The organism is Mycobacterium colombiense (assembly GCF_001665835.1).
GTDB lineage: Bacteria > Actinomycetota > Actinomycetes > Mycobacteriales > Mycobacteriaceae > Mycobacterium > Mycobacterium colombiense_A.
Genome location: NZ_LZSX01000032.1, coordinates 115,343 through 172,704 on the forward strand (window position 1 = coordinate 115,343; position 57,362 = coordinate 172,704).

The window sequence follows — 57,362 nt, forward strand, 5'->3', positions numbered from 1 at the left end:
ACGGCGGGACGTCGGTGCCGCCTCCGGCGAACGAGATGCGCAGCGGCGCTCGGGCGCGAATTCGGGGGCGTGTCATGGGGATTCGCATCGTTCCGGCAGCGATTTTTCAGAGGCCACGCCCGCCACGTGCTAATCCCATCGTTCGGCGTCCTGAAGCGCCGCCAGCCTAACAGGCTGACCAGCGCGGTCGCCGGGTTTTCAGGTGATCTTTTGGCTCGGCTGCAGCACGAAATCGACGACGATCGCGGCAATGTCGTCGATCGCGCGGCGAGCGATGACCTCGTAGCCGTGGGTGCTCAGCGTGGGCAGGCACAGCAGGCCGGCGCGTGCGGTCAGCCCGCTGGCCTTAGAGTGCGAGGCGTCGGATTCGAAGGCGCCCAGCGCGGCCGGCTGTGGCGACAGCTCGCGGTCGGTGGCGATCTTCAGCAGCCGGTCGGCGACCTCTTTGTCGTAGACACACAGCGCGTCGCTGTAACCGATGATCGGGCCGCCGGTGACGCTGGTGTTGTATTCGCGTTCGGTGGGGCCGACCTCCAGGGCCAGGGTGAGATCGCCGGGCAGGGTCGCGCTGGCATAGGTGCCCCCCACCCCGCCGATCTCTTCGTTGGTGGTGAATACCAGGTACACGTCGTCGGCGGGCCGCTGTTGGCGCTCCCGCAGCAGGCCTGCGGCGTTCAGCAGGGCGGTCACCGCGGCGCGGTCATCGAGGAAGTAGGCGCCGACGTAGTCGCCGATCTCAACCATCGATCTCTTGCTGGCGTCGACACACACCCGGGTGCCGGCGTGCACTCCCGCGGCGGTCAGCTCGTCGGTGCTGCGGCCGGTGAAAACGTAGACGTGATCCCAGTCCAGCGCGCGGTCGCCCTGATCGGGCTTGGTCTCCCAGATTCGTGAGCTTTCCTGGGTGGTGTGCTCTGAGCCGAGAGTCAGTACGGCGGTGAGGGTTTCGTTGTCACCCAGCACGGCGACCGGACCCAGTCCGAAGTTTCCCGGATACATGGTGCCCAGCTGCGTCAGATGTAGTGTGCCATCGGGTTCCACGCGCTTGACGATCATGGACAGTTCGTCCATGTGCGCCATCACCCGTGTCGCGGTGCCGGGGATGGACTCGGTGCGGTGGCGGTGGTTGGGCGCCCCCGCATCGCCGGCCGAAGGATTGGCCGCGACGTAGCCGATCAGGTTGCCGGCGTCGTCAGTCCACATGTCGTCGACGAGGGGTTGCAGTTCGCGGGCGATGACCGCACGGACCGCGCCCTCCTGCCCGCACGGCCCGAAGGTCAACAGAAGTTCTTGCAGCAGCTCGTCGGTGGAGTCACGGTCGCGGTGCGCCATCGGATCCTCTTCGTCATCGGGTTCAGAGGGATCAGTACCCACGTTTGGCCTGCGGCTACCCAACAGGAAGATGTTCAGGCCAGTGCGACACCCAGTTCCTGCGCGAACACCTTGATCATGTGCTGGACGGCGATTTCGTTGCGTCCGATGATCATGTGGTCGTGCTGGCCGTGCCGGACGCCCTCGCCGCACTGGGGCAGCATGGCGAAGTCCTCGTCGCGCACGGCCGCGTGCACGCCTTCGAAGACTGTGTCGTAGGTCACTCTCATCTCATCGTTGGTGGCCGGGACGCGACCCATCCAGCTGTGCCGGACCGTGCAGCGGGTCGGTTCACCGGCGGGCAACATGTCGATGATCTCCACGCCCACCGGGCTGTTGGCCAGGATGAGATTCGGATACACCCAATAGATCACGCCCATGTTCGTCGAGGGGTCCAGCGACGCCGTGGGGTCGGTGTCCGCGTTGATGATCCAGGTGAACGGAAACCCGATGCGGTGATGCTTGCCGAATTCGTCGTAGACCATCGTGTTGGCCAGGGTGTTCTGCCCGATGAGGCTCTCGCCGTGCACGTACGGGAAGTGATATCCCTCGGCGAAGGCTTCCAACGCACCCTTCCAGGACACCTCGGACGTGAATTCGCGCTGCGTGTGGTAGCCGTACGACTCGTAGTTCCACAGCGCCAGTTCGGTGCCGAAGTCGCCCAGGTGCGCGTCGAGGTCGATGGTCGCGTCGGCGGTCAGCACCGCCCAGATGAAGCCGTGCCGCTCCTCGGAGGGCAGCTCCACCAGGCCGTAGTCCTTGGTGTCCATCGAATTGAAGCCGTTCTTGCCCGGGACGGTGAACAACTCACCGGTGTTGCGGTATGTCCAGGCGTGATACGGGCAGACGAACCGTGAGGCGTTGCCCGAGCCGCAGGCCGGCATCGCGCCGCGGTGCCGGCAGTAGTTGAGCAGGACGTGGCTGGTGCCGGCGCGGTCGCGGGTGACCAGCAGCGAGTCGCCCAGCACCGAGCGCACCACATAGTCGTTCTTTTTCGGCACCTGCGCCGACGGGACGATGGCCAGCGGCACCCGGCGCAGGATCTGCGATTCCTCGATCTCGGTGATCTTGGGGTCGCGGTAGTAGTGCAGCGGCACCCGCAGTTCTCGTTCGGCCAGGTCGGTGGTTTTGTTCCGCGCGTGACGCAGGCCCCGCCGTGTCAGCGTCTCGTCGGTGCCGCTCACCGGTTTGTCGATCGTCGTCACCCTGGTCTCCTTCGCCTCGATGCTCCGGACCATACAATCACTATCGTTTGTGTTGTCAAGACCGGCGGCCGGTGTGTGCGACGATCACGCCATGCGCCGGCACGGCTGGTCGGGTGACATCCCGGCCGACGACGATGAGGCGGTCGCACGCATCCTGGGCGCGACCCGCAGCGCCATCGACGCGCGCGGGACCGTGAGTGTGTCCGAGGTCGCGGCGACGCTCGGCGTGACACGGCAGACGATCTACCGGTACTTCCCCACCCACGAGGCGCTGCTGGGCGCGACGGCACTGTCCGCCGTCGACGGGTTCCTGGATCGCCTTGCGGCGCACCTGGGTTCGATCACCGATCCCACCGAGGCGGTGGTCGAGGGCATCGCCTACACGTTCGAGCAACTCGCGCACGACAAGTACCTCGGCCTGGTGTTCCAACCCGGCAAGGCCAGCGCTTTCACCGCGGGCGTCACGTCCGATATGGCCATTTCGTTCGGCCGGTCGATCCTGCAGCGATTCGACGTCGATTGGGCCGCAGCGGGATTCGTCGAAGGCAGGCTCGACGAACTGGTCGAGATCATGCTGCGCACCCTGCAGTCACTGATCGTGGACCCGGGCCGTCCACCGCGAACCGGACGGGAGCTGCGCCGGTTCCTGGAGGACTGGATCGCGCCGTCGGTGCGCGCGCACGCCGCCGTCCAGCGCTGAGTGGTTGCGGGTCAGTCGTCGGACGGGTCAAGAACCGCGGTCAAGGCGGGGGTGATCAGCCGTAGCAGGTGTTCGGTGTCGACGTCGACCAGGTCTGGCATGCGCAACAGGTAGCGCTGACTGGCGACCCCCATGAGCATCGCTCCGAGTAGCGCAGCCCGAAGTCGCGCGTCGGGTGCGTCGATTGTTTTCGCAATACTGCCGACTGCGTGGGAGGTGACGTGGGTCCGGAGGAGATCCGCGGCTTCTTCGCTCGTCATGCTGGCACGCAGCAACACAGCCATCGGGCTGTTCGGGTTGGCGCTCCATGCGGCGAGCATTCCGCGCGCCAAGTTCTCGGCAGCTTGAGCTGGGCCGTTGTCGGACACGACATCGTCGATCGGGATGGTCCAGGTGGCTGCTTCTTCGAAAAGGTTTCGCTTGGTGCCGAAATACTTTACGACCGAGGATTTGTCGACATTGGCAGCGGCAGCGATGCCGCGAATTGTGGCGCGCTCGTAGCCCACGTCCCCAAACACCTTGCGGGCCGCCTCGAGTATCTGACGCCGGGTGCGTTGTCCCTTACGCTCCGCGCCTGGCGCCACGTCGTCGCCCACTCACCCTCCTCGCTGTTTCGGACCGGTCTTGCATTGCGACGACGCGGACGCTCAGCGCGCTTGAAGACGAATCACCGGAATCTCGCGGTCCGTCTTCTCTTCGTACTTGGCAAAGCGTGGCAACTCGTTCGTGATCCGTCGCCACGCATCCTCGCGTGCCTGTCCGTGCAGCTGCTCGGCGACGACGCCGACTTTGCGCCCGGCCAACTCAACTCGCACCTGGTCAGGATGCGCGGCGATGTTGTAGTACCAGGCCGGATTGTTAGCCGCCCCGTTCGCTGACGCCGCTATCAGCCACGCGTTATCGCCATCGGGCAGAAAAGCGACGGGAGTGCTGCGCTCGGCTCCGCTCTTTCGGCCAACGGTGGTCAAGACCAGGGCGTCCATCCCCATTACCTTGCCGCCCTGTTGACGGATTCGTTTCATGTTCCAACCGTTGAACCAGCGCATCAAGCGACCGGCGCTCGGCTGCTTGGCACCACGGGTGCCGTTGGGCGTATTGAAGGTCATGGCATCTCCTAAATACAGATCGTCAGGGTCGTCGGTGAACGGTGCGTTTGGGCGGGACGAACGAGTCATCGTGTCGTAGCGGTTGGCCGCTGAGGTTCCAGCTCCACGAAATCTCAGGCGTCACACGCAAATACGGCCGATCGCCGTCTACCACTTCGCCGGTGCCGTAGACACGAAGAAACCGCGGACTCCACGGCTGGGTGGACACCAAATCGTCGATGACCAACGCAACCTTGTGATTGCCGGCCAGGACGTTATGGTGCCGCCGGGTCTTCGATGGCTCGTAACCGCCGATGTTGATGCAGGTCCCATCGAACTCGAAACCGACAGGGACCACGTCAGGTTGACCGTCATCGCTCACCGTGGCGACTCGTGCCAATGGCTGGCTGCTCATGAATGCGATCTCGTCTTCGGTGAAACTCATCGAAAAGCCCTTCTATAGAACGAGAATTCGTTCGGTGCCGCTCAGCGCACCGAGCCACACCAGCAAAAGTATACGCTTGTATACTTTTATGGTCGAGGTCGTTCGGGTGAGCGCGGCCTATGGCAGTGTCTGCGCGCGAAGCAGCCCACTACCTACCCGTGAATCGCGGCTCGCGTTTGGCGGCGAAGGCGGCCAGCCCTTCCTTGGCGTCCTCGGAGCGAACGGCGAAGGGGTGCCGAGGGCCCCTGCGATTCTCGCCAACAGATCGTTGATTTCACATATGAGAGGAGGTTCTCTCGGGCGAAACACTCCCGCAGCCTCTGGCTTCGTCCGAAGCAGCGTTCGCTGAGATCTGCATGGCCCCAGCTTATTTCGTCAGACTGCCTCGTCCTCGACGTCTGCCACGAAATGGGTGGTGCTCGGATGCAGATGTCGCAGTAGCTCCGTGCCGGAGAACTGCATGCGATGGGCCTCCTTCAGGAAATCAGACCGCGCCGCTGAGGATTCGTAGACCAATCGGGTGTCCTTCGCTGCCCTCGGCTCGCGCACCGTCTTGCGCTTCTTCAGACGCATCAGTTCGGGATGCATCTTCTTCCGCTGTGAGGGAGGGACCAGCGCGCCACGGCTGATGGCCCTCATACCGAGCTTGTCCGCGACCTCGCAAACCTGCCAAGTCTTCAACCGGTAGCGCCAAGCGATTTGCGAAATCGTGTACCACCCCCGTGGCATCCGCCAGACCCAACCCGCGACGGTAATGACCGTCAACACAATCGCCAGGGTCGCTTCGGGGCGGAACAGCTTTCCGGAGAACACGATTGCCGCGATCCCGACTACCAGCATGACGACGAGAGCTGACACGAAGAAAATTTGAGTCGGGCTCACGCCGCCTCCTTGCGTTCCATCGCGAGTATGCCCAACGGTCCCAGAACCGACTGGCGGTGAAACCGCGACACGCCGTAGCGTCACCGGCTTGAGACCGCCTTTGGCTCGTCCGGGACGGTCGGTTCAGCGACTGCTCGGCCACGCCAGCCGTCGGCGACGCTGGATGTGGAGGCAGACTCGTTCTACGAGGATCTGGACGAGGTCGACGGTGTCTCGATGCGCACGATGCTCGCTAAGGGGTCACCGGTCACCCCCATCGTCGCCCTATGTTGGGGTGTCGGTCGCGGAACCTGGCCCGGTCAGCTGAGACGGGATGTCTTCGTTCGATTCCCTCGAAGGCCGGTCGTTGACTGCACGTGGCAGCGACCGCCAGTACACAGCCGTCATTAAAACCATGGGGACCCCGATGATGAATAATGAGCCGGCCACGGGATCGGCAATCGCGGCAATAGCCGCGTCATCTGTCGTGCGGGCAACAAAAATCGCGGCACCTGCCATCACTCCCACCTGAAGCAGGTAGACCACTAACGCTGGGGAGTGCGGATGACTGCGCAGACCAGGCACGGCAGCGGCTCGCTCATTGCGCGCCATCCACGTGAGTAAGCCGATCAGAATGCCGGAGATGCACAAAAAGCCCATCTGCGCACAAAGCGGTAGGCCGAACCAAAAGCCAGGCCCGCCATAGTGAAACAGTTCCCCGAGCGCGAAATACCGGCCCAGCCGACTGACGGGGTCCATGATCCACGTCGCCCAGGTAGCTAGCACCACGGCCAACACGTACTCGAGGATGGGCTGTCGAGAGCGGGACCGGTAGGGCCCCGCGACAATGAGTCGAGCGGCGGCGAAAGCGAAATACGCCATGAAGGTGTAGCTAAGCGGCACCATAAGGGGCACATCACCAACCCACAACTCCTGGCCGCGCAGGTCCGAATTGTAGGTGTACCGGGTGAATGGAAAACCCAGATGCACCGACCCATTCTCAGCAAGCGCGCCTATGGCCACGGCAACCGCGCTATAGATCACAGTGCGCTTGAATCCAATGTGGCGCAGGGCGAGAACCACGAATACCAGGCCGTATGCAGTGACGTACCACCTTCCGACGATGGTGCCTGCAATCTCCCCTACCATCGCGAGCGTCTCCCTGATCGCTTTACGGCCAACCCTTCCCCCACCCCATTCGTTCAAGACGGGACATCAGGCTCAGGCCGAATGAACGTCGGTTATGGCTCAGTCGCAGCGACGCGAGCTTCGACCCGTCTGTTTGGCGTACCCATCTCTCGGTGTAGTGCCCGTAGCCCGTGACCGACATGCCGTTGCAGCTTTGGCCCGGGCCAGCTCGTAGAAGGCGATCGAATCGGCTTGTCCGGTCATGTGACGGCCAGTTCCAGATGGTCGAGCCGACGCACCAGAAGGCTGGGCAACCAGCGCCCCGTCTGGGTGGCCTGGACGAGTGTGGTGCGCTCAAGGAGTTGGCGGAGGACGACCGCTGCCTCTAACCGGGCGAGGGCGGCGCCGACGCAGAAGTGCGCCCCCCTCCCGAAGGTGAGATGACCTTTCCCAGCGGGCCGGTCGAGTCGAAACTGTCCGGGGTCATCGAAGTGGGACGGGTCGCGATTGGCCGCCCCCCACAGCAGGAGCAGACGTGACCCGCCGCGCAGCGGAATCCCATCCAGTTCGGTGTCGTGAAGGACGTGGCGATAGTGACCCCGAAACGGCGGCTCGTAGCGCAGCACCTCTTCCAAAAACGCGCCGAGCAACTCCGGCTGCTCCCGGACTCGCTGTTGAATGACGGGGTTGTTCGCCAAAATCCATGCGCCGGAACCGATTAGCGAAGAGGTGGACTCGCCCCCGGCGCTGAACAGGGTGATCATCATCAGTTGTGCGGTGAACTCGTCCAATTCGCCAGTGACGCACGCTGCGGCGAGGTCGCCGAGCAGGCTGCTTCGTGGACTGGCGGTGGCCCGGCGGAACTGATCGGTGATGTACTCGGTGAGTTCCATGACCGCGACACCGGCGGCGGTCAGCTGCTCATGAGTGACCAGTCCCTCCACGATCTGCGTGGCGGCGTATCCCCACCGGACGAGCTTGTCATTGTCCTCGTGCGGCACTCCGATGATGCGCCCGACGATCATCATCGGCAGCCGGTTGGCCATCGCGCCCATCCATTCGATGCGTCCGTCTTGGACGCTGGTATCCCAGATGTGTGTAGAGGTCTCGCTGATGAAGGGCTCGATGGCTCGTATGCGCTTGGCCGCCAGTTGCGGTATCAGCGCCTTCCTGTGCACGACGTGCGCAGGGTCATCGGCAGTGGCGAGCACCTGCGTCGGGCCGCCCAGCTCACCCGTCGGGAGCTCGCGGACCATGCCGTCAGCGTCACGCATCATGGTGGCCGTCAGGTTCGATGAGAAGTCGTCGCACCGAGCTACGGCCTCGTTGACGGCGGCCCAGCCGGTTACGGCGTAGAAGTCTGAATCGCCTATCCGGTGCAGTGGCCCTTCCTGGTGCATGCGCTCATACAGCGGGTAGGGGTCTTGGATGTACCGATCGTCGAATAGCGCGATGCCGAGTGCGCCATCCAGAGATGTCATTGCTCCACGCTGATGATTGCTGCTGACGAGGTCAACCAATTGCGGCGAAATTGAAATGGCCGGTAGCCCTCACGGACGGCAGTTATCTCAACCGCTGCCGCAGACCTGCACGAATGATGATATGGACTCTGAAGTTTGTCTCAGTACTGCGAAGATGGCTTCTAACGAAGCAAGGAGGGCGGCGGGTGGCACGAGACGATTGGGTCGTTGGTGGGGATCGCCGGGCCGCTGCGGCAGAACGTATCTACGCGGCTGCTGCTGATCTTGTGCTCCACGCGGGTTTGGAAGCGTTCGACATCGACGCCTTGGCCGAACGGGTGCACTGTTCGAGGGCGACCATCTACCGCTACGCAGGGGGCAAGGCGCAGATACGGGACGTTGCACTGATCCGCATCGCCGCAGACATCACCGCCACCGTACGGCGCGAAGTCGACCGCTTCAGTGGTCCTGAGCGGGTCATCAAGGCCATCGCCGTAACACTGCAGCAGATCAGGTCCGATCCCATACGGCGACTGATGATGAGTTCGAGCAAGGCACCCGAATTGAGCGACCTGCACTCGTCGCCGGTCCTTAACGCCTTAGCCGCCGAACTCACCGGAATCACCGACGACGATCCCTTAGCGGCGCTGTGGATCGTCCACGTGGTGCTGTCGCTCGCGCACCTGCCCGTCGGCGACGAACAAGTTGAAGCAGAGATTCTGCAACGATTCGTCTTGCCGGCGTTCGACCGCTCAAAGCCCGTTTAGACAGAATTAGTCGGCTCGTGACGCCAGCGCGGGCAGTACTTACGCCCGCCCGGACTGCAAGCCGCTTCCTCACTTTCAATTGCTATGGAGTTTGATATAGGCGGTCAGCACTTCGACCAATGCCTGCCGATCCCTGGAAGTATCCAGTGGTGCCGACGAAACAAGCTGTGCCACAACGATTCCCCGCAAGGTCGCCCAGATCAGGTTGCCGATCTCTGTCGCATGCTGTGGGTCCAAGCCTTCACCGAGATGCTGACCCAGTTCGGTGAGTCGGTTCATCACCTCGGCGAGATATCTATTGACCGCCTCCGCACGCCCTGCGCGAGTGGAAATCAGAATTTCCAGTGCAGCCATCGACGTTGGGCTCGAGAACGCTTGCCACGCAGCGTCGATGACAGCTTGCGTACGCTGCTCGATCGGCAGGCCGGAGACCGTAGCGGGCAGTCCATCCAGGGCATCGACGAGTTGACCGAAACCTTCGTTCACAACGGCGATGAGCAGGGCATCCAGGTCGCCGAAGTGATATTGCACGACGCCCCATGTGACGCCGGCCCGTTTGGTGATACGGCGGACACTCGGTGCGGCGAAGCCCTCATCGAGGATGTACTTGACGGTTTCATCGATGACGGTTTGCCGGGTCTGCTGCGCCCGCAGCTGGTTACCGCCTGGCGGCCGGCGGGGTCCGATCGGCATGCCTGTTACGTCACCACATCACGCCACGGGTGTGGTCGAGCGGGCGCAGGTCGTGGGCGGCGAGGATCCCGGCGGGTGCGCGGCAGACCGCTTCGATGGCGTTGATTGGCCGCGCCGCGGTGGCGATCACACCGCCCTGGTTGTGGTCGGTTCCTCGTCCTCCGACGTGGGTGTTGATCTCGATGCCGGGGTCTCCCTCGACGATGACGCGGTGTACGCCGGGGTGACCGTCGGGTGGGTATGGCCATTGCGGTGCCGCGATTTCGGTCAACCGGTTCACGTGCTCCATCGTGATCACGACTTTGCCGTCACGGATTCCCTCGACACCAAAGCGTACGGCCGCGACCTTGCCGGGTGCGACGTCCATCATCGTGCACGAGATCGGGCCGGGGGTGGTCCACTTGTCGTGACGCTCGCGCATGTCGTCGAGTTCGACACCCAGGTCGGCGGCCAGGCTGCGCACCTGAATCCCCCACATGGATGCAAGTATCCCTGGCGCGAACAAGATGGGCTCGTGGTCCGGATCGGTACCGAAGCCGAAACTGACACCGGTGAACTCGGCGTCGTCGTAAGTGCCGTAGTCGCAGATCTCCTGTACCGTCACCGCGGTCGCCCGTCCGGCCAGACTCAGCGCGGTATAGACCAATGTGTCGCCCGAGTAGCCGGGATCGATCCCATTGATATAGAGCGTGGAATTTCCTTCCCGACATGCCTTTTCGAGTGGGACCCGCAGCCACTCGTCGGTGAAGTCCGGCGCCACCAGCCAGACGAACGACGATCCGACGACGTTGGTGCCGGCCCGCAGGAACCGCGCGATGTCGTCCATCGCCTCGAACGGACGAGTCTCGGCCTGCGAGGTGTACACCACGCAGTCGGCGTTCAACGCCACCAGCTCATCGATATCGTCGGTGGCGATCACGCCGACCGGGGTGCTGAGGCCGCACAACTCGGCAGCGTCCCGGCCGACCTTGTCGGGGCCGGCAGCATGCACGCCAACCAACTCGAGGTCAGGACGCTCGACGATGGTACGCAGCGCGTGCACGCCGACGTTGCCGGTGGAGAACTGGATGATTCGCCGAGCCATGGGTCTCTCCTCTACAACAGATCGGTGATGGTCTTCAGGCCCGCGTCGTACAGCACTCCGGGCAGCATTCCGCCGTCGATCTCGATCGTGGTGCCGTTGATGAAATCTGCTGTGCCAGAAGCCAGGAACACACAGGTGCGGCCGACCTCTTCGGGTTCACCGCCGCGGCGCATCGGAACGTTCACGAAATACTCGCTACCGGTCGGATCGTCTTTGGGAAGCACGAAGGACCGGAAGTTCTCGGTGATGGTCGGCCCCAGCGCCACGCAATTCACCCGGACAGCCGGGCCCCACTCCTGCGCCAACGAACGCGTCATCTGGTTGAGTCCGGCTTTGGCGGCCCCGTAGGAGACCAGGGTCGGAGAACCCGCGGGGTGTCCGGCCCCGCTGGAGACGTTGATGATGCAACCCACACCGTCCTGGGTCTTCATTTGCCGATAGGCACGAATCGCAAACCAGAGCGGGCTGATCAGATTCATTTGCACAGCGAACGCGTGGAACAGGACACTGCGCTCGTATTCGTCATCGCTGGCAGGCGCGCCCTGGATACGCGACACTAGAGGCGGAACCGCGTCGACCGACGGCGACGGTACGGTGCCCCCGGCGTTGTTGACCAAGATGTCCAAGCGGCCGTAGGTGTCAGCGACCCATTGCACCAGTTCGTCGATTGCGCCGTAAACGGCTTGGTCACAGACCCTTTGAGCCGACCGTCGGGCCCAATCGGGATTGGCTTCCGTGCCGGGTAGTCCGTCGAGCGGCGATCGCGAGCAGCCGACGACGGTTGCCCCCGCCCGCAGCAGTTCATGTGCGATGCCCACGCCGACCCCCCGGCTGGTGCCGGTGACGATGGCCACCTTGCCATCGAGTTCGCCCACTGTGGTCTCCATTCTGGTTACGGAAGGTCGGTCGACAAAAACGTGAGAGGCAGGTCCAGCACCGACATTTCGATCTCCTCGAGCTGCCAACCATCGCCATCGCGGTGCTGCCGGAAATTAGTGACCGCACCGTAGCGGTGGGCGATCTTCTCTGCCGTCGGCGCGTCGTCGACGCGCAGCGCCAGGGTGAACACCCCGTCACCGTGGTCGTCGAGGAATCGCCGGACTGGATTGACGTCGTCGTCCGCGGTCGGCGTGACCAACTCCAGTCCGCGGTTCCAGTCGAGCAGGACGTGCAACTGGACATCGTCGAGTTCGAACTCGTCGAATTGAAATCCGAGGTCGGTGAACAGCTGCGCGGCATGCGCCAACCGTTGAGGAGCGATGGCAAGCACCACGTGATGCAGATTCGGTCGGCTGCGGGATTCGGCCACGCGAGAAGATTACAACTGTTATTTTTTGCGTGAGGCCGTTTCGATCTAGGTGAGGAAAGTTCATGGCCGAGCTACCGAACGAGAAGTATCGAGTTGCGGTCTGGGGCACCGGCGGTGTCGGGCGCTACGCCATCCGGACCATCGTCGACCGACCGAATCTCGAACTCGCCGGCGCATGGGTCCACGCGCAGGCAAAGGACGGCCAAGACGTAGGCACCCTAGCGGGCATCGACCCCGTAGGCATACGAGCTACCCGCGATGCGGACGCCCTGCTGGCGTCGGGGATCGACTGCGTGATGTACGCCGCGCCGGCAGGCCCTCGACCCGCCGAAGCGCTCGCCGACTTCTGCCGCATCCTCGCCGCGGGCATTAATGTCGTCACCACGTCACTGCCGGGCCTCGTGTACGAAAAGGGATCGCTCTCGAAGCGTTTTCTCGATCCGATTCGAGAGGCGGCCGCGACCGGGCGCAGCTCGATATTCTCCTCGGGTATCGAGCCCGGCTTTGGCTGCGATCTCTTCCCGATCGCCCTGATGACCATGTCGCACAAGGTCTACTCGGTACGCGGCATCGAGATCACGAACTACTCCGAGTATCCGGTCGAGTGGGATGTACGCGAGCTGTTCGGCTTCGGCCAACCATTGGATTACCAGGGCGGGTTGAGGCAGCCCGGGGTGCTGAAGTGGGGATGGGGGGCGGCGATCACGATGGTTGCCGACGCTCTCGGAGTCGAGTTCGACGAAATCCGCGAGACGTGTGAATTCCTGCCCACTCCCCGCGATCTGCACACCGCCTGTGGTCTCATTCCGGCCGGTACCGTCGGCGCCACCTACGCCAAGTGCGTCGGCGTCGTCGACGGACGAGCAGTGATCAGCCTCGAGCACGTCGACCGGATGGCCGACGACCTCGCTCCGGACTGGCCCACGGGACGAACGGGAGCCACCGACGGAGTCTGGCGGGTACTCATCGACGGGGAGCCCTCTTTCGACGGCGAATTCGAAGTCGGCCACCGCCCAGGCGAAAGCGCCAGCGATCACGGGCTTTTGGCCACCGGTATGCGTGCCGTCAACGCCATTCCATGGGTGTGCGACGCCGCACCGGGCATCGTGGACGCCCTGCACATGCCGCTCACCACGCCTCTGGGGGCCCTGCACCCCCAGCGCGACGGCGTTCCCGCCTTCTGATGCCCACCGCAGTAGCCCTAACGAAACGGAGTCTCACCGATGAGCCGACAACCGCTGGATGATCCCGAACAGTCCTACAGGGTCGTGGTGTGGGCCACCGGGCGCGTTGGCCGATTGGCGATCCGCGCGGTCGCCGACCGCCCCAACCTCGACCTGGTGGGTGTCTGGGTGCATTCGGAGTCCAAGGACGGCAAGGACGCCGGCGAGATTGCCGGCATCGATCCACTGGGCGTCGCGGCCACCCGCGACCAGGCCGCGATCCTGGCAGGCGATGCGGATTGCATCATCTACACCGGGCCCGCAACCAGTCGCCCTCGCGAGGCGATCAGCGACTTCTGCCGCATCCTGGAGTCGGGCAAGAATATCGTCACCACCTCGGTTCCGGGTTTGGTCTATCCCCGAGGGTCGATCAAGCCGTCGACCATACAGCGCATCATCGACTCGGCAATCGAGGGCGGCAGCTCGATCTATTCATCGGGTATCGAGCCAGGATTCGGGTGCGACCTGCTGGCAGTCGCGATGGCATCGATGTCCAACCGCATCTACTCCATCCGCGGCTTGGAGATCACCGATTACTCGCGGGATAACACGGTCTACGAGATGCGGGAGCTGTTCGGCTTCGGCCAGTCGATGGACTACTGCGGCGGCATCACGCAACCCGGCGTGATCACATACGGCTGGGGGGCTGCGGTCACCATGGTCGCCGAAGCGCTTGGCCTACAGCTGGACGAGATTCGCGAGAGCTACGAGTTCGCGCCAGCTCCGCGGCGGCTCGAGACCTTGTCGGGGGCGATCGAGCCCGGCAATGTGGCGGCGGTCTGGTTCCGTTGCATCGGCGTGGTCGACGGCGAAGAAGTCATCACCATCGAGCACGTTGATCGGATGGCCGACGATGTCGCCCCGGACTGGCCCAAAAGCCGTGCCGGCGGCATCGACGGCGTGTGGCGCGTGATCATCGAAGGCGAACCCAGCTTCGATGCCGAGTTCGAAACCGGCTTCAATTCCACCGAAGACTCGACCGACCACGGTCTCCTCGCGACCGGGATGCGCGCCATCAATGCGATCCCCTGGGTGTGTCATGCGGCTCCAGGACTGGTCGACGCGCTCCACATCCCGCTCACGCCAGCGATCGGGTCGCTGAGGCCCCACCGAGAGGGCATCGCAACCATCAAGGGCCACACTGATGCTCGCCTATGATCCGGATACTCGACCAAGCGAGCTCGTCGCCCCGATGAACTTGAATGTCGAACGTCCGTGCCCGCCGACGCTGTACGGCCTTAGCTCGCAATTGCACCGCAAATGCGTAAACGGTGAAGTCGATACAAAGCCCTGCACAGCAAAGGTTCGGAATAAGGACACTTAGGTGTCCGAAAGTGGAGCTAAGGGGAATCGAACCCCTGACCTACTCGATGCGAACGAGTCGCGCTACCAACTGCGCCATAGCCCCTGACCGCTAGCAGGCTACCAGCCGCGGGATCAACTACCGAACTGCCAGGACTATTCGCCGACGGCGCGCGGCAAGTCCCGCGGCCAGCCGAAGGTCCGCATCGCCATCGCGTAGTCCAGGTGCTCGAAGACGGGGTCCTCGTCGTCGATCTCCAGGACCACCGCGCCGGGGCGCCGCAGCCGCGACGGGACCACGTCGTAGTCGCGGTCGTAGGCGTTCTCCACGCCGAGTCGCGCCCGCGACATCCGCTTCATCCGGCGGTTGCGCACCTTCTCCTCGATGCGCGTCTGGCGCCGCAGGTAACCCAGGTACATCAGGGTGATCGCGGTGGCGGTGCCGCACGCCCACCACGCGGTCGGCGAGATCTTGAAGGCCGCGGTGGCCGAGCCGACCAGGACGACCGCCATCACCATCAGGACCTTCTTGCGGAACGCGTACTTGCGGGCGCTGACCGCGGCGGCGGTCTTGTTGTCGAACCGGCGCCGCCGTGAGGCGTTGCGCGGCATCGGCGCCGGTGCCTCTTCGTCGGCGTCGTCAGCCTCGGCGGCGGGCTCCAGACCGGACGAGTCCTCGACATACTCGTAGCTGTCCTCGTCCTCGTCGTCGCGTTTGGCGACGGCCTCGGTGTCCGCCTCATCGTCGTCGATCGGCTCGATGTCGGCCGTCTCTGGCTCGGCGGCAGATTCGCTGGCGCCCACCGGAAGTACGTGGGAATCCTCGACCACATCGACGTCGAGGTAGTCCGGCTCGGCGGGCTCGGCGGGCTCGGCGACGGCCATCCTCATCACCACCGGGCGCCGGCGGCTCAGCTCGTCGGTGTCGGCGTCGTCGTCGTCGTCCGCCTCGTGGTCGCGGTCCTCATCCTCGGAGAAGTCGCGCTCCTCGTCGAGATCGGTGTCGGCCGACTCTTCCGGCGGTGTCCAGTTGGGGTCGCTTCGATGCCCGGCGGCCGGACCACTGCGCTTGATCAGCCGGGAGCTGCCCCCGCCGTTGAGCACCCTGGTCGCCAATGCCACGTCGCTGGTTCGCCGCACCGCGTCGCGCTTACTGACGAGCATCGGCACCAGGACGAACAGCCACAGCACCACTAGCGATATCCACAACAAAGACTGCGGGATGCTTGGCATGATGACCTGCTCTCTTCGGTGTCCATCCCCCGCGAAGCCCATTAGTGGCCAACGCGGCCGGGTCGTACTGACCAGGACAATTACACACCTGTAATTTGCCTCTCACAAGCACCACGAGTCACTCGTGTCGCGCCAGCCCCAGAACGGTAACGATTTGGGCTCCTCCGCGAGCCGTCGGAGACCCCAATAAGGGACGGCGAAATCCGCGCCTCGCCGGCGAGGCGGTCACACCCAGCTGGCGTTACCGGCGCGGACCAGCGCCGATGCCACGGATCCGCTCACCTCTTCCACGGTGATGGCCATCAGCAGGTGGTCGCGCCACGCCCTGTCGACTTCCAGGTAGCGCTGCAGCACGCCCTCCTGGCGAAAGCCGACTTTGGCCAGCACGGCCCGACTCGCGGCATTCTCCGGGCGCACGGTCGCCTCGACCCGGTGCAACATCACCGGACCGAAACAGTGATCCAGCCCCAACGCCAGCGCCGCGGTGGCCACGCCGCCGCCGGTGGCCGAACGCGGCACCCAGTAGCCGATCCACGCTGACCGCAGCGCGCCGTGGGTGACATTGCCGATGGTCAGCTGGCCGCAGAAGTGGCCGTCGAGCTCTATGACGTAGGGCAGCATCCGCCCCTGCCGCGCCTCGGCGCGCAAACCAGAACACAGCGCCGGCCAGGCCGCCACCGCATGACGGGTGGTCCAATCGCCTTCGGAGCTGGGCTCCCACGGTTCGAGATGCGCACGATCGGTCAACCGGATCCGGCTCCACTGCGCGCCATCGCGCAGCCGCACCGCCCGCAACCGCACGACGCCGGCCGGAACCCGGAGTGGCCCAACGCTCATGGGCCACCCTGGATGACGGGAATTGGCGCGCAACAGGTTCACCGTGTGTGCAGTCTTTTCGCTCAGCCGCGCTGAGCCAGGAAGGCGACGTCGACGATCTCGCCGGTGCGGATCTGCTCGGCGCCGCTGGGCACTACAACCAGACAGTTCGCTTCGGCGAGGGTGGCCAGCAGGTGTGACGAGGCGCCCGGGCCGCCACCGAGCGCCTGGACCAGGTACTCCCCGCTCTCCTGGTCGCGCATCAGCTGGCCGCGCAGGAAGCCCTTGCGTCCGGCCACCGACGTGATCGGTGACAGCGTGCGCGCCTGCACGATGCGGCGCATCGGCTGACGCTTGCCCAGCGACAACCGGATCAACGGCCGGACCATCACCTCGAAGACCACCAGCGCGCTCACCGGGTTGGCCGGCAGCAGGAAGGTCGGCACGCCCTCGCGGCCCAGCTGCCCGAAACCCTGGATGGATCCCGGATGCATGGCGACGCGCACCACCTCTATCTCGCCGAGCTCGGCGAGCATCTGGCGCACCGCCTCGGCCGCGGCGCCCCCGACCGCGCCGGCGATGACGATCACCTCGGCGCGATTGATCTGGCCCTCGACGATCTCGCGGAGCTCGCGGGGTCCGCCGCTGACGATCCCGACGCGGTTGACCTCCGCACCGGCATCGCGCGCCGCCGCCGCCAGCGCGTAGGAGTTGACGTCGTAGACCTGCCCGTTGCCCGGGGTGCGCGAGATGTCGACCAGTTCGCCGCCCAGCGCCATGATCGTCACCCGGGGCCGCGGGTGCACCAGCACCCGTTCGCGGCCGACCGCCGCTAGCAGGCCGACCTGCGCCGCACCGATCACCGTCCCGGACCGCACCGCGACGTCACCGGGCTGGACGTCGTCGCCGGCGCGGCGCACGTAGGCGCCCGACGGGGCGCCCCGCAGGATCCGCACCCGCTGCGTCCCACCGTCAGTCCAGCGCAACGGCAGGACCGCGTCGGCCAGGGTCGGCAGCGGCGCCCCGGTCTGCACGCGCACGGCCTGGCGCGGCTGCAACCGGCTCGGGGTGCGCGACCCCGCCTCGACCATGCCCATCACCGGCAGCACCAGGCCCTCGCGCCCGTCGCCCTCGCCCGACTCCTCGAACGGCCCCGGCAGGCCCTCGCTGCCCACCTCGCCGACACCGAGGACGTCGACGCTGCGCACCGCATAGCCATCGATCGCGGCCTGGTCGAAGCCGGGCATCGGGCGCTCGGTCACCACTTCTTCGGCGCACAACAATCCCTGCGCCTCGGCGATCGCCACACGTATCGGCCTTGGGGCCACCGCGGCGGCCGTGATCCGGGCCTGCTGCTCTTCCACCGAACGCACAGCGCGCCTCTCTGCCGTCGGGCCGCGCACAGCGCGACCCGCTCACTGCGCAGGCGGGGCATCCCCGCCCGGGACCGCTACGCGTTCCGCCGGCCCGCCGTCGTCCGCCAACCGGGTCAGCGCCCGGCTACTGCTCGGCCAGGCCTAATCGCGCCACCAACCACTGCCGCAAATCCGGGCCGTAGTCGTCACGATCCAATGCAAAGTCAACCGCAGCCTTGAGGTAGCCGCCAGGATTTCCCAAGTCGTGTCGAGAACCGCGGTGCACGACCACGTGCACCGGGTGGCCCTCCGCGATCAGCAACGCGATCCCGTCGGTGAGCTGCACTTCCCCGCCGGCCCCACGCTCGATGCGGCGCAACGCATCAAAGATGGCCCGGTCGAGCACGTAACGGCCGGCCGCGGCGAACAGCGACGGCGCCTCCTCGGCCCGAGGCTTCTCGACCATGCCATTTACCTTGAGCACGTCGGGATTGTCGTCGTCGGGAATCGGTTCGACGTCGAAAACGCCGTAGGCGCTGACCTCTTCGGGCGTCACCTCGATGGCACACAGCACCGTGCCGCCGTAGTGTGCGCGCACCTTCGACATCGTCCCGAGCACGCCGGTCGGTAGCACCAGGTCGTCGGGCAGCAACACCGCGACAGCGTCCTCGTCGTCGGCCAGCCGCGACTCCACACAGCCGATCGCGTGCCCCAGGCCCAGCGGCTCGCTCTGCACCACGGACTCGACTTTGATCAGCTGCGGCGCGCGGCGGACCTTGTCGAGCATCGCCGTCTTGCCGCGTTCCTCCAAGGTGCTTTCCAGCACCAGGTCTTCCACGAAGTGCGCGACGACGCCGTCCTTGCCCTCCGAGGTGATGATCATCAGGCGCTCGGCACCGGCCTCGGCCGCCTCGGCGGCCACCAGCTCTATGCCTGGCGTATCGACAACCGGCAACAGCTCCTTGGGGACCGTTTTGGTCGCCGGCAAGAAGCGAGTACCGAGACCCGCGGCGGGCACGACCGCAGTGCGTGGCACCACCACGTTTGGGCTTGACATTGTTCACACGATAACCCGCATCCGCTCCGCCGAGTCGATGTGGCGCGGGCAAAGACTGGGCTGTCATGGTTGACGCATGGCGACCACCAGCAAAGCCGCGTTGCGCGACCAGCTGCTTGCCGCCCGGCGTCACGTTGCCGACGACGTTCGCGCCGCCGAGGCGCGGCAGGTGTGCGAGCGGCTGGAGGCCCTGGAAAGCATTGTGACCAGCGACAGCACGATCTGCGCGTACGTGCCGGTGGGCACCGAGCCGGGATCCATCGAGATGCTCGACATGTTGCTGCGGCGCACCGGGCGAGTTCTGCTGCCGGTTGCGCGCACCGCGGCCGACAACACGCCGCTGCCATTGTCCTGGGGCGAATACCGGCCCGGCACGCTGACCACCGGGCGGTGGGGGCTGCTTGAACCACCGCAGCCGTGGCTGCCGTCATCCGCCCTGGCGCAAGCCGACGTGGTGCTGGTTCCGGCCCTGGCCGTCGACCGCCGCGGCGTGCGGCTGGGCCGGGGCCGGGGTTTCTACGACCGCTCGCTGGGTGGCCGCGACCCGCACACGCGGCTGATCGCGGTCGTCCGCGACGCCGAAGTGCTCGACGAAGTACCGGCCGATCCGCACGACATTCCGATGACTCATGCGCTCACGCCGCGACGAGGCCTGATCGATCTCGATGGGCCCTGACATATCGGGAATGAGACATGTCATGTGGCGGTTCTAGCACTTGAGACGCTAGAGTGCTAACCAGGTTTGCGACCATCCGGAGGTTTTTGTGCCGACTTACAGCTATCAGTGCACTGAGTGCGACGATCGCTTCGACATCGTGCAGGCCTTCACCGACGACGCGCTGACCACGTGCAAACGCTGCGCCGGGCGGCTGCGCAAGCGCTTCAACTCCGTCGGCGTGGTGTTCAAGGGCAGCGGCTTCTACCGCACCGACAGCCGCGAGTCCGGCAAGAAGGCGTCGAGTTCGAGCAACGGCTCCTCGTCGAGCGACTCGGGATCCAACGGCTCGAGCTCCAGCGACAAGTCCGGCTCGAGCTCGAGCGACAAGTCCAGCAGCTCGAGCGACAAGTCGAGCAGCAGCTCCACGACATCCACCGCCGCCGCGACCAACTGACGGTTATCCACACCGGCCTCGCCGGCCGTGAGCCCGAGCGCCGGGTGACGCCTACCGTTGCCGCGTGGGCGAATCATCGCTGAACCCAAGCCTATTGAGCCGGGTCTCGCTATGGGTGCGCCCGGACTGGGCTCGCACCGTGCTGGCACGCCGCATCGCGGCGGGCGGGCTGGTGGTGCTGGCCGGAATCGCGACGCTGCGATCCAACCCCGCCGGTGACTATGCGCAAGTCGTGGTGGCCGACCATGACCTGCGTCCCGGCGCCGCGTTGACTCCCGCCGATGTCCGGCTCGAAAAGCGTTTGGCCGCAACCATTCCCGACGGGGCGCGAGCCGATCTGGGCGCGGTCGTGGGTTCGACGCTGGCAGGCCCCGCCCGGCGCGGTGAGGTGCTTACCGACGTCCGGTTACTGGGCAGCCGGTTGGCGGAGTCGACGGCCGGGCCGGGGGCCCGCATCGTGCCGCTGCATTTGGCGGACGGCGCCCTGATCGACCTCGTGCGGGTCGGTGATGTGGTCGACGTGCTGGGGGCGCCGGCCAACAGCGGGCCGGAGAACTCCCGCGCCGCCCCCAAGGTGCTGGCCACCGACGCCGTGGTGGTGCTGGTGTCGGCCAAAGAAAAGATTCAGACGGCCGACAGCGACCGCGTAGTGTTAGTTGCGCTGCCGGCTCGTGTGGCGAACACGGTGGCAGGGGCGGCGCTGGGCCAGACCGTGACGCTCACCCTGCACTGAGTGCCTGGCCGTCGTTGGTCTGCGAGTCGACAGCAAACTCTGTCCAGTCCCAGAAAGGCCATCCCCAATGCTCAAAGGGTTCAAGGAGTTTCTCTCGCGGGGCAACATCATCGACCTGTCCACCGCGGTGGTCATCGGTACCGCGTTCACCGCACTGGTCACGGCTTTCACCAACGCCATCATCAAGCCGTTGATCAACCGGATCGGCGTCAACCAAAAGTCCGATCTCGGCATCTTGCGGATCAGCATCGGTGGCGGTCAGACCATCGACCTGAACGACGTTTTGTCGGCCGCCATCAACTTCGTAATCATCGCCGCGGTCGTCTACTTCCTGGTCGTGCTGCCGTACACCACACTGCGCAAACGCGGCCAGGTCGAACCGGCCGACGACGCGCAAGTCGTCCTGCTCAAGGAGATCCGCGACCTGCTCGCGCAAACCAACGGCGATTCGCCGGGCAAGCACGGGAGCGTGGCCACCAAGCCCCCGCCAGAGTACGGGCCCCGCGCGGAAGCCGAATCGCAATAACCCGCGCCGACGCAACCGGCTGGGCCGCGACCAGCGGCAGAGTTAAATCTCCAGGCTGGACAACTGCCCGATGATCTGGGCCGCCAACGGATTCAGCGTCGCCATGCCGTCGCGCACGGCGTAGCGGGAGCCGGCCAGGTTGACCACCAGCGTGCTGCCGGACACCCCGGCCAGACCGCGTGACAATCCGGCATCGATGATCCCCGCCGACAGCCCCGACCCACGGATGGCCTCTGCGATACCGAGGATTTCGCGATCCAGGATCTCGCGGGTGGCCTCCGGGGCGACGTCGCGCGGGGTGACGCCCGTCCCGCCGACCGAGACGACCAGGTCCACCCCGCCGATCACCGCGGTGTTCAGCGCGTTGCGGATCTCGATCTCGTCAGCGGCGACCGCGACCACACCGTCGACGACGAATCCCGCCTCGGTCAGCAGCTCGGTCACCAGCGGACCGTTGTGGTCCTCGTCCCCGTGAGCGGTGCGATCGTCGACCACCACAACCAAAGCCCGGCCAACTACCAACTCGGCACCCGTTTCCATGGGAGCAACCGTATATCCGAGCTCAGACAATCCCGTCGCCGAGGGTTCGTCCACCTTCACTACTGATCCGCCTTCCCGAGGGTGACCGGCAACGTCCGGCTGCCGCCACCAGCGGGATCCTGGAACGTCAGCGAGATCTTGTCGCCGGGCGCCCTGGACCGGACCGCCGCGACGAGCGCGTCGGCGCTGTTGATCGGCCGGTCGTCGACCTTGGTGACGACCACGTTCTTGGGGACGCCGGCGGATGCCGCCGCGCCGCCCGCGACGACGTCGACGACCTTGGCGCCCGGGGTGCCCTTGTCGTTGGTCACCTGCACGCCGAGCGACGCGTGCGACGCCTTGCCGGTGGCGATCAGCTCATCGGCGATGCGCTTGGCCTGATCGACCGGAATCGCGAAGCCCAGGCCGATCGAACCGCTCTGGGCATCCGGCGAGTCGGCGCCCAGCGTGGCGATGGCCGAGTTGACGCCCACCAGCTGGCCGTTCATGTTGACCAGCGCGCCACCGGAGTTACCGGGGTTGATCGCGGCGTCGGTCTGAATCGCGTCCAGCACGGTGTTCTGGTTGCCCGATTCACCGGTGGTGGACACCGGCCGGTTCAGCGCGCTGACGATGCCGGTGGTGACCGTGCCGGACAGGCCCAACGGCGACCCGATCGCGACGACCGGCTGGCCGACGCGAAGGTCCGAGGAGGAGCCCAGCGAGATGGGCGTGAGCCCGGACATGCCCTGCACCCGAATCACGGCGATATCGCTGGTGGGGTCCGCGCCGACCACCGTGAACGGCGCGGTGCGACCGTCAGAGAAAGTCACCGTCGTCTTGGCCGTCGGGGAACCGGCACCGGCACCGCCGGGAGCACCCGGGACGCCGGGAGGCGCGGGAGCCGCGGGCGGAGCTCCCGGAGGGCCGCCGGGCCCCTTGGGCGGCCCCGCCGCGGCCGCGACCACGTGGTTGTTCGTCAGGATGAGCCCGTCGGTGGACAGGACGATGCCGGAGCCCTCTTCGGACTGGCGCCCGATGTCGGTCTCGAGCATCACGACGCTGGGCACCACCTTGGAGGCGACCCCCTCGACGCTGCCGGGCGGCATGTTCGCAGCCGGGACGCTGGGCGCCGCCCCGATGGCCCGCCCGCCGCCGTTCCCGGTCGCGTGCGTGCCGAGCTCGACGGCCGTCGCAGCGGCACCTCCGATACCGGCCGACACCACCGCGATGGCTAATGCACCGACAACCAAGAGGCCTGTGCGAGAACGCTTTTGGGGTTCCGGCGGGACGGGCATTCCGGGCAGCATGCCGGGCATGGGACCAGTGCCGGCGCCTCCCGGGATCGGGCCTGCGCCGGTTCCGCCGGGAATCCGACCCGGCCCGGTGTTGCTGAAGGGCTGGTAGGGCTGACGGAACTGCGTCGTCGGCGACGGCTGCGACCGATAGCGCCAGTCATATTGCTGGTTGTAGGGCTGCTGTTGTCCCGGGGCGTAGCCAGAGGACCCCGCATGGCTCGGGACGGGCGCAGGCTGATTCGGCGCGGGGGGGTATCCCGGCTGCTGCGGCGGTGGCGAATACCTCGGGTCATTCGTCATGTCGCTAAGTCGCTCTTCCTCTATCTCAGTGTTTCGGCAAGTCGACGGCTGGGTTCAACAGTAGCCGCAGACCTACCTTGCCCGCGCGGACTGAGAGTCCACTGAGATAACGTTCGCCGATTCCCGAGAGTTCGCCTCGCTGTCGGTTACCGCTTGGGTGGGGCCGGTCGCGGCGTCCACCTGGTCGGTTTCGGCATCGTCGGCGGCGGTGGCGTACGTCGAGGCGGGCAGCGGCCGGCCGGGCAGCAGCACATAGAAGGACGTGCCCGGGGGCTGGCCGCCCGGAACGGTGTCCTCGACGCGCAGCAGTCCCCCATGGTTGAGCACGACCTTTTTGACGATGGCGAGCCCGAGTCCGGAGCCCGGCATGGCGCGTGCCGTCGTGGAGCGGTAAAACCGCTCGAACACCAGGCGGCGCTCCTGGGGCGGGATGCCGGGCCCGTGGTCGGCGATCACCAGCTCCGCATGCGACGGGTCGAGCTGGCGCATCGTGACGCCGACGTGGCCACCGGGCGGGCTCCACTTGGCGGCGTTGTCCAACAGGTTCAGGATCGCCCGCGACAATCCGGCGGCGTCGCCGTACACCTGCCACGGCGTCACGTCGACGTCGAAGTGAATGTCGTTGCGCCGCCGCCTGACTCGCTCCAGGCTGCGATCGACGACCTCGGACACGTCGACGGGCTCGTGCACCACCTGGCCGGCGTCATCCCGGGTGAGATCCACCAAATCGCCGACCAGCGTTGACAATTCCTCGATCTGCGCGATGACATCGGTGCGCAGGTCGACCATCTCCTGCTCGGGCAGGCGCGGCGCCCCCGGTTCCATCGCGGCCATCAGCAGCTCGACATTGGTCCGCAGCGACGTCAGCGGGGTGCGCAGTTCATGCCCGGCGTCGGTGACCAGCCGCGCCTGCCGCTCCCGGGACTCGGCGAGCGCGCGCAGCATCAGGTTGAACGACTCTGTGAGCCTTGCCAATTCGTCGCTACCGAACACGGGAATGGGTCTCAAATCATCGGTGCGCGCCACCCGCTCGGCCGCTTCGGTCAGCCGTGCCACCGGGCGCAGCCCGGCCCGGGTGACCATGCCGCCCGCCACCGCGGCGACCACCACACCCACACCGCCGACAATCAGCAGCACCCAGCGCAGCCGGTTCATCACCGCCTCGGTGGGCTTGAGGCTCTTGGAGATCAGCAACGAGGTGCCGTTCTGCAGGTGCACCGCGAGAATCCGCTGGTCGCCGGCGGTGCGCCGGGACATGAACAAGTCACCGTGGATGACCGCTTTTTCCGGCGAGCCGACCGGCAGGGTCTGACCCGGCTGCTGGGCGGTGTAGATCGCGTGGCCGGGATTCACCAGCATCGCGTTGACGTCGGAATAGGCGGTGCCCTCGATCGCTTTGCCGGGGTCGGCGGCCAGTGAACCGCTGGCGATCAGCAGTTGCGCCCGGCTTTGCAGCTGGTTGTCGATGTCGCTGTACAGCGCGGCCGAGATCACGGCGTAGACGGCGAAGGCCATCAACACCACGACCATGGCCACCATCGACATGGCCAGCAGCATCACCCGCCACCGCAACGACAGGGATGGCGTTGCGCGCAACGGTGGGCGCATCGGTGGACGTTGAGGCCGGGGGAACCGGATCATCGAGGGACCCGCATCGTCACGGAGGCGTCTCCCGAAGGACGTAGCCCACACCGCGCACGGTGTGGATCAGCCGCGACTCCCCATCGGCTTCGGTCTTGCGCCGCAGATAGCCCACATAGACCTCGAGCGCGTTGCCCGAGGTGGGGAAGTCGAACCCCCAGACTTCCTCGAGGATGCGGCTGCGGGTGAGCACCCGGCGCGGATTGGCGATCAGCATTTCCAACAGCGCGAATTCGGTGCGGGTCAGGCTGATCCGGCGCTGACCGCGGGTGACCTCGCGGGTGACCGGGTCCAGCGTCAGGTCGGAGAACGTCATCGCCACCGAATCGGCATCCTGGTCCTCCGGCTTGGTGCGGCGCAGCAGCGCGCGCATCCGGGCCAGCAGTTCTTCCAGGGCAAACGGCTTCGGCAGGTAGTCGTCGGCGCCGGCGTCCAGGCCGGCGACCCGCTCCGACACCGAATCGCGCGCGGTGAGCACCAGGATGGGCAGGTCGTCACCGGTGCTGCGGAGCTGACGGCACACTTCGAGGCCGTCCAGGCGCGGCATCATCACATCCAGGACGAGGGCATCGGGCCGCTCGTTCGCGATCAGTTCGAGGGCTTCGACCCCGTCATGGGCCAACTCAACGGAGTAGCCGTTGAAGGACAACGACCTACGCAGCGACTCGCGCACCGCGCGATCATCGTCGACGACAAGTATTCGCACGGCCCCTAGTTTCGTCCCACCGCCTGAGACTGACCTGAGAGGCGCGCCGGGAGGGGGCCTAGCGGCGGTCGCAAACGCGGCGAAGCCGGGCGCAGCGGGCCGCCGCCATCGGGCTAGCGGCGGTCGAGGTCGATCAGACCGAGACGGGCCGCCTTGAGCAGCCGCCGGGGCACTTTGTGACGCTGACCTGCGACCGTCACACCGACGAGTTCGGCCTTCTCGGCCTTCCACTGCGCGCGCCGGCTACGGGTGTTCGCGCGCGACATTCTGCGCTTGGGTACGGCCATGGTCGGGCCTGACTCCTCAATGTGGGACTTGCAGTTCGGCATGTCGCACGGCGTGGCCGGTAGGCCGAACGGGCGACGATCGCATATCAGGATAGTCGCTGGTCCGCCTGCGGCCAAAATGGACGCCCGCGCGCCGATCCCCTGCCCTCCCGGCGCGCCGCGGGTGGCCCGTTTCGAAGTGGGATCCTTGACGTGACACCGACGGTACCCGCTAACCTACCGGTTGGTTGGTCCGAACCGGTGAATCCCGAATGGAGGACAGGCATGGCCTCTGCTTCCGGCGCTTCCGGCGCCTTGGGCAGTTCCGGCGCCGTCCGGATCGCGAACTGCTCGGGGTTCTACGGCGACCGGTTGTCGGCCATGCGCGAGATGCTCACCGGCGGCGACGTCGACTACCTCACCGGCGACTATCTGGCCGAACTCACCATGCTGATCCTGGGCCGCGACCGGATGAAACACCCCGAGCGCGGCTACGCGAAGACCTTTCTGACGCAGCTCGAGGACTGCCTCGGCGAGGCCCGCGACCGCGGGGTCCGCATCGTCGCCAACGCCGGCGGCCTCAACCCGGCCGGCCTGGCCGACGCGCTACGCGCGCTGGCCGAACGGCTGGGCATCGACGCCCGGATCGCCCACGTGGAGGGCGACGACCTGTTGTCGCGTGCCGCCGAACTCGGCCTGGGCAGCCCGCTGACCGCGAACGCGTACCTGGGCGCCTGGGGAATCGTCGACTGCCTCGACGACGGCGCCGACGTGGTCGTCACCGGCCGGGTCACCGACGCCTCGGTGATCGTCGGGGCGGCCGCCGCACACTTCGGGTGGGACCGCACCGACTACGACCGGCTCGCCGGAGCCGTGGTCGCCGGCCACGTCATCGAGTGCGGGGTGCAGGCCACCGGCGGCAACTACTCGTTCTTCACCGAGGTCGCCGATCTCACCCATGCCGGTTTCCCCTTGGCCGAGGTCAGCGCCGACGGATCCTCGGTGATCACCAAACACCCAGGCACCGGCGGCCTGGTCAGCGTCGACACCGTCACCGCGCAACTGCTGTACGAGATCACCGGTGCTCGCTACGCCAATCCCGACGTCACCGCCCGGATGGACAGCGTCGAGTTGTCGTCCGACGGGCCCGACCGGGTGCGCATCAGCGGGGTGCGCGGCGAAGCCCCGCCACCCACCTACAAGGTATCGATGAACAGCATCGGCGGGTTCCGCAACTCGATGACCTTCGTGCTGACCGGCCTGGACATCGAGGCCAAGGCCGACCTGATCCGCCGGCAACTCGACGCCGCGCTCACCGTCAAGCCCGCCGAGCTGCAGTGGTCGCTGGCGCGCACCGACCACCCCGACGCCGACACCGAAGAGGCCGCCAGCGCCCTGCTGCACTGCGTCGTACGCGACCCCGATGCCGCCAATGTCGGGCGCCACTTCTCCTCCGCCGCAGTCGAATTGGCGCTGGCCAGCTATCCAGGATTTCACGTGACCGCCCCGCCGGGCGACGGCCAGGTCTACGGCGTGTTCACCCCGGGATACGTCGCCGCCGATCAGGTACCGCACGTCGCGGTACACGCGGACGGAACCCGTGTTGACATCCCCTGCGCCACAGAGACTTTGGAGCTATCCCCGGCCGCCACGCCACCGCTGCCGGAACCGCTGCCGACCGGCCCGACCAGGCGGGTGCCGCTGGGCCGCATCGCCGGGGGGCGCAGCGGCGACAAGGGGGGCTCGGCGAACGTCGGGGTGTGGGCGCGCACCGACGAGCAATGGCGGTGGCTGGCCAACACTTTGACCGTCGAGCTGCTCGAGGAGTTGCTGCCCGAGGCGGCGGACTTCGACGTCACCCGCCACCTGCTGCCGAATCTGCGGGCGGTCAACTTCGTCATCGACGGAATCCTGGGCCAGGGTGTCGCCTACCAGGCTCGATTCGATCCCCAGGCCAAGGGGTTGGGCGAATGGCTCCGCGGCCGCTACCTCGACATCCCGGAGAGTCTGCTGTGAATCTTTGGACTACGCCCGAGCGCGAACAGCTGCGAAAGACGGTGCGCTCGTTCGCAGAACGCGAGATCCTTCCCCACGTCGACGAGTGGGAGCGCACCGGCGACCTGCCGCGCGAATTGCACCGCAGCGCCGGGGCCGCCGGGCTGCTGGGAGCGGGCTTCCCCGAATCGGTCGGCGGCGGTGGCGGCGACGGCGCCGACGCGGTGATCATCTGCGAGGAGATGCATCAGACCGGAGCGCCGGGCGGCGTGTTCGCGTCGCTGTTCACCTGCGGCATCGCGGTGCCGCACATGATCGCCTCGGGCGATCAACGGCTGATCGAGGAGTTCGTCCGCCCGACGCTGGCCGGCGAGATGATCGGTTCGCTGGCCATCACCGAACCCGGCGGCGGTTCCGACGTCGGGCATCTGCGGACCTCCGCGGTCTTGGATGGTGATCACTATGTGGTCAACGGCGCCAAGACCTACATCACCTCCGGGGTTCGCGCCGACTACGTGGTGACCGCGGCACGCACCGGAGGTCCTGGCGCGGGCGGGGTTTCGCTGCTGGTGGTCGAGAAGGGCACGCCGGGTTTCGAGGTGTCCCGCAAGCTGGACAAGATGGGCTGGCGGTCCTCGGACACCGCCGAATTGTCTTACACCGACGTCCGTGTCCCGGTGGCCAACCTGGTCGGCGCCGAGAACAGTGGATTCGCCCAGATCGCGCAGGCTTTCGTCTCCGAGCGGATCGGCCTTGCCGCACAGGCCTATTCGAGCGCGCAGCGGTGCCTGGACTTGACGGTGCAATGGTGTCGCGACCGCGAAACGTTCGGCCGCCCATTGATATCGCGGCAGTCGGTGCAGAACACGTTGGCCGAGATGGCCCGTCGCATCGACGTCGCCCGAGTCTACTCGCGCAGCGTGGTGGAGCGGCAGCTCGCCGGTGAGACGAACTTGATTCCGCAGGTGTGTTTCGCCAAGAACACCGCCGTCGAGGCCGGCGAATGGGTGGCCAACCAGGCCGTCCAGCTGTTCGGCGGCATGGGTTACATGGCCGAATCCGAGGTGGAACGCCAATACCGGGACATGAGAATTCTGGGCATCGGCGGCGGGACCACCGAGATCCTGACCGCACTATCCGCCAAACTGCTGGGATTCCAATCATGATTTCACCGCCTCCACTTCCTCCATATCGCTGGGCTCTACAACGTCGGCGGTGGTCATGACCGTGCTGCAGTCCACCCTCGACGCTGAGGCCCCCGACTTCACCGACGCGGCGGCGGCGGCGATAGCGAAACTCGAGGAGATCGACACCGAGCTCGCCAATGCGCTGGCCGGGGGCGGGGCCAAGTACGTTGAGCGCCACCATGATCGCGGTAAGCTGACGGCGCGCGAACGCATCGAACTGCTCGTCGACCAGGACTCGCCGTTCCTGGAGCTCAGCCCGCTGGCGGCGTGGGGCAGCGCCTTCAAGGTCGGCGCCAGCACGGTCACCGGCATCGGCGTGGTCGAAGGCGTGGAATGCATGATCGTCGCCAACGACCCGACGGTCAAAGGCGGCACCAGCAACCCGTGGACCCTGAAGAAGATCCTGCGGGCCAACCAGATCGCCTTCGAGAACCGGCTACCGGTCATCTCCCTGGTGGAATCCGGCGGCGCGGACCTGCCCACGCAGAAGGAGATCTTCATTCCGGGCGGGCGGATGTTCCGCGATCTGACCCGGCTGTCGGCGGCCGGGATCCCCACCATCGCATTGGTGTTCGGCAACTCCACCGCGGGCGGCGCCTACGTCCCGGGCATGTCAGACCACGTGGTGATGATCAAGGAACGGTCCAAGGTCTTCCTCGCGGGTCCCCCGCTGGTGAAGATGGCCACCGGTGAGGAATCCGACGACGAATCGCTCGGCGGCGCCGAAATGCATGCCCGGGTCTCGGGTTTAGCCGACTACTTCGCCGTCGACGAACTCGACGCGATCAGGATCGGCCGCCGCGTGGTCGCCCGGCTCAACTGGGTCAAGCAGGGGCCGAAGCCCAAACCGGTCACCGCACCGCTGTTCGACACCGAGGAGCTCATCGGCATCGTGCCCGCGGATCTGCGCATCCCGTTCGATCCGCGGGAGGTGATCGCCCGCATCGTCGACGGCTCCGAATTCGACGAATTCAAGCCGCTGTACGGGTCGTCGTTGGTGACGGGCTGGGCCCAGTTACACGGCTACCCGATCGGCATCCTGGCCAACGCACGTGGCGTGCTGTTCAGCGAGGAGTCCCAGAAGGCCACCCAGTTCATCCAGCTGGCCAACCGCTCCAACACGCCACTGTTGTTCTTGCACAACACCACCGGCTACATGGTGGGCAAGGACTACGAAGAGGGCGGGATGATCAAGCACGGCTCGATGATGATCAACGCCGTGTCCAATTCGACCGTCCCGCACATCTCGCTGCTGATCGGCGCGTCCTACGGCGCGGGCCACTACGGCATGTGCGGACGCGCCTACGACCCGCGGTTCCTCTTCGCGTGGCCGACCTCCAAGTCGGCGGTGATGGGTGGTGCCCAACTGTCGGGCGTGTTGTCGATCGTCGCCCGCGCGGCCGCCGAGGCCCGCGGCCAGCAGGTCGACGAGGAGGCCGACGCGGCGATGCGGGCCGCGGTCGAAGGCCAGATGGAAGCCGAGTCACTGCCGCTGGTGCTGTCCGGGATGCTCTACGACGACGGGGTGATCGACCCGCGCGATACCCGCACCGTATTGGGAATCTGTCTGTCCGCCATCGCCAATGGCCCGATCAAGGGGACGTCGAACTTCGGCGTCTTCCGGATGTGAGCGCCATGATCACTCGAGTACTGGTCGCCAACCGGGGCGAGATCGCCCGGCGGGTGTTCGCCACCTGCCGCCGGCTCGGCCTGGGCACCGTCGCTGTCTACACCGACCCCGACTCCGGCGCGCCGCACGTCGCCGAGGCCGACGCCCGGGTGCGGCTGGACAAGACCAACGACTACCTCAACGCCGCGGCCGTCATCGCGGCCGCCCGTACCGCGGGTGCCGACGCCATACACCCCGGCTACGGGTTCCTCTCGGAGAACGCCGAATTCGCCGCCGCCGTCCAGGATGCGGGCCTGACCTGGATCGGCCCGCCGGTGGACGCGGTGCGCGCGATGGGCTCCAAGATCGAGTCCAAGAAGCTGATGGCCGCGGCCGGGGTGCCGGTGCTTGACGAGCTCGACCCCGAGACGGTCACCGAGGCGCAGCTGCCGGTGCTGGTCAAGGCCTCCGCCGGCGGCGGTGGCCGCGGCATGCGGGTTGTCCGCGAATTGTCCGCTCTGGCAGGCGAAGTCGCTGCAGCGAGCCGCGAGGCGCAGTCCGCATTCGGTGACCCGACCGTGTTCTGCGAACGCTATCTGCCCACCGGGCACCACATCGAGGTTCAGGTCATGGCCGATACCCACGGCACCGTGTGGGCGGTCGGCGAACGCGAATGCTCGATTCAGCGCCGCCACCAGAAGATCATCGAGGAGGCCCCTTCGCCGCTGGTGGAGCGCACACCGGGCATGCGCGCCAAGCTGTTCGACGCGGCCCGGCTGGCCGCCGAAGCCATCGGGTACACCGGCGCCGGGACGGTGGAGTTCCTGGCCGACGACGACGGCGAGTTCTACTTCCTGGAGATGAACACCAGGCTGCAGGTCGAACACCCGGTCACCGAGGAGACCACCGGACTCGACCTCGTCGAACTGCAGCTCGCCGTCGCCGACGGCGAGCGTCTCGACGCGCAACCACCCGCCGCCCAAGGACATTCGATCGAGGCGCGTCTGTACGCCGAGGACCCCGCCAAGAACTGGCAGCCGCAGGCCGGCCTGGTCCACGCGTTCGAGGTGCCGTCGGCGCGGACCGAGTTCAGCCCGCTGGGACACCGGACCGGAATCCGGCTGGATTCCGGCATCGTCGACGGGTTCACCGTCTCGATCCACTACGACCCGATGCTGGCCAAGGTCATCTCCTACGCCCCGACGCGCCGCCAGGCGGCGCTGGTCCTCGCCGACGCGCTGGCCCGGGCCCGCGTGCATGGGGTGCGCACCAACCGCGATCTGCTGGTGAACGTGCTGCGGCATCCGGCGTTCCTCGACGGTGCCACCGACACCGCGTTTTTCGATACCCACGACCTGGCGCGGCTTGCGGCGCCGCTCGGCGACGCCGCGGTGGTCCGCCTGTCCGCCATCGCGGCCGCGCTCGCGGACGCCGCGCACAACCGCGCCGTCGCCCCGGTGTTGGGCGCCGTTCCCAGCGGCTGGCGCAACCTGTCGTCGGGCCATCAGGTCAAGGACTATCGCGACGACCAGGGTGACGAGCATCGGGTTCAATACCGGTTCAGCAGAACCGGATTGGCCCTCCCCGACGACCCGTCGGTCCAGCTGGTGTCGGCCACGGCGCAGGACGTCGTGCTGCGGGCCGACGGCGTCGACCACACCTTCTCGGTGCGGCGCTACGACGCGGGCGATTCCGACGTCTACGTCGATTCCGCACGCGGACCCGTACACCTGGTCGCGCTGCCGCGCTTCCCCCAACCCGGTTCCACCGTCGAGAAGGGCTCGCTGGTGGCACCGATGCCCGGCAGCGTCATCCGGCTCGGCGCCGCAATCGGCGACACCGTCACCGCCGGCCAGTCACTGATCTGGCTGGAAGCCATGAAGATGGAACACACCATCGCCGCCCCGGTCGACGGGGTACTCGCCGAACTCAACGTCAAGACCGGTCAGCAAGTCGAAGTCGGCGCCGTGCTGGCAAGAGTGGAAGCGCCGCAATCAGAAGGGGATCAAGCATGACCGACACCAGCTTCATCGAGAGCGAGGAGCGTCAGGCCCTACGCAAATCGGTAGCGGCGTGGGCAGCCAACTACGGCAGCGAGTACTACCTGCGCAAGGCCCGCGCCCACGAGCACACCGACGAATTGTGGTCCGAAGCAGGCAAACTCGGCTTCCTCGGGGTGAACCTGCCCGAGGAGTACGGCGGTGGCGGCGCCGGAATGTACGAGCTGTCACTGGTCATGGAGGAGATGGCGGCCGCGGGTAGCGCGCTGCTGCTGATGGTGGTCTCGCCCGCCATCAACGGCACCATCATCAGCAAGTTCGGCACCGAGGAGCAGAAGAAGCGCTGGATCCCGGGCATCGCCGACGGCACGCTGACGATGGCGTTCGCCATCACCGAGCCCGACGCCGGCTCCAACTCACACAAGATCACCACCACCGCCCGCCGCGACGGCAGCGACTGGATCCTCAAGGGCCAGAAGGTCTTCATCTCTGGCATCGACCAGGCGCAGGCGGTGCTCGTGGTGGCCCGCACCGAAGAGGCCAAGACCGGCAAGCTGCGCCCCGCGCTGTTCGTGGTGCCCACCGACGCGCCCGGATTCACCTACACGCCAATCGAAATGGAACTGATCAGTCCCGAACGCCAGTTCCAGGTCTTCCTCGACGACGTTCGGCTGCCCAGCGACGCGCTGGTCGGGGCCGAAGACGCCGCCATCGCACAGCTTTTCGCCGGGCTCAACCCCGAACGCATCATGGGCGCGGCGAGCTCTGTCGGGATGGGACGGTTCGCCCTCAACAAGGCCGCCGACTACGTCAAGACCCGCCAGGTGTGGGGCACGCCGATCGGCGCGCACCAGGGTCTGTCACATCCGTTGGCGCAGTGCCACATCGAGGTCGAGCTGGCCAAGCTGATGCTGCAGAAGGCCGCCACCCTGTACGACTCGGGCAACGACATGGGCGCGGCCGAGGCCGCGAACATGGCGAAATACGCTGCGGCCGAGGCGGCCACGCGGTCGGTGGACCAGGCGGTGCAGTCGATGGGCGGCAACGGGCTGACCAAGGAGTACGGCGTGGCCGCGATGCTGACCTCGGCCCGGCTGGGCCGCATCGCTCCGGTCAGCCGCGAGATGGTGCTGAACTTCGTCGCGCAGACATCGCTGGGCTTGCCGCGAAGCTACTGATGGAGGCGCGCGTCGAATACACCGGGCCCGCCGACACGGAGGGCCCGTACGCGCGGCTGACGCTGAACTCGCCGCACAACCGCAACGCGCTGTCCACCACGCTGGTCAACCAACTGCACCAGGGCCTGCGCGACGCCTCGGCGGACCCGGCCGTGCGGGTGGTGGTGCTGGGCCACACCGGCGGCACCTTCTGTGCCGGCGCGGATCTGAGCGAAGCCGGCGGAGGCGGCCCTAGTGGCGATCACGAGGGCGGCGCGGCCGGGCGAAGCGGGTCGCCACCATCGGCATACGACATGGCCGTCGAGCGGGCCCGGGAAATGGCCGCCTTGATGCGGGCCATCGTCTCCTCGCCGCTGCCGGTGATCGCCGCGGTCAATGGGCACGTTCGCGCCGGCGGATTCGGTCTGGTGGGTGCCTGCGATCTCGCGGTCGCCGGCCCGCGCAGCACCTTCGCGCTGACCGAGGCACGGATCGGCGTCGCCCCGGCGATCATCTCGTTGACGCTGCTGCCGAAACTGTCGTCGCGGGCCGCGGCGCGCTACTACCTGTCCGGCGAGACGTTCGACGCCGGCCGGGCGGCCGAGATCGGACTGATCACCGAGGCCGCCGAGGACGTCGACGCCGCGGTCGAGAAACTGGTCTCCGACATCGGCCGTGGTTCACCGCAGGGGCTCGCGGCCTCCAAGGCACTGACCACGGCCGCGGTGCTGGAGGGGTTCGACCGCGACGCCGAGCGGCTCGCCGAGGAATCGGCCCGGCTGTTCGTATCCGGCGAAGCGCGCGAAGGCATGCTGGCGTTCCTGGAGAAGCGGCCGCCCAACTGGACGAGTTAGCCAGCCGAGAAGTTAGCCAGATGTCAAACAAGGGACCCGGCCGGACGGCCGCCGGCACGGCGCGGGCCGGCGCAAGGTTGCAGTTTAGCCAATCCTCTTGCAGCAAAACCTGGACGTCGTAGGCTCGTGGGTGATGAGCAACTCAACACAACGGGATGCGGAGGACACGCGCGGCGAGCCGTCGCGCGCGGCTGATACTGATCGCATCCAGACTGCGCAGTTGCTCGCGTATGCGGCCGAGCAGGGCCGTCTGCAGCTCAACGACTACGAGGACCGCCTGACCAAGGCTTATGCGGCCACCACGTACGAGGAGCTGGATCAGCTGCGGGCCGATCTGCCGGGGACGCCGATCGGCCCCCGCCGTGGCGGCAAGCCCAATCCGGCGCCGTCGACGCTACTGCTGGCATTGATGAGCGGCTTCGAGCGCCGCGGGCGATGGAATGTCCCGAAGAAGCTCACCACCTTCACCCTGTGGGGCAGCGGGGTGGTCGATCTGCGCTACGCCGACTTCACCTCGACCGAGGTCGACATTCATGCGATGTCGATTATGGGCGTGCAAAACATTTTGCTGCCGCCCGAGATCAACGTCGAGGTGCACGGCCGCGGCGTGATGGGCAACTTCGATCGCGCCGCCCTCGGGAAGGGCACTCCTGGTGCCCCGACCGTCCACATTCGCGGCTTCTCGCTGTGGGGCGGGGTCGGCATCATCCGCAAGGCCCGCCGGCCACGCGGCTAGCAGAACGCTTTAGTCGGGCACGTAATCGAACGTGTCGGGGTTGGGGCCGTTGCGTCCCGACTCACCCTTGTTCAGCCCGGAGATCGCGTCCATGTCGGAGTCGTCCAGCTCGAAGTCGAACAGCTCGAAGTTTTCTTTGACCCGTTCCGGCGTCACCGATTTCGGGAAGACGATGTCGCCCCGCTGAATGTGCCAGCGCAACACCACCTGCGCGGCGGTTTTACCGCGGCCCTCGGCGACGCGGTTGATCACCGGATCGTCGAGCACCTTGCCCTGCGCGATGGGCGCCCACGCCTCGGTGGCGATGCCGTGCTCGCGCCCATAGGCCCGGACTTCGTCGTTGCCAAAGTACGGATGCACCTCGACCTGGTTGACCGACGGGACGGTGTCGGTCTCGTCGGCGAGCCGATCCAGATGTGCGACTTGGAAATTCGACACACCGATGCTGCGGGCCCGGCCGTCACGCTTGAACTCCTCGAAGACCTTCCACGTCGAGACGAAGTCGCCGTCGTAGAGGGTGGGCAGCGGCCAGTGGATGAGGAACAGATCGACGTAGTCGGAATCCAGCTTCTTCAGCGTCTCGTCGAAGGCGCGACGCGCATCCTCTGGCTTGTGAAATCCGTTGTTGAGCTTGCTGGTGACGAAGACGTCGCCGCGGTCCAGGCCCGCATCGCGAATGCCTTGTGCGACTTCCTTTTCGTTGCCGTACATTTCGGCCGTGTCGATGTGGCGGTATCCGATCTCGAGTGCCGTCTTGACCGCCGCCGCGGTCTGGTCGGGCTTGATCTGGAATACCCCGAAACCCAGCTGCGGAATGCGGACACCGTCATTGAGTTCGATCGTTGGAACCTGGCTCATCCGTCTCCTCCTTCTCCAAGTGCCTGTACCCCGTCCAGAGCACACCTATCCCCCGACGGGAGTTGCCGATGCGGACAACTAGCGACGGCGAGACCGCAGGTAGTCGCCGACCACGGCCGCCCCCAATCCGTCGAGATCGGGTACCACGACCCTTCCCTCGACCCGCCGGGCGACCTGGTCGATGAACCGGGCCAGGCCGGGGTCGCTGCCCAGCCGGAAGATGGTGATCTGGGCGCCCAGGCGTGCCATCTCGTCGAAGCCGCGCACGGTGTGGGCGATGGTCCGCGGATGCGGCGGATAGTCGAAGAACACGGTCGTGCCGTCGCCGTCGAAGTCCTCCAGGTGCGCGGTCGGCTCGCCGTCGGTCACCACCAGCACCACGGGCTGCGCGTTGGGATGCCGGCGCAGATGGCGCCCGGCCAGCGCCAGCGCGTGATGCAGGTTGGTGCCCTGCTCGTAGACGCCCTCGAGCCCGGTGAGCTCGGCGGCGGTCACCGTCCGCGCGTATCGGCCAAAAGCGATGATCTGCAAGGCATCCGAGCGAAAGCGCGTGCACACCAGGTGGTTGAGCGCCAGCGCGGTCTGCTTCATGGGCAGCCAGCGATTCTCCATCACCATGGAGAACGAGGTATCGACCAGCAGCGCGACCGCGGCCTGCGTACGTGTCTCGGTCTCGGAGACCTCGACGTCGTCGACGGTGATCTTCAACCGGCCGTCCGGGCCGTCCAGGGTGGCGGTTCCCGATTGCCGCAGAACGGCATTGGTCAGCGTGCGGGAGATGTTCCACGGCTCGGTGTCGCCGAACTGCCAGGGCCGGGTGGCCCCGGTGAGTTCGCCGGCCGCTCCCGCGCGCCGATGGTCGCGCTCACCGCGGCGACCGGAAAGTTGTTGTGCCACATCGCGTAATGCAGTCTCGCCGAGTCGGCGCATGGCCTTCGGCGACAGCCGCCACTGGCCGTCGGAGCCGCGATCCAGGAAGCCCTGATTGACCAGTGCGCGTTCCAATTCGGCGAGCGTGCGGGCGTCGACGGCGGCGTCGTCACCGAGCTGGCGTGCCAGCGCGTCCAGGTCGACGTCGTCCATGGTGGCGCCCGGATAGCTCTGCGAGAGCTGCTCGGCCAGTTGCTCCAGCTCGGCGATGTCGGACAGCGCCTGGGTGCCCTCCCCCATCCCGAACGGGTTGTCACCGGAGAACTGCTCGGACCCGCTCCAGTCCTCCCCCGGCCGTGCCGCCTGCAGGTGCGCATCGAGCCGGTCCAGCGCCTGCATCAGCGAGGGCGAGCCAAAAGCCTGCTGCGCCAGGGCATCCAGCTCTGCGCGCTGCTCGGCGCTCAGGCTGTTGCGGAAACGCTGCGCGGCGGCGGCGCGCTTGGCCAGAGAATCCAGCAACTCATCGACGTTTTGCGGATTCTCCGGGAAGAACTCGCCGTGCTTGTCCATGAAGTCTTCGAAGTCTTGCTGGGTGTCCTGGCCGCGGGCGTGCTTGTCCAGCAGGTCGTTGAGATCGTTGACCATCTCATTGACCCGCTGCCGATCCTCGTCGGTGGCGCCTTCCAGCGCCTGCTTCATGCCCGCGAAGCGTTGGTCGAGCATCTCGCGGCCGAGCAGATCCTTGATCTGGTCGTACTTTTGGCGGGCCTCGCCGCTGCGCCAGTTGTAGTCGGAGAGCTCCTGGACGGCCTTGGCCGGCGACGACGGCAGCGCGTCCAGTTGCAGTTCGCCGAACCGGGCGTCGTCGTCGAGCGCGCGGGCCAGCTCCTTGCGTTCGGCCAGCACGGCCTCATCCAGAAGTTTCTTGATCTCCTGCAGGGTTCCGTCTAAGTTGTTGCGCCGCAACAAATCCCGTCGTCGCCGGTTGGCCTCGGCGGCCAACCGATCGGCACCGGGCATGTTCTTGGTGCCGCGGCGTAGCAGCTCGGACAGCGCACGGCGCGGCGACGTGCCGGCCATGACATCTTGGCCGATCTGTTCGAGCGCCTCGCGCAGATCCACCGGCGGGGCCAGCGGGTCGGGCCCGCCGGTGTACGCCGAGTAGCGCGAGGAATGCCCTTTAGCCATAGACGGTTTGACCCTCCCCGGATACCTTGTCGATGCGCTTGGCCAGATAGAGCGCCTCGAGCGCCAGCTCGAGCGCCGCGGCGCGTTCGCCTTCCGACTGCGCCCCGAGCTTTGCCGCGATCTTGTCCACCACGGGCAGGCTCGGGACCGCGGCCAGCACGTCCTTGGCCGACACCCGCTCACCCGTCGTCACCGCCGAACCGCCCTCGACCGCGCTCACCAGCGAACCGACGTCGATGCCGCCCAGCACCCGCGACGCGGTGTCCGCGGTCGCCCGGCGTAGCAGGTGTTCGAGCACGGCCTGCTCGCGACCTTCCTCGCCGGATTCGAATTCCAGCTTGCCGCGCAGCACGTCGATCACCGTGCCCAGGTCCACCACCCGGGCCACCGGATCGGTCTCCCCCAGCACCGCACCGCGATGCCGCGCGGCGGCGGCGACGGTCTCGGCGGCGGCAATCGCGAACCGCGCCGACACCCCGGAGCGTTGATCGACGGAATTGGACTCACGCAGGCAGCGGGCGAACCGCGCGATGACCTGCATCAGGTAATCGGGAACCTGGGCCGAGAGGTGCGCTTCCTGCGCGATCACGCCGACTTCCGCATCGAGCTCCAGCGGGTAGTGGGTCCGGATCTCGGCGCCGAAACGGTCTTTGAGCGGGGTGATGATGCGGCCCCGGTTGGTGTAGTCCTCGGGGTTGGCACTGGCGACCACCAACACGTCCAGCGGCAGGCGCAGCGTGTACCCGCGGACTTGGATGTCGCGTTCCTCCATCACGTTGAGCATCGACACCTGGATGCGCTCGGCGAGGTCCGGCAGCTCGTTGACCGCGACGATGCCGCGGTGCGCGCGCGGGATCAGGCCGTAGGCGATGGTCTCCGGGTCTCCCAGGCTGCGGCCCTCGGCGACCTTGATCGGGTCGATGTCGCCGACCAGGTCGGCGACGCTGGTGTCCGGGGTGGCGAGCTTTTCGGTGTAGCGCTCGCTGCGGTGCTTCCATTCGATCGGCAGGTCGTCGCCCAGGGTGGCGGCCTTGCGGATGGACTCCGGGGTGATCGGCGAGAAGGGGTGCTCACCCAGTTCGGCCCCGGCGATCACCGGCGTCCACTCATCGAGCAATCCGGTCAGCGCGCGCAGCAGCCGGGTCTTGCCCTGGCCCCGCTCACCGAGCAGAACGAAGTCGTGGCCCGCGATCAGCGCCCGCTCCAGCTGGGGCAAGACGGTGTCGTCGAATCCCAGAATGCCCGGCCAGATGTCATCTCCCTCGGCCAGTGCGGTGAGCAGATTTTCGCGTATTTCCTGCTTGACTCCCCGTTCACGATGACCGGCGGCACGCAGTTCGCCGACTGTGCGGGGCAGGTTGCTCGGTGACGTCACCACACCACGCTACGACGCGCGCTCAGACGAGTCATGCCAAGGGCGTTCACTACACGCTTATTGACACCTGCGTCGCCCGCCTTCGGCCGACAACCGCCGGTGCCGCCGAGTGCGCGATACAGGCGAAGGCCGGGTGTCGTAGCAGATTGCCCGGCCTTCGCGCTGGATCGTTTGAGCCACCGCGCCGCAGCGGCGGCCCCGCGCGGATTAACCGTTCGTAACGGTGGCCTCGGCGTCGCCGGGTTTCCAGGTGATGGTGCCGTGCTCGAATGTCGACTTCTTCATGCCGTCGGGGGTGTCGACCTCGTCGCTGGTCGGATAACCCAGCTGGCCCTGCGAACCGCCGAGCTGGTTCCATTTGTCGCGAATCTTGCCCCACACGACGTAAGCCTGGGTCTTGTAAACGATTACGCCGCCGTCGAACTGCTGGTAGATGCCGCCATCCGGGTTCTTCTGCTCGTTGCCGGTGGGGGCGCCCAGGTCTTTCCGCGCCTTGTCGTCAAGGCCGTTGTACTTCGCCAGGATCGGCCCCTCGACCGTGTAGGGAGTGCCATTGGCACCGTTGATCTGCGTTGAACTCGGGGCACCGCTTGCGCTCGTGCTTTCCGATGGCGCCGCTGTGGCCGATGTTCCCGCGGTTGCCGAGGACGTCACCGAAGAGCTAGCAGAACTGGTTGCTTGCCCGGCGTTGTTCGTCTTGCTGCACCCGCCACCAATCAGCGCGAACCCCGCGAGCGCAACGGAGAAAGCAGCCGTTCGTTTTGTAATCTCACGCATTTCATTCCTTTCGAGAATGGACGGGACCCGCCGTCCGCGTATCGACAAGGGAAGGTAGGTCGATCCACGACCAGCCGAAAAAATAGTGAGTTCACAACGGCCGAGCCGTCGGGTCCTCCCCGAACGCATCGTACTGAGGATGGTCGCCTTTTGTGACCCCCATCACCAACGGGCCGCTCGATGATGGAACTCGCGGCAGCGTCCGGGTTACACCGATATCAGTGCACACCGTGGCTAGTGCGCGAAGTGACGCGCCCCGGTGAGATAGAGCGAAATGCCGGCACTGGCGGCCGCCGCGGTCACCTCGTCGTCACGCACCGATCCGCCGGGGTGCACGATCGCCTTCACCCCGGCGCCGGTCAGCGTCTCGAGTCCGTCGGGGAAGGGGAAGAACGCATCCGAGGCCGCGACCGAGCCGCGTACCCGGTCGCCGCCGCGTTCGACGGCCAGCCGCGCGGCGTCGACCCGGTTCACCTGACCCATGCCGACGCCGATGGTGGCGCCGCCGCCGGCGATCACGATCGCGTTCGATTTCACGGCGCGACACACGCGCCAGGCGAAGACCAGGTCGGCCAGCGTCGCCGGATCGGCGGGTGAGCCGGTGGCCAGCGTCCAGTTCGCCGGGTTGTCGCCGTGCGCGTCGAGCTCGTCGCGCTGCTGCACCAACAGGCCGCCGCTGATCGGCCGCAGCTCGGTGCCACCGCTCAGCGGCTCCGAACCCACCAGCACCCGGATGTTCTTCTTGCGGGTCAGCACCTCCAGGGCGGCCGGCTCGTACGCGGGCGCGACGATGACCTCGGTGAAGATGGTGCTCACATATTCGGCCATCTCCAGGCTGACTTCGGTGTTGGCCGCGATGACCCCACCAAAGGCGCTCAGCGGATCGCACTCGTGCGCCTTGCGGTGTGCGTCCGCGACCGATGCCGACGAGATGGCGATGCCACATGGGTTGGCGTGCTTGATGATTGCCACGCAGGTCTGCTCGTGGTCGAAGGCGGCCCTCCAGGCCGCGTCCGCATCGGTGAAGTTGTTGTAGGACATCTCTTTTCCGTGCAGCTGCTCGGCCTGCGCCAGCCCCGGCCACGCGCCCGGGTCGCTGTACAACGCCGCCTGCTGATGCGGGTTCTCGCCGTAGCGCAGCATCGCCGAGCGGCGCCAGCTGCGGCCCAGCCACTTCGGGAAGGCCGTCGGCGGGTGTTCGGGAGCCAGCGTCGACTCCATCCAGCTCGCGACCGCGATGTCGTATTCGGCCGTGTGCCGAAACGCCAGCGAGGCCAGCTTTTTACGCTCGGCGAGGGTGAAGCCGCCTTCGCGCGCCGCGGCGAGCACTCCGTCGTAGCCCCGCGGGTCGGTGATCACCGCCACGCTGGGATGGTTTTTCGCCGCGGCCCGCACCATCGACGGGCCGCCGATGTCGATCTGTTCGACGCATTCGTCGATGCTTGCCCCGGAGTCGACGGTCTCGGTGAAGGGGTACAGGTTGACGACGACGAGCTCGAACGCGGCAATGCCAAGTTCCTCGAGTGCGGCGGCGTGCTCGGGTTTGCGAAGGTCCGCCAGCAGGCCCGCGTGCACGCGCGGGTGCAGTGTCTTGACCCGGCCGTCGAGCACCTCCGGAAAACCGGTCAGTTCCTCGACGCGGGTCACCGGAATGCCTTTGTCGGCAATGACCTTCGCGGTGGACCCGGTCGAGACGATCTCGACGCCCGCACCGGCCAGGCCCTGGGCGAGGTCGACCAGCCCCGTCTTGTCGTACACGCTGATCAAGGCGCGCCGGATCGGCCGTTTGGCGTCTTCGCGCCAGTCGTCGGTGCTCATCGGTTCGTCGCCTTTCGTCCGATCGTCGCTGTTCTCCCGACCAGGGTCAGGCCGCCGGTTGCGATCGCAGCCACCACGTCCACCAAGAGCTTGCGTTCGGTGACTTTGATGCGTTCATGCAGAGTCTCTTCGGTGTCGCCGTCGAGCACCGGAACGGATTCCTGCGCCAGAATCGGCCCGGTGTCCGTCCCGGCGTCTACCAGGTGCACCGTACAGCCTGTGACCTTCACACCGTAGGCCAACGCTTCGGCCACTCCGTGCGCGCCCGGGAACGCCGGCAGCAGCGCCGGATGGGTGTTGATAACGCGACCGTAGAACCGCGAAAGAAACTGCGGCCCAAGGATTTTCATGAAGCCGGCGGAGACCACCAGGTCGGGTGAATGCGCGGCGGTGGCCTCGGTGATGGCCGCGTCCCAGGCGACGCGGTCCGGGTGATCGCCGAGCCGGACGGTGAACGCGGGCACGGACGCCGCCGCGGCGATCTCGGTGGCCAGGCAGTCGCGGTCGGCGCCGACGGCGACCACCCTGGCCGGGTAGTCCGCGACGGCGGAGGTCAGCAGTGAATTCAGCAGCGACCCGGTGCCCGACGCCAGTACCACTACCCGTGCCGGTGCGTTCCGGGGCACATGGAGCGGTTCGACCACATCGGCGAGCCTAGCCCGACGACGATGCGCGTCGTGCAGCGACGTGAGGAGTCGGGCAATCGACTCGGGCGACGTCATCACCCCGACGATCGGGCCGGCCGCAGGGCAAAAGGCCTAATCCCCGGAATCTCGCTCAGACGCGCGTCGCTCCGGTTCGGCGGGGGGTGGCGCGTCGCCACCGGCCGGTGCGTCGGGTTCGGTCGGGTCGCCGGGGGCACCCACATCGCCCGGAGGCACGTCGCCCGAGTCGGCCGAATCCGACGGGATCGCGTCCTCCCCCTCGGCGTCCTCGGACAGCCGATCGTCGTCGAAAACGCCCGCGAAGTCTGCGGGTTCCTCGACCGCCGCGGCGGGTGCGGGCCTGGGCTTGATCCGTCGGGGACGGCGCATGATCCCCCCGCTCATCACCACGGTGATGCCGCCGACGACCGCGAACCAGAAGAAGACGCCGACGAGCAACGCGCCCTGGTCCACACCGACGTGGCCGAAGTTGCCCAGCTGGCCGCTGCCGGCGTACGCGAGCAACGACATCACCAGCGTCCCGCCGACCGCGGCCACCAGCAGCTTGGCCGCGGCCGCGAGCAGTGGCAACGCACGCCGGGCGCATTGCTGGCCGACCGCCACACCGGAGGACGCGCCGATGATCAGCAGCGCCACCCAGACCGGCCCCAACGGTGGCCTGGGGACCGCGGCCAGCACCGGCAGGGCCGGGATATCGCCACCGAACACGGTGAATGAACTGAAGGTCGCGAACCCGATATGCGCGCTGGAGCCGACGGCCATCGCCGCGGTGCCCACAATCACGTTGGGCGCGTAGAGCATTGACAGCAGGGTGAGGCTGAATTCGCCGAAGATCGAATCGGTGATGCCGTAGAGCTCCTGCATGGTCGACCAGTGCACGACCAGCGACCCGGCCGCCACCAGGCCGGACAGCCCCAGCAACGCCAGCAGGCCGGCGGATGCGGCGCGCACGGAGTCGCCGAGCCAGAACGGCAGCGACGCCGCCGCCAGCGCGCGCGGCCCCACCCGGGACCACACACCGATCCCGGCGCCGGCGGCATGCACCACGAGCACGCTGAGGAACGCGCGCAGCGCGCTGGGCGTTTGCAGCTCGGTGATCACCGAGGACGCGTCGTGGATGACCGCCAGCGCTATCGCCGCCATGAGCAGCGGGCCGCCCAACGCCGAGGCGACGACCCAGCGGACGACCAGCCACGACGAGTGGGGCGTGGTGGCGCGCGCTGTGCTGCGCGCGGTCGCCCAGATCATCAGCAGGGCCGGCAGCAGCGGCATCACACCGAGTTCGCGGCCACCGATCGAGACCGGGACCTGGTGCACGCCCAACCACATGCTGGCGATGGCGCCCAGCGCGCCGGTCATGTCGCTGTTGGCAATCAACAACTGGATCAGCGTCACCGCGGCGATGATGACCAACGCCACCCCTGCCGGCGCGAACGCGACCCTGACTAGATCACGCGCCTGCCGAGCGCCCGCTGCCCGGTTGTCCTCCACCCGTGTCACTCTGGGGCACGTCCCCGACTAGGCGCGACAGCGCACGGTCAGGCGGGCGCTGGCCCAGACGGTGACGACCCCGACTGCTGCTCCTGGCCGAACTGCTGGCCCCCACCCTGCTCGGAGAAGTTCGTCGTCGCCGAACCGGCATCCGATCCACCGACGTTCGGCGGCGGGCTGAAGCTGGGGAAGCCGGTGGGCGGCGTGGACGGGCCCTGCTGCTGCGCGGACGGCTGGGAACCCGACTGCGGCGCCGGCTGAGCACCGAAACCGCCGGTCGGCACGCCGCTCTGGGTGGGCGCCCCGCTCGGGGAATAGCCGCCGTACTGCGACCCGTATCCCTGCGGCGATTGCTGCTGGCCCCCGTGCTGCTGGCCGCCCTGCTGTCCGTAGTAGGGCTGCTGGCCGTACTGGCCGTATTGCCCGTACTGGTTGTACTGCGCGTACGGGTCGTACTTGGGCCGCGGCGCCGGTGCGGTGATCACCCCGGACTCCAGCAGGACCACGACGACCGCGGCGATCGCCTGCAGCACGACGGCCGCCACCAGCGGCCACATCGCCCAGCCGATCGCGAAACCGGCGGGCAGGTTGATCGTCTCGGTGATGGCCAGCAACGCACCCAGAACCGCGATCACCGCGACGATTCCCGGGTAGTTCTTGGTCTTCGGCAGCAGGCCGAGCCCGGCGAGCAGCGCGGCCAGGACGGCGACCACCACCGCGGTGCCCGCGTCGCCGGCGCGTCCACCGATGCCCGGGCCGAGGTCGGCTCCGATGGTGAAGGTGGGACCGAAGTTCAGGAGGTATGCCGCCAGACCCAGCACGACCACCGCGATGTTCAGGTAGGACGGCAGCTTGCTCGTTCCGTCGTCGTCCTTGGCGAAGGACGGTGTGGCGCCCGCATAGCCGCCGCCGGGTTGCGCCGGTGGATAGCCCGGGCTTCCGGGAGAGTAGGTCATGGCTCCTCCTGTTGCTTCCAGTGCCTTGAACTGCCTGGCGGTCGCCACGGTTGCAGTGCAACGCTGTGCTTCCAGGCGCCTCGCTGCGTTAGCGACGCGGTCGATCACCCACGCTAGCGCACGTGCGGCAACCTGTGCCGCTGCCACTGGCTTGAATGGTGCGGCCCACGCCGGCGGCGCCGGGAGCCCCTCGCGAGACGGTCCGTGTCACCACGGCTTGCCCAGCGGAGGTAGAACACGTTCTAATTCTCTGCATGGATTACGGGCTTGTGCTTTTTACCAGCGATCGTGGCATCTCCCCGGCGAAGGCCGCGAAGCTCGCCGACGACCACGGCTTTCAGACCTTCTACGTGCCAGAACACACTCACATTCCGGTGAAGCGCGAGGCGGCTCACCCCACGACGGGGGACGAATCGCTGCCCGACGATCGCTACATGCGGACACTAGACCCATGGGTAAGCCTGGGTGCTGCGTGCGCGGTCACCTCACGGGTGCGGCTGTCCACCGCGGTGGCCCTGCCGGTCGAGCACGACCCGATCACCTTGGCGAAAAGTATTGCGACCCTTGACCACCTGTCGGGCGGACGGGTCAGCCTGGGCGTCGGGTTCGGCTGGAACACCGACGAACTCGCCGACCACAACGTGCCACCGGGCCGGCGCCGCACCATGCTGCGCGAATACCTCGAGGCGATGCGGGCGCTGTGGACCGAAGAGGAAGCCCAGTACGACGGCGAGTTCGTGAAGTTCGGCCCCAGTTGGGCCTGGCCCAAGCCGGTGCAGTCGCATATCCCGGTGCTGGTGGGCGCCGCGGGCACCGAGAAGAACTTCAAGTGGATCGCCCGCAGCGCCGACGGCTGGATCACCACTCCGCGCGACTTCAACATCGACGAGCCGGTGAAGCTGCTGCAGGACACCTGGGCGGCCGCGGGCCGCGACGGTGCCCCGCAGATCGTGGCGCTGGACTTCAAGCCGGTGCCCGAGAAGCTCGCCAAGTGGGCCGAGCTCGGGGTGACCGAGGTGCTGTTCGGGTTGCCGGACAAGTCCGAGGACGAGGTCGCCGCCTACGTCGAGCGGCTGGCCGGCAAGCTCGCCGCCCTGGTCTGACGCTCAGGCGAGCGTGGCCCGGTTGTCCTTCTCGGTCGACCGGACCACGATCGAAGCCCCGAGCGGCTCGCCGTCGCTGAGCAGGCCGACCAGATCGGGGTCCTCGCTCAGGGCCAGGAAGCGGCTCCCGTCGTCGTCGAGGCGGCCGACGATGAGGCCGGTGTGCACCGGCCAGTCGTAGCGCACGGTGTAGGTCTCGATGGTGGCCGGGCCGTCGGCCTTGATGGTCACCGGCATCTTGGGGCGCGCGGCGACCTCGGCGCGCAGGGCGGCGCTGTTGTCGGGCTTCCAGTTCACCGGCGTGGTCGAGTAGACGCCGACGGAGTACTTGCTCATGATCCCGCCGTTGGCGGCGACGAGGCCGAATTGCCCTGGGAGGTCCCGCATTTCGCTGACCGTCTCGGCGATGCCGTGCAGTGAGTAGTTGTTGCCGGGTCCGCCGAAGTACGGCAGACCGCCCGTGAGCGTCAGCCCGCGAGGATCGTCGGCGGCCAGACCCATTCCGTCGCAGAAGTTGAACACCGGCACCGGGAAGCAGCTGTAGAGGTCGAAGGTCGAGACGTCGTCGATGCCGACGCCGGCCCCGGAGAGAGCTTCCCGGACCGCCAGCACCGAAGCCGAGTTGTGCGTCAGGTCAAGGCGATCCAGCAGCGGCTGGTCCACCATGTCGGCGTGGCCGTGCAAGAACACCCAGCGTTCGTCGGGCACCCCGAGCCGGCGGGCCGCGCCCACCGACATCAGTAGCGCGGCCGCGCCCTGGTTGACCTGATCGCGGGCCACCAGCAGCCTCGGGTACGGATCGCAGATCATCCGGTTGGACGCGGTGACGGTGATCAGCTCGTCGACGCTGCGCTCCACCGGGGAGGACGCGAACGGGTTCTTGGCCGCCACCTTCGTGAACGGGGCGAACAGCTCGCCCATCTGGCGCCGGTAGTCGGCCACGCTCAAGCCACGCCGGGCGCGGCGCGCGTTCTCCAGCAGCCCGTACTGGGCGGGCGCGCCGATCAGGCCGTGCGCGACGGTGTAGTCGTCGAACAGACCGTCGTAGCCGAAGCCCCGGTCCTCGAGGGAACCCTCGACCGTGTCGGAGTGGTCCGGCTTATCCCGGTCGGCGAAATACCGGATGCTGGACGTGTTTTCGGAGCCGAAGATCATCACGACCTCGGCCTCACCCGAGGCGATGACGCCGGCGAACTCGGTGACCAGATGCTGGGGGCCCTGGCCGCCGATAGGCTCGAGAATCGCGCGGGCCGGCGCGGCCCCGATGCGCTTGGCCACCGACCGCGGGTAGTTGTTGGACTTGCCCATCGGCGCGGGTGTGCGCCCGGAGAGCTCGAACTGCCGGATCGCGGCGACGGTGTCGATGGCCGCGGCGACCGCGGTGGCGTCGGCCCCGGAGTCATGCAGCGCGGCCTGCGCCGCTGCCGTCGCCAATTCCACCGACGACATTCCGCGGTAGCCGGAGTCCTCGATGCGCTCGGTGAACTGCCCCACCCCGACGATGACGGGGGTGTTCGGGTCGAGATTCATAGACCCACTATCTACCGGCGGTCGGGCCCCGGCCAAATCCGGGGCCCGCGCAGGGTGCGATGGTGGCGACCCGCTTCGCCCGGCTACGCCGCGCTCGCGATCGCCAGGGGTGCGATGGTGGCGACCCGCTTCGCCCGGCCACGCCGCGCTCGCGATCGCCACGGGTGCGATGGTGGCGACCCGCTTCGCCCGGCCACGCCGCGCTCGCGATCGCCACGGGTCTACAGACTCTGCAGGATCTCCCGGGCCAGCGCGGCGGTCTCCGACGGGGTCTTGCCCACCTTGACGCCGGCCGCCTCCAGGGCCTCCTTCTTGGCGGCCGCGGTGCCCGACGAGCCGGACACGATGGCGCCCGCGTGGCCCATCGTCTTGCCCTCCGGCGCGGTGAATCCCGCGACGTAACCGACGACCGGCTTGGAAACGTTGGCCTTGATGTAGTCGGCCGCACGCTCCTCCGCGTCACCGCCGATCTCACCGATCATCACGATGACCTTGGTGTCGGCGTCCTTCTCGAAGGCCTCGATGGCGTCGATGTGGGTGGTGCCGATCACCGGGTCGCCGCCGATGCCGATCGAGGTGGAGAAGCCGAAATCGCGCAGCTCGTACATCATCTGGTAGGTCAGGGTGCCCGACTTGGAGACCAGGCCGACCGGGCCGGGTCCGCTGATGTTCGCCGGGGTGATGCCGGCCAGCGCCTCGCCCGGGGTGATGATGCCGGGGCAGTTCGGCCCGATGATGCGGGTCTTCTGCCCCTTGTCTACGTTGTAGGCCCACGCATAGGCGCTGTCCTGCACCGGAATTCCCTCGGTGATGACGACCAGCAGCGGGATCTCGGCGTCGATGGCCTCGATGACCGCGTCCTTGGCGAACTTCGGCGGCACGAAGACGACCGACACGTTGGCGCCGGTCTCCTTCATCGCCTCCGCGACGGTGCCGAAGACCGGGAGCTCGACGTCCTTGCCGACGGGGTCCACGTGCGACACGGTGGTGCCGGCCTTGCGTGCGTTCACGCCGCCCACCACCTGTGTTCCGGCCTTCAGCATCAGCGCGGTGTGCTTGGTGCCCTCACCACCGGTGATGCCCTGGACGATTACCTTGGAGTCTTTGTTCAGGAAGATCGACATCTCTTGTGTCCCTTACTTGTTCGCCAGCTCGGCGGCTTTGTCGGCACCGGCGTCCATGGTCTCGGCCTGGATCACCAGCGGGTGGTTGGCGTCGGCCAGGATCTTGCGGCCTTCGTCGACGTTGTTGCCGTCGAGCCGGACCACGAGCGGCTTGTTGGCCTCGTCGCCGAGCATGTTCAGCGCGGTCACGATGCCGTTGGCGACGGCGTCGCAGGAGGTGATGCCGCCGAACACGTTCACGAACACGCTCTTGACCTGCTTGTCGTTCAGGATGACGTCGAGGCCGGCGGCCATCACCTCGGCCGACGCGCCACCACCGATGTCGAGGAAGTTGGCCGGCTTGACCCCGCCGTGCTTCTCGCCCGCGTAGGCGACGACGTCGAGCGTCGACATCACCAGGCCCGCACCGTTACCGATGATGCCGACCGCGCCGTCCAGCTTGACGTAGTTGAGGTCGTGCTCCTTGGCCTTGAGCTCCAGCGGGTCGGTGGCGTCGCGGTCCTCGAACTCGGCGTGGCCGGGCTGACGGAAGTCGGCGTTGGCGTCCAGCGTGACCTTGCCGTCCAACGCCAGGATCCGGTCCTGCGGGTCGCGCACCAACGGGTTGACCTCAACCAGGGTGGCGTCCTCGGCGACGAAGACCTCCCACAGCTTGTTGATGGTGATCGCGGCGGCGTCGAGCACCTCGGCGGGCAGGTGCCCCTGCTCGGCGATGGAACGCGCGGTCGCCAGGTCGACACCCTTGACGGCGTCCACCGGAACCTTGGCCAGCCGCTCGGGCTTGGTGGCGGCCACCTCTTCGATCTCCATCCCGCCCTCGACCGAGCACATCGCCAGGTAGGTGCGGTTGGCGCGGTCGAGCAGGAAGGAGATGTAGTACTCCTCGGCGATGTCGCTGGCCTCCGCGACCAGCAGCTTCTTCACGACGTGTCCCTTGATGTCGAGACCGAGGATGTTCTTGGCGTGCTCGTAGGCGTCCTCGGGAGTCGCCGCGTACTTGACGCCGCCCGCCTTGCCACGTCCGCCGACCTTCACCTGCGCTTTGACCATCACCGGACGACCGATCTCGGTGGCGATCTCGCGAGCGCCCTCAGCGGTGTCGGTCACGCGTCCCGGCGTAGTCGGTACGTTGTGCTTGGCGAACAATTCTTTTGCTTGATATTCGAAAAGGTCCATGGACTCTCTGTCTTCGCTCGACTCAACTACTAGGCCTCTTGGTGGGCGGTGCCGCACTCGGCAACTCGCACGGACGAACTGTATCCACCCCTCAAACGGCTTTTACGGCCGCGTCCGACGATGTGGCACAGCTCACCGGCTAGGGGTTGACCGCCCGCGTGATCCAAATCACAATTCCGCCCGGATTTTCCAACGAGGTTGCCAGGCCCGCGCGTTAGCGGATACCTTCCTAGGGTCCAGATAACGTTATGGTCACGATACGAGGACATTTCAGGTTGTCCCAGCACCTTTTTGCCCGGCCTTCTGCCGTAACTGAAGGCGTCGTGAGGGTAGGTCGCGCCGCAGGCGCCCGGTGGGCCGACGCACCGCATCGCACCGAAGTCACCGAGATCCTCCCACTCGACGGATTTGATTTCGACGACTTCGAGTTCAGCGACGACGCCGGTGATCTCGGCGACTTGGACTTCAGCAACGACTCGCCGTTCGACAACGAAGCGCAGGTGCTGCTGGCGCCCGAGCTCGATGACCTGAACGAGGCCGACGACGTACGCCCGGTATGGCTGGCCGCACCCGTCACCGAGGTGCTGCCGCGGGTGATCGTCGAGCCGCGCACCGAGCGGCGTCTCGAGCGCTCACACACCACCGACGTCGTCGGCGTCGCACGCCGCGGCGGGCAGCACCGCAAAGAACCGACCAGCGCTGCCCGGGGCCGGCTGCTGATCTCGGCGATGGCCGCCGGCGCCGCCGCCGCGGCCGCCCACACGGCCACCAGCCACGCCGACACCCCCAAAACCGACGACGCCGTGCTGACGGCCAACGCGTCCGCGCTCACCGGCGGGGCGGGCAGCAGCACCGTCCGCGGCCCGCAGGTGATCGCCGCGGCGCCGGCGGCCACCGCCGCGCTGCACAATCAGGAGCTCGCCAAGGGCGTCGCCTTCGCCAACGATCGCGCTCAGCGCGAGGCGCGGTTGTCGCAGCCGCTCTACGTGATGCCGACCAAGGGCATCTTCACCTCCAACTTCGGCTACCGCTGGGGCGTGCTGCACGCCGGTATCGACCTGGCCAACTCGATCGGGACACCGATCTACGCGGTGTCCGACGGCGTCGTCATCGACTCCGGCCCGGCCAGCGGCTACGGCATGCTGGTCAAGCTGCGTCACGCCGACGGCACGGTCACGCTTTACGGCCACATCAACACCACACTGGTCAGCGTCGGTGAGCGCGTGATGGCCGGCGACCAGATCGCCACCATGGGCAACCGGGGCAATTCCACCGGCCCACACCTGCATTTCGAGGTGCTGCAGGGTGGCAGCGAACGGATCGACCCCGTGCCGTGGCTCGCTAAGCGTGGTCTTATGGTCGGCAACTACGCTGGTTGAGGTGACCGCGCCGAACGAAGAAACTTCCGGTCCGCGTCCAGCCGAGCCTACGCCCGAGCACGATTCGCCCTCCGAGTCACGGACACGGATCATCCGCCGCGCGCCGACCGGGCCCATCCCGACCACGCCGGACAGTCCGACCACCCACTTCGCCCCGCAATCGGCGGCCTACCGGGCCGGTGCTCGCGCGGGTCGCACCGGTTATGCCGGAGTGCCGGCCCTTGAGCCCAGCGATCGGACGGCCGTCGCCGCGTGCGCGGTGAGCATCGTCAGCGGCTGGGCCACGTCAGTGGTGGCCACCGACCTGATCGCCGGTTGGTGGCGAACCGACCGTCTGTTCTGCATCGCGGTCGCCTTCCTGGCCCTGGTGTTCGCGGGCACCACGGTGTCAGGCGTGATCCTGTTGCTGAAGCGCCGATCAATCAGCCGCTACCTTCTGATGGCCGGCGCGCTGGTCGCCTTCCTCACCTACATAGGCGTGTTCATCGCCGGGGCCCGTGTCGCGTGGGTTGTCCACCTGTTGCCGATATTGCCGATCGCCACGGTCGTGCTGGTGCTGCTGCCGCAGACCAAACGCTGGCTGGACGCCTGACCGTCGCCGAACGCGGCTAGATCTTGCTGATCGGGGCGTGGTTGTGCATCAGCTTGACCCGCCCGGAGCTACCGAAGTCGATCAGCGACATCGCCGATTCGCCGACGCCGGACACCTCCTCGACCCGACCCAGCCCGTACTTGTCGTGCGTCACCCGGTCACCTGCCGCGAGCACCAGTAGCGGACGCTTGCTCATCCCCGAGCGGGTCGGGGCGGCCCGTGGCGTGCCGAACCGGCCGGCGCCGCTCACCGGCGCGCTGAACGACGGGGCCGGCGCCGTGCGCCGCCATTCGATGAGCTCCTGCGGAATCTCTTGCAGGAAGCGCGATTCCGGGTTGAGCATGGGCTGCCCCCAGGACGACCGGACGATGGCCCTGCTCACGTAGAGCCGTTGCCGCGCCCGAGTGATCCCGACGTAGGCCAGCCGCCGCTCCTCGGAGAGTTCGACCGGATCGTCCAGCGACCGCATGTGGGGGAACATTCCGTCCTCCCAGCCGGTCACGAACACCACCGGAAACTCCAGGCCCTTGGCGGTGTGCAGCGTCATCAGGGTGACCATGCCGGCGCCGTCCTCGGGGATCTCGTCGCTGTCGGAGACCAGCGAGACCCGCTCCAAGAACTCCGCCAGCACACCGGTGTCCGGCACGTCTTCGTCTTCGGGGGTCTGCAGCGACTCGCCCAGCGCCGCGGCGTTGGCCCGGTCGGTACTGAATTCGTGTGCCACGCTGACGAGTTCGTTGAGGTTGTCCAGGCGCGCGAGCTCCTGGGGATCGGTCGAGGATTCGAGTTCGCGGCGATATCCGGTGCGTTCGAGCACCGACTCGACCAGGTCTCCGAGATCGTCGTCCAGGCGGCCGCGCAGGTCGTCGAGCAGCTCGACGAAACCGGCGATCGCCTTCTCCGCACGCGAATTCAGCATCGGCACTTTGCCTTCGGCCGCGGCCACAAGCGCATCGGCGAAACTGGCGCCGGTGTTCTCGGCGTACACCGCCACGCACGCCTCGGCGCGATCGCCGATGCCACGGCGCGGGGTGTTGAGGATGCGTCGCATGCTGACCGCGTCCCCGGGGTTGTCCAGCACCCGCAAATAGGCGACGATGTCGCGAATCTCCTTGCGCTCGTAAAAGCGCACTCCCCCAACGACTTTATAGGGGATTCCGGCGCGGATGAACACCTCTTCGAACGACCGCGACGAGTTGTTGGTGCGGTAGAAGACGGCGACGTCGTTATAGGTGATCTCGCCCTTCTCGGCGAGCGCGTCGATCTCCTCGGCGACGAACCGGGCCTCGTCGTGCTCGTTGTCGGCGACGTACCCGACGATCAGCTCACCGGCGCCCTCCGCGGTCCACAGCCGCTTGTCGCGGCGCCCGGAGTTGCGGGCGATCACCGAGTTGGCCGCGGACAGGATGTTCTGCGTCGAGCGGTAATTCTGTTCCAGCAGAATGGTTGTCGCGTCCGGGTAGTCGCGTTCGAAGTCCTCGATGTTGCGGATGGTGGCGCCCCGGAACGCATAGATCGACTGATCGGCGTCGCCGACGACGCACAGTTCCGCGGGCGGCACCTCGTCGGACACCTCGTCGCTGCCGCGGCCGGCCAGTTCGCGCACCAGCACGTACTGCGCGTGGTTGGTGTCCTGGTACTCGTCGACGAGGACGTGCCGGAACCGCCGCCGGTAGTGCTGGGCGATCTGCGGGAAGGCCCGCAGCACCGCCACGGTCTCCCCGATGAGGTCGTCGAAGTCCAGCGCGTTGGCCGCCCGCAGCCGCCGCTGGTATTCCCCGTAGACGCTGGCCACCGTGCGGGACAACTCGTCGGAGTCGTCGGTCAGGTTGCCCACCGCCTGCGCGGGGTCGATCAGCTCGTTCTTCAGGTTGGAGATGGCATTGGCCAGCAGCCGCGGCGAGTAGCGCTTGATGTCGAGGCCCATGTCGCGCCCGATCATCTGCAACAGGCGCCGCGAGTCGTCGGCGTCGTAGATGGAGAAGTTGGAGTTGAGGCCCTCGATCAGGGACGCCTGGTTGCGCAGGATGCGCACGCAGGTGGAGTGGAAGGTGGAGACCCACATAGCGCGGGCCCGGTTGCCCACCAGCCGCACCACCCGTTCGCGCATCTCGGCGGCGGCCTTGTTGGTGAAGGTGATGGCCAGCACCTGGCCGACCCCGACCCCGCGTTCCGCGATGAGGTAGGCGATGCGGCGGGTCAACACCGCGGTCTTCCCCGAACCCGCACCCGCGACGATCAGCAGGGGGGAACCCTCATGCACCACCGCTTGGCGCTGTTGCGGGTTGAGGCCCTCGAGCAGTTGATCTGCTTCGGAGGCCGGCTTGGCATCTGTTGCGTGCACACTCATGTCAGTCCAAACTTACCGCCGCCCACTGACGCACAGCGCCCTGGCATCAGACCAGGCTAGTGGCCCGGGCGGCCGGGGCGGCGTACGCGGACTCCCGAGAATTCGGCGTGTCGGAATGCAATTTGGACAACCGGATTTCGTCCGGCGGGATAATTGCACCTGAGTCAAAAAGCGCAGCTTAAACCCGATTTCTTTGCGCGGTCGCCGCGTTTGGTGGCACACTCGGTCTGTGCTCAACGTGCAGTGCCGGCGAGGCTCCTCGACCCAGGAGTGGCGCCGCCGATTTCCCTGCGGGTACCGGTTCGCGGTGCCCGTGGCCTAACTGCTTCCGCAGAGCCCCGTGGTCCGCTTTCGGCACCCGGGGCTCGTCTTTTGTGAGGCCCGATACTGCATGAGACCAGAACCAGAACCCCCACATCACGACGACGATGCGGAGTCAGCAGAGATGAACATCGACACGGTGGAGACCCAAGAGGTCACCGACATCGACGAGTTGCGCCAAGAGATCGACCGGCTCGACGCCGCGATTCTCGCAGCGGTGCAGCGGCGCACCGAGGTGTCACAGGCGATCGGCAAGGCCCGGATGGCGTCCGGCGGCACGCGGCTTGTGCATAGCCGCGAAATGAAGGTCATCGAGCGCTACAGCGAGCTCGGCCCCGAAGGCAAGGACCTGGCGATACTGCTGCTGCGATTGGGCAGGGGCCGGCTCGGCCACTGACCTCGGCGGTTCATTCGCCCGCCGCAGAGCTCCCCGCTACACCTGGCTCCGTCACGTCACAGCCCATAGGGTCGAGGCATGACCTCCGTGCACACCCTCCCCGACATCACCGGCACTCCGGCGTGGGACGCCCTGCGCAGGCATCATGAACAAATCGGCGACACCCACCTGCGGCAGTTCTTCGACGACGATCCCGATCGCGGCCGCGAACTGACCGTCTCCGTCGGCGACCTCTACATCGATTACAGCAAGCACCGCGTCACGCGAGAAACGCTGCGGCTCTTGGTCGATCTGGCCCGCACGGCCAACCTCGAAGAGCGCCGCGACCAGATGTTCGCCGGTGTGCACATCAACACCTCGGAGGATCGCGCGGTCCTGCACACCGCGCTGCGACTGCCCCGGGACGCCGAGCTGGTCGTCGACGGCGAAAACGTTGTCCAGGACGTGCACGAGGTGCTCGACGCCATGGGCGAATTCACCGATCGGTTGCGCAGCGGTGAATGGACGGGGGCCAGCGGGAAACGAATCAGCACGGTGGTCAACATCGGCATCGGTGGATCGGACCTCGGCCCGGTGATGGTCTATCAGGCGCTGCGTCACTACGCGGATGCGGGGATCTCGGCGCGGTTCGTCTCCAACGTCGACCCGGCGGATTTGATCGCCACCCTGGCCGACTTAGACCCGGCCACAACACTTTTCATCGTCGCGTCGAAGACGTTCTCGACGCTGGAAACCCTGACCAACGCCACGGCCGCGCGCCGCTGGATCACCGACGCCCTCGGCGACGCCGCGGTGTCGCAGCATTTCGTCGCCGTCTCCACCAACAAACGTCTGGTCGACGACTTCGGTATCAACACCGACAACATGTTCGGTTTCTGGGATTGGGTCGGCGGCCGCTATTCGGTGGACTCGGCGATCGGCCTGTCGGTGATGGCTGTCATCGGCCGAGAAGCCTTCGCGGACTTTCTTTCCGGGTTCCACATCGTCGATCGGCATTTCAAAACCGCGCCGTTGGAGTCCAATGCGCCTGTCCTGCTTGGGCTTATCGGCCTGTGGTACTCCAACTTCATGGGCGCGCAATCGCGCGCCGTGCTGCCGTACTCCAACGACCTGGCGCGCTTTGCGGCCTACCTGCAACAGCTGACCATGGAGTCCAACGGCAAGTCGACCCGCGCGGACGGCAGCCCGGTCACCACGGACACCGGTGAAATCTTCTGGGGCGAACCGGGAACCAACGGGCAGCACGCGTTCTACCAGTTGTTGCACCAGGGCACCCGGTTGGTGCCCGCCGACTTCATCGGCTTCAGCCAGCCCATCGACGACCTGCCCACCGCCGAGGGCGACGGCAGCATGCACGACTTGTTGATGAGCAACTTCTTCGCCCAGACCCAGGTGCTGGCCTTCGGCAAGACCGCCGAAGAGATCGCCGCCGAAGGCACGCCCGCGGATATCGTGCCGCACAAGGTGATGCCCGGTAACCGGCCGTCGACCTCGATCCTGGCCAACCGGCTCACCCCCTCCGTCATGGGCCAGCTGATCGCGCTGTACGAGCATCAGGTCTTCACCGAGGGCGTGATCTGGGGGATCGACTCGTTCGACCAATGGGGTGTGGAGCTGGGCAAAACCCAAGCCAAGGCGCTGCTTCCGGTGATCACCGCG

The 57,362-nt window shown here is 66.9% G+C and carries 54 protein-coding genes and 1 tRNA gene (2 of these 55 running past the window's edge); 20 read left to right on the plus strand and 35 right to left on the minus strand.

Annotation, left to right across the window (positions count from 1 at the left end; translation table 11 throughout):
* The 3 genes from A5760_RS07110 to A5760_RS07120 form a co-directional block, all read right to left on the minus strand.
* Positions 1 to 76, minus strand: the start of a protein-coding gene (locus A5760_RS07110; protein WP_064879108.1) for a GHMP kinase. Its footprint begins 941 nt before the window's first position; only the first 76 of its 1,017 coding nucleotides appear in the window; it begins with the start codon at positions 74 to 76; its stop codon lies beyond the left edge, outside the window.
* Between the two features lie 122 nt (positions 77 to 198).
* Positions 199 to 1,332: a M42 family metallopeptidase gene (locus tag A5760_RS07115; protein ID WP_064879110.1), complete on the minus strand. Its 1,134-nt coding sequence runs from the start codon at positions 1,330 to 1,332 to the stop codon at positions 199 to 201.
* A 74-nt stretch (positions 1,333 to 1,406) separates the two neighbouring features.
* Positions 1,407 to 2,609, minus strand: coding sequence for an aromatic ring-hydroxylating oxygenase subunit alpha (locus A5760_RS07120; protein WP_064879111.1), 1,203 nt, complete (start codon positions 2,607 to 2,609; stop codon positions 1,407 to 1,409).
* A gap of 58 nt (positions 2,610 to 2,667) precedes the next feature.
* Here A5760_RS07120 and A5760_RS07125 point away from each other — a divergent pair, with 58 nt between their 5' ends.
* Positions 2,668 to 3,276 (plus strand): TetR/AcrR family transcriptional regulator, encoded by a 609-nt coding sequence (locus tag A5760_RS07125; RefSeq protein WP_064879298.1) that lies wholly within the window; start codon positions 2,668 to 2,670, stop codon positions 3,274 to 3,276.
* A gap of 11 nt (positions 3,277 to 3,287) precedes the next feature.
* On the opposite strand, the gene A5760_RS07130 is transcribed toward A5760_RS07125, so the two are convergent.
* The 6 genes from A5760_RS07130 to A5760_RS07155 form a co-directional block, all read right to left on the minus strand.
* Positions 3,288 to 3,815, minus strand: a complete 528-nt coding sequence (locus A5760_RS07130) for a TetR family transcriptional regulator (RefSeq protein ID WP_331237090.1) — start codon at positions 3,813 to 3,815, stop codon at positions 3,288 to 3,290.
* A 108-nt stretch (positions 3,816 to 3,923) separates the two neighbouring features.
* On the minus strand, positions 3,924 to 4,382 hold the full coding sequence (locus A5760_RS07135) for a nitroreductase/quinone reductase family protein (protein ID WP_196772013.1): 459 nt from the start codon (positions 4,380 to 4,382) through the stop codon (positions 3,924 to 3,926).
* Between the two features lie 22 nt (positions 4,383 to 4,404).
* Entirely contained in the window at positions 4,405 to 4,806 is a 402-nt protein-coding gene (locus A5760_RS07140) for a PPOX class F420-dependent oxidoreductase (RefSeq protein WP_064879115.1), read from the minus strand.
* 375 nt (positions 4,807 to 5,181) lie between these two features.
* A complete protein-coding gene (locus A5760_RS07145) occupies positions 5,182 to 5,688 on the minus strand; it encodes a formate dehydrogenase (protein WP_231122567.1) in 507 nt (168 codons plus the stop codon).
* A 264-nt stretch (positions 5,689 to 5,952) separates the two neighbouring features.
* A complete protein-coding gene (locus tag A5760_RS07150; protein WP_155764234.1) occupies positions 5,953 to 6,873 on the minus strand; it encodes a carotenoid biosynthesis protein in 921 nt (306 codons plus the stop codon).
* A 182-nt stretch (positions 6,874 to 7,055) separates the two neighbouring features.
* Positions 7,056 to 8,276: a cytochrome P450 gene (locus A5760_RS07155; protein ID WP_064879119.1), complete on the minus strand. Its 1,221-nt coding sequence runs from the start codon at positions 8,274 to 8,276 to the stop codon at positions 7,056 to 7,058.
* Between the two features lie 185 nt (positions 8,277 to 8,461).
* Between A5760_RS07155 and A5760_RS07160 the strand changes: the two genes are divergently transcribed.
* Positions 8,462 to 9,022, plus strand: coding sequence for a TetR/AcrR family transcriptional regulator (locus A5760_RS07160; protein WP_064879121.1), 561 nt, complete (start codon positions 8,462 to 8,464; stop codon positions 9,020 to 9,022).
* Between the two features lie 75 nt (positions 9,023 to 9,097).
* Here A5760_RS07160 and A5760_RS07165 read toward each other — a convergent pair whose 3' ends face one another.
* The 4 genes from A5760_RS07165 to A5760_RS07180 are packed head-to-tail and all read right to left on the minus strand — an operon-like array spanning position 9,098 to position 12,108.
* On the minus strand, positions 9,098 to 9,715 hold the full coding sequence (locus A5760_RS07165) for a TetR/AcrR family transcriptional regulator (RefSeq protein ID WP_064879123.1): 618 nt from the start codon (positions 9,713 to 9,715) through the stop codon (positions 9,098 to 9,100).
* Between the two features lie 10 nt (positions 9,716 to 9,725).
* Entirely contained in the window at positions 9,726 to 10,799 is a 1,074-nt protein-coding gene (locus A5760_RS07170; protein WP_064879125.1) for a hypothetical protein, read from the minus strand.
* A gap of 11 nt (positions 10,800 to 10,810) precedes the next feature.
* On the minus strand, positions 10,811 to 11,674 hold the full coding sequence (locus A5760_RS07175) for an SDR family NAD(P)-dependent oxidoreductase (RefSeq protein WP_196772019.1): 864 nt from the start codon (positions 11,672 to 11,674) through the stop codon (positions 10,811 to 10,813).
* 17 nt (positions 11,675 to 11,691) lie between these two features.
* Positions 11,692 to 12,108 carry a hypothetical protein gene (locus A5760_RS07180; protein ID WP_082279374.1) on the minus strand — a complete coding sequence of 139 codons (417 nt, stop codon included), beginning with the start codon at positions 12,106 to 12,108 and terminating at the stop codon, positions 11,692 to 11,694.
* A 62-nt stretch (positions 12,109 to 12,170) separates the two neighbouring features.
* On the opposite strand from A5760_RS07180, the gene A5760_RS07185 reads away from it, so the two are divergent.
* Complete coding sequence (locus A5760_RS07185) at positions 12,171 to 13,292, plus strand: hypothetical protein (RefSeq protein WP_064879129.1); 1,122 nt, start codon at positions 12,171 to 12,173, stop codon at positions 13,290 to 13,292.
* 39 nt (positions 13,293 to 13,331) lie between these two features.
* On the plus strand, positions 13,332 to 14,489 hold the full coding sequence (locus tag A5760_RS07190; RefSeq protein ID WP_064879131.1) for a hypothetical protein: 1,158 nt from the start codon (positions 13,332 to 13,334) through the stop codon (positions 14,487 to 14,489).
* Between the two features lie 177 nt (positions 14,490 to 14,666).
* Here the strand turns inward: A5760_RS07190 and A5760_RS07195 are convergent.
* The 5 genes from A5760_RS07195 to A5760_RS07215 form a co-directional block, all read right to left on the minus strand.
* Positions 14,667 to 14,739 (minus strand) — tRNA-Ala (locus A5760_RS07195).
* A 50-nt stretch (positions 14,740 to 14,789) separates the two neighbouring features.
* A complete protein-coding gene (gene glpR / locus A5760_RS07200) occupies positions 14,790 to 15,866 on the minus strand; it encodes a gephyrin-like molybdotransferase receptor GlpR (RefSeq protein ID WP_064879306.1) in 1,077 nt (358 codons plus the stop codon).
* Between the two features lie 225 nt (positions 15,867 to 16,091).
* The gene (locus A5760_RS07205) at positions 16,092 to 16,745 is read right to left on the minus strand and encodes a GNAT family N-acetyltransferase (protein WP_196772014.1); all 654 of its coding nucleotides are present in this window, start codon (positions 16,743 to 16,745) and stop codon (positions 16,092 to 16,094) included.
* A gap of 20 nt (positions 16,746 to 16,765) precedes the next feature.
* Positions 16,766 to 18,055, minus strand: a complete 1,290-nt coding sequence (glp, locus tag A5760_RS07210; RefSeq protein ID WP_064879136.1) for a gephyrin-like molybdotransferase Glp — start codon at positions 18,053 to 18,055, stop codon at positions 16,766 to 16,768.
* 127 nt (positions 18,056 to 18,182) lie between these two features.
* Positions 18,183 to 19,094, minus strand: coding sequence for a UTP--glucose-1-phosphate uridylyltransferase (locus tag A5760_RS07215; protein ID WP_064879138.1), 912 nt, complete (start codon positions 19,092 to 19,094; stop codon positions 18,183 to 18,185).
* Positions 19,095 to 19,170: 76 nt separating this feature from the next.
* On the opposite strand from A5760_RS07215, the gene A5760_RS07220 reads away from it, so the two are divergent.
* The 4 genes from A5760_RS07220 to mscL all read left to right on the plus strand — a co-directional run bounded on the left by A5760_RS07220 (position 19,171) and on the right by mscL (position 21,465).
* Positions 19,171 to 19,770, plus strand: a complete 600-nt coding sequence (locus A5760_RS07220; protein WP_064879140.1) for a 5-formyltetrahydrofolate cyclo-ligase — start codon at positions 19,171 to 19,173, stop codon at positions 19,768 to 19,770.
* An 88-nt stretch (positions 19,771 to 19,858) separates the two neighbouring features.
* Complete coding sequence (locus A5760_RS07225) at positions 19,859 to 20,206, plus strand: FmdB family zinc ribbon protein (protein WP_064879142.1); 348 nt, start codon at positions 19,859 to 19,861, stop codon at positions 20,204 to 20,206.
* A 64-nt stretch (positions 20,207 to 20,270) separates the two neighbouring features.
* Positions 20,271 to 20,939, plus strand: a complete 669-nt coding sequence (locus A5760_RS07230; RefSeq protein WP_064879144.1) for an SAF domain-containing protein — start codon at positions 20,271 to 20,273, stop codon at positions 20,937 to 20,939.
* 67 nt (positions 20,940 to 21,006) lie between these two features.
* Positions 21,007 to 21,465, plus strand: coding sequence for a large-conductance mechanosensitive channel protein MscL (gene mscL, locus A5760_RS07235; protein ID WP_064879148.1), 459 nt, complete (start codon positions 21,007 to 21,009; stop codon positions 21,463 to 21,465).
* Between the two features lie 42 nt (positions 21,466 to 21,507).
* Here the strand turns inward: mscL and A5760_RS07240 are convergent, their stop codons facing one another.
* The 5 genes from A5760_RS07240 to rpmF form a co-directional block, all read right to left on the minus strand.
* Positions 21,508 to 22,005 (minus strand): MogA/MoaB family molybdenum cofactor biosynthesis protein, encoded by a 498-nt coding sequence (locus A5760_RS07240; protein WP_064879150.1) that lies wholly within the window; start codon positions 22,003 to 22,005, stop codon positions 21,508 to 21,510.
* Between the two features lie 59 nt (positions 22,006 to 22,064).
* A complete protein-coding gene (locus A5760_RS07245) occupies positions 22,065 to 23,582 on the minus strand; it encodes a S1C family serine protease (protein WP_064879152.1) in 1,518 nt (505 codons plus the stop codon).
* Between the two features lie 72 nt (positions 23,583 to 23,654).
* Entirely contained in the window at positions 23,655 to 25,223 is a 1,569-nt protein-coding gene (locus A5760_RS07250; RefSeq protein WP_064879154.1) for a HAMP domain-containing sensor histidine kinase, read from the minus strand.
* 16 nt (positions 25,224 to 25,239) lie between these two features.
* Positions 25,240 to 25,929: a two-component system response regulator MprA gene (gene mprA / locus A5760_RS07255; RefSeq protein ID WP_064879156.1), complete on the minus strand. Its 690-nt coding sequence runs from the start codon at positions 25,927 to 25,929 to the stop codon at positions 25,240 to 25,242.
* Between the two features lie 113 nt (positions 25,930 to 26,042).
* The gene (rpmF, locus tag A5760_RS07260) at positions 26,043 to 26,216 is read right to left on the minus strand and encodes a 50S ribosomal protein L32 (protein WP_036454720.1); all 174 of its coding nucleotides are present in this window, start codon (positions 26,214 to 26,216) and stop codon (positions 26,043 to 26,045) included.
* 264 nt (positions 26,217 to 26,480) lie between these two features.
* Between rpmF and A5760_RS07265 the strand changes: the two genes are divergently transcribed.
* The 7 genes from A5760_RS07265 to A5760_RS07295 all read left to right on the plus strand — a co-directional run bounded on the left by A5760_RS07265 (position 26,481) and on the right by A5760_RS07295 (position 35,733).
* Entirely contained in the window at positions 26,481 to 28,211 is a 1,731-nt protein-coding gene (locus tag A5760_RS07265; RefSeq protein ID WP_064879158.1) for an acyclic terpene utilization AtuA family protein, read from the plus strand.
* Positions 28,208 to 29,356: an acyl-CoA dehydrogenase family protein gene (locus A5760_RS07270; protein WP_064879160.1), complete on the plus strand. Its 1,149-nt coding sequence runs from the start codon at positions 28,208 to 28,210 to the stop codon at positions 29,354 to 29,356. The genes A5760_RS07265 and A5760_RS07270 overlap by 4 nt, the downstream gene beginning before the upstream one ends.
* A 61-nt stretch (positions 29,357 to 29,417) precedes the next feature.
* The gene (locus A5760_RS07275) at positions 29,418 to 31,007 is read left to right on the plus strand and encodes an acyl-CoA carboxylase subunit beta (protein ID WP_155764245.1); all 1,590 of its coding nucleotides are present in this window, start codon (positions 29,418 to 29,420) and stop codon (positions 31,005 to 31,007) included.
* A 5-nt stretch (positions 31,008 to 31,012) separates the two neighbouring features.
* Positions 31,013 to 33,001 (plus strand): acetyl/propionyl/methylcrotonyl-CoA carboxylase subunit alpha, encoded by a 1,989-nt coding sequence (locus tag A5760_RS07280; protein ID WP_064879310.1) that lies wholly within the window; start codon positions 31,013 to 31,015, stop codon positions 32,999 to 33,001.
* Positions 32,998 to 34,164, plus strand: coding sequence for an acyl-CoA dehydrogenase family protein (locus A5760_RS07285; protein ID WP_064879162.1), 1,167 nt, complete (start codon positions 32,998 to 33,000; stop codon positions 34,162 to 34,164). The genes A5760_RS07280 and A5760_RS07285 overlap by 4 nt, the downstream gene beginning before the upstream one ends.
* Positions 34,164 to 34,997 carry an enoyl-CoA hydratase family protein gene (locus A5760_RS07290; protein ID WP_064879164.1) on the plus strand — a complete coding sequence of 278 codons (834 nt, stop codon included), beginning with the start codon at positions 34,164 to 34,166 and terminating at the stop codon, positions 34,995 to 34,997. Before A5760_RS07285 ends, A5760_RS07290 begins: the two co-directional genes overlap by 1 nt.
* A gap of 133 nt (positions 34,998 to 35,130) precedes the next feature.
* Complete coding sequence (locus A5760_RS07295; protein WP_064879166.1) at positions 35,131 to 35,733, plus strand: DUF1707 SHOCT-like domain-containing protein; 603 nt, start codon at positions 35,131 to 35,133, stop codon at positions 35,731 to 35,733.
* Positions 35,734 to 35,742: 9 nt separating this feature from the next.
* Here the strand turns inward: A5760_RS07295 and A5760_RS07300 are convergent, their stop codons facing one another.
* The 8 genes from A5760_RS07300 to A5760_RS07335 all read right to left on the minus strand — a co-directional run bounded on the left by A5760_RS07300 (position 35,743) and on the right by A5760_RS07335 (position 45,731).
* Positions 35,743 to 36,591: an aldo/keto reductase gene (locus tag A5760_RS07300; protein WP_064879168.1), complete on the minus strand. Its 849-nt coding sequence runs from the start codon at positions 36,589 to 36,591 to the stop codon at positions 35,743 to 35,745.
* A 78-nt stretch (positions 36,592 to 36,669) separates the two neighbouring features.
* Complete coding sequence (locus A5760_RS07305) at positions 36,670 to 38,649, minus strand: vWA domain-containing protein (RefSeq protein WP_064879170.1); 1,980 nt, start codon at positions 38,647 to 38,649, stop codon at positions 36,670 to 36,672.
* A complete protein-coding gene (locus tag A5760_RS07310) occupies positions 38,642 to 40,027 on the minus strand; it encodes an ATP-binding protein (protein ID WP_064879172.1) in 1,386 nt (461 codons plus the stop codon). The genes A5760_RS07305 and A5760_RS07310 overlap by 8 nt, the downstream gene beginning before the upstream one ends.
* A gap of 204 nt (positions 40,028 to 40,231) precedes the next feature.
* Positions 40,232 to 40,801, minus strand: a complete 570-nt coding sequence (locus A5760_RS26950) for an LGFP repeat-containing protein (RefSeq protein WP_196772020.1) — start codon at positions 40,799 to 40,801, stop codon at positions 40,232 to 40,234.
* 234 nt (positions 40,802 to 41,035) lie between these two features.
* Positions 41,036 to 42,619, minus strand: a complete 1,584-nt coding sequence (purH, locus tag A5760_RS07320) for a bifunctional phosphoribosylaminoimidazolecarboxamide formyltransferase/IMP cyclohydrolase (protein WP_064879174.1) — start codon at positions 42,617 to 42,619, stop codon at positions 41,036 to 41,038.
* Positions 42,616 to 43,263, minus strand: a complete 648-nt coding sequence (gene purN, locus A5760_RS07325; protein WP_064879176.1) for a phosphoribosylglycinamide formyltransferase — start codon at positions 43,261 to 43,263, stop codon at positions 42,616 to 42,618. Before purN ends, purH begins: the two co-directional genes overlap by 4 nt.
* 114 nt (positions 43,264 to 43,377) lie before the next feature.
* Positions 43,378 to 44,775 (minus strand): DUF6350 family protein, encoded by a 1,398-nt coding sequence (locus A5760_RS07330; protein WP_064879178.1) that lies wholly within the window; start codon positions 44,773 to 44,775, stop codon positions 43,378 to 43,380.
* 47 nt (positions 44,776 to 44,822) lie between these two features.
* On the minus strand, positions 44,823 to 45,731 hold the full coding sequence (locus A5760_RS07335; RefSeq protein WP_064879179.1) for a DUF5336 domain-containing protein: 909 nt from the start codon (positions 45,729 to 45,731) through the stop codon (positions 44,823 to 44,825).
* Positions 45,732 to 45,985: 254 nt separating this feature from the next.
* Here A5760_RS07335 and A5760_RS07340 point away from each other — a divergent pair, with 254 nt between their 5' ends.
* On the plus strand, positions 45,986 to 46,834 hold the full coding sequence (locus A5760_RS07340; RefSeq protein ID WP_064879182.1) for an LLM class F420-dependent oxidoreductase: 849 nt from the start codon (positions 45,986 to 45,988) through the stop codon (positions 46,832 to 46,834).
* A gap of 3 nt (positions 46,835 to 46,837) precedes the next feature.
* On the opposite strand, the gene A5760_RS07345 is transcribed toward A5760_RS07340, so the two are convergent.
* The 3 genes from A5760_RS07345 to sucC all read right to left on the minus strand — a co-directional run bounded on the left by A5760_RS07345 (position 46,838) and on the right by sucC (position 50,664).
* On the minus strand, positions 46,838 to 48,364 hold the full coding sequence (locus A5760_RS07345; RefSeq protein WP_064879184.1) for an acetyl-CoA acetyltransferase: 1,527 nt from the start codon (positions 48,362 to 48,364) through the stop codon (positions 46,838 to 46,840).
* 221 nt (positions 48,365 to 48,585) lie between these two features.
* Positions 48,586 to 49,488, minus strand: coding sequence for a succinate--CoA ligase subunit alpha (gene sucD / locus A5760_RS07350; protein ID WP_064879186.1), 903 nt, complete (start codon positions 49,486 to 49,488; stop codon positions 48,586 to 48,588).
* Positions 49,489 to 49,500: 12 nt separating this feature from the next.
* Entirely contained in the window at positions 49,501 to 50,664 is a 1,164-nt protein-coding gene (sucC, locus tag A5760_RS07355; protein WP_064879189.1) for an ADP-forming succinate--CoA ligase subunit beta, read from the minus strand.
* Positions 50,665 to 50,987: 323 nt separating this feature from the next.
* Between sucC and A5760_RS07360 the strand changes: the two genes are divergently transcribed.
* Entirely contained in the window at positions 50,988 to 52,043 is a 1,056-nt protein-coding gene (locus A5760_RS07360) for a M23 family metallopeptidase (protein ID WP_082279376.1), read from the plus strand.
* Between the two features lies 1 nt (position 52,044).
* Positions 52,045 to 52,635, plus strand: a complete 591-nt coding sequence (locus tag A5760_RS26955; protein WP_196772015.1) for a hypothetical protein — start codon at positions 52,045 to 52,047, stop codon at positions 52,633 to 52,635.
* Between the two features lie 16 nt (positions 52,636 to 52,651).
* On the opposite strand, the gene pcrA is transcribed toward A5760_RS26955, so the two are convergent.
* Positions 52,652 to 54,985: a DNA helicase PcrA gene (pcrA, locus tag A5760_RS07370; RefSeq protein WP_064879191.1), complete on the minus strand. Its 2,334-nt coding sequence runs from the start codon at positions 54,983 to 54,985 to the stop codon at positions 52,652 to 52,654.
* Positions 54,986 to 55,376: 391 nt separating this feature from the next.
* On the opposite strand from pcrA, the gene A5760_RS07375 reads away from it, so the two are divergent.
* Both A5760_RS07375 and pgi read left to right on the plus strand, forming a co-directional pair.
* Positions 55,377 to 55,703 (plus strand): chorismate mutase, encoded by a 327-nt coding sequence (locus A5760_RS07375; RefSeq protein ID WP_082279377.1) that lies wholly within the window; start codon positions 55,377 to 55,379, stop codon positions 55,701 to 55,703.
* Positions 55,704 to 55,781: 78 nt separating this feature from the next.
* Positions 55,782 to 57,362 carry the 5' portion of a glucose-6-phosphate isomerase gene (pgi, locus tag A5760_RS07380; protein WP_064879195.1) on the plus strand. It continues 84 nt past the right edge of the window, so 1,581 of the gene's 1,665 nt are visible here — the first part of the coding sequence; its start codon is at positions 55,782 to 55,784; the stop codon falls past the right edge of the window.

What these genes read in the sequence shown, in the direction of transcription:
- A5760_RS07115 (WP_064879110.1), bottom strand. Translation starts at nt 1,332, where the DNA reads ATGGCGCACCGCGACCGTGACTCCACCGACGAGCTGCTGCAAGAACTT.
- A5760_RS07120 (WP_064879111.1), bottom strand. Translation starts at nt 2,609, where the DNA reads ATGGTCCGGAGCATCGAGGCGAAGGAGACCAGGGTGACGACGATCGAC.
- A5760_RS07125 (WP_064879298.1), top strand. Translation starts at nt 2,668, where the DNA reads ATGCGCCGGCACGGCTGGTCGGGTGACATCCCGGCCGACGACGATGAG.
- A5760_RS07135 (WP_196772013.1), bottom strand. Translation starts at nt 4,382, where the DNA reads ATGACCTTCAATACGCCCAACGGCACCCGTGGTGCCAAGCAGCCGAGC.
- A5760_RS07140 (WP_064879115.1), bottom strand. Translation starts at nt 4,806, where the DNA reads ATGAGTTTCACCGAAGACGAGATCGCATTCATGAGCAGCCAGCCATTG.
- A5760_RS07155 (WP_064879119.1), bottom strand. Translation starts at nt 8,276, where the DNA reads ATGACATCTCTGGATGGCGCACTCGGCATCGCGCTATTCGACGATCGG.
- A5760_RS07165 (WP_064879123.1), bottom strand. Translation starts at nt 9,715, where the DNA reads ATGCCGATCGGACCCCGCCGGCCGCCAGGCGGTAACCAGCTGCGGGCG.
- A5760_RS07170 (WP_064879125.1), bottom strand. Translation starts at nt 10,799, where the DNA reads ATGGCTCGGCGAATCATCCAGTTCTCCACCGGCAACGTCGGCGTGCAC.
- A5760_RS07185 (WP_064879129.1), top strand. Translation starts at nt 12,171, where the DNA reads ATGGCCGAGCTACCGAACGAGAAGTATCGAGTTGCGGTCTGGGGCACC.
- A5760_RS07190 (WP_064879131.1), top strand. Translation starts at nt 13,332, where the DNA reads ATGAGCCGACAACCGCTGGATGATCCCGAACAGTCCTACAGGGTCGTG.
- glpR (WP_064879306.1), bottom strand. Translation starts at nt 15,866, where the DNA reads ATGCCAAGCATCCCGCAGTCTTTGTTGTGGATATCGCTAGTGGTGCTG.
- A5760_RS07215 (WP_064879138.1), bottom strand. Translation starts at nt 19,094, where the DNA reads ATGTCAAGCCCAAACGTGGTGGTGCCACGCACTGCGGTCGTGCCCGCC.
- A5760_RS07220 (WP_064879140.1), top strand. Translation starts at nt 19,171, where the DNA reads ATGGCGACCACCAGCAAAGCCGCGTTGCGCGACCAGCTGCTTGCCGCC.
- mscL (WP_064879148.1), top strand. Translation starts at nt 21,007, where the DNA reads ATGCTCAAAGGGTTCAAGGAGTTTCTCTCGCGGGGCAACATCATCGAC.
- A5760_RS07240 (WP_064879150.1), bottom strand. Translation starts at nt 22,005, where the DNA reads ATGGAAACGGGTGCCGAGTTGGTAGTTGGCCGGGCTTTGGTTGTGGTG.
- A5760_RS07245 (WP_064879152.1), bottom strand. Translation starts at nt 23,582, where the DNA reads ATGACGAATGACCCGAGGTATTCGCCACCGCCGCAGCAGCCGGGATAC.
- A5760_RS07250 (WP_064879154.1), bottom strand. Translation starts at nt 25,223, where the DNA reads ATGATCCGGTTCCCCCGGCCTCAACGTCCACCGATGCGCCCACCGTTG.
- rpmF (WP_036454720.1), bottom strand. Translation starts at nt 26,216, where the DNA reads ATGGCCGTACCCAAGCGCAGAATGTCGCGCGCGAACACCCGTAGCCGG.
- A5760_RS07265 (WP_064879158.1), top strand. Translation starts at nt 26,481, where the DNA reads ATGGCCTCTGCTTCCGGCGCTTCCGGCGCCTTGGGCAGTTCCGGCGCC.
- A5760_RS07280 (WP_064879310.1), top strand. Translation starts at nt 31,013, where the DNA reads ATGATCACTCGAGTACTGGTCGCCAACCGGGGCGAGATCGCCCGGCGG.
- A5760_RS07285 (WP_064879162.1), top strand. Translation starts at nt 32,998, where the DNA reads ATGACCGACACCAGCTTCATCGAGAGCGAGGAGCGTCAGGCCCTACGC.
- A5760_RS07290 (WP_064879164.1), top strand. Translation starts at nt 34,164, where the DNA reads ATGGAGGCGCGCGTCGAATACACCGGGCCCGCCGACACGGAGGGCCCG.
- A5760_RS07295 (WP_064879166.1), top strand. Translation starts at nt 35,131, where the DNA reads ATGAGCAACTCAACACAACGGGATGCGGAGGACACGCGCGGCGAGCCG.
- A5760_RS07300 (WP_064879168.1), bottom strand. Translation starts at nt 36,591, where the DNA reads ATGAGCCAGGTTCCAACGATCGAACTCAATGACGGTGTCCGCATTCCG.
- A5760_RS07305 (WP_064879170.1), bottom strand. Translation starts at nt 38,649, where the DNA reads ATGGCTAAAGGGCATTCCTCGCGCTACTCGGCGTACACCGGCGGGCCC.
- A5760_RS26950 (WP_196772020.1), bottom strand. Translation starts at nt 40,801, where the DNA reads ATGCGTGAGATTACAAAACGAACGGCTGCTTTCTCCGTTGCGCTCGCG.
- purH (WP_064879174.1), bottom strand. Translation starts at nt 42,619, where the DNA reads ATGAGCACCGACGACTGGCGCGAAGACGCCAAACGGCCGATCCGGCGC.
- A5760_RS07335 (WP_064879179.1), bottom strand. Translation starts at nt 45,731, where the DNA reads ATGACCTACTCTCCCGGAAGCCCGGGCTATCCACCGGCGCAACCCGGC.
- A5760_RS07340 (WP_064879182.1), top strand. Translation starts at nt 45,986, where the DNA reads ATGGATTACGGGCTTGTGCTTTTTACCAGCGATCGTGGCATCTCCCCG.
- A5760_RS07345 (WP_064879184.1), bottom strand. Translation starts at nt 48,364, where the DNA reads ATGAATCTCGACCCGAACACCCCCGTCATCGTCGGGGTGGGGCAGTTC.
- sucD (WP_064879186.1), bottom strand. Translation starts at nt 49,488, where the DNA reads ATGTCGATCTTCCTGAACAAAGACTCCAAGGTAATCGTCCAGGGCATC.
- sucC (WP_064879189.1), bottom strand. Translation starts at nt 50,664, where the DNA reads ATGGACCTTTTCGAATATCAAGCAAAAGAATTGTTCGCCAAGCACAAC.
- pcrA (WP_064879191.1), bottom strand. Translation starts at nt 54,985, where the DNA reads ATGAGTGTGCACGCAACAGATGCCAAGCCGGCCTCCGAAGCAGATCAA.
- A5760_RS07375 (WP_082279377.1), top strand. Translation starts at nt 55,377, where the DNA reads ATGAGACCAGAACCAGAACCCCCACATCACGACGACGATGCGGAGTCA.